Here is a 55,042-nt window from a genome sequence, read left to right on the forward strand (position 1 = left end):
GACACGGACTGAGCAATACAACGTATCAATGCTCGAGCTCGTGTCTAAATGTCAGACCTGACCCTCGGTGTGCAGAATGAAAAAAAAACGCGGCCCGGAGGCCGCGTCGAGGATGCCGGACGGCGGGTATCAGAAGACCACGACCGAGCGGATCGACTCGCCCGACTTCATCAGGTCGAAGCCTTCGTTGATGCGCTCGAGCGGCAGGTGGTGGGTGATCAGGTCGTCGATGTTGATCTTGTTTTCCATGTACCAGTCGACGATCTTCGGCACGTCGGTGCGGCCGCGCGCGCCGCCGAAGGCGGAGCCCTTCCACACACGGCCCGTCACCAGCTGGAACGGACGGGTCGAGATTTCCTGGCCGGCCGCCGCCACGCCGATGATGATCGACTGGCCCCAGCCCTTGTGGCAGCACTCCAGCGCCTGGCGCATGGTGGTGACGTTGCCGACGCATTCGAAGCTGTAGTCGGCGCCGCCGTCGGTCAGCTGGACGATGCTGTCGACCACGTTCTCGACCTTGGTCGGGTTGATGAAGTGGGTCATGCCGAACTTGCGCGCCATGGCTTCGCGTTCCGGGTTCAGGTCCACGCCGATGATCTTGTCGGCGCCCACCATCTTGGCCGCCTGGATCACGTTCAGGCCGATGCCGCCCAGGCCGAACACGACCACGTTGGCGCCCGCCTCCACTTTCGCCGTGAAGATCACCGCGCCGATGCCGGTGGTGACGCCGCAACCGATGTAGCAGATCTTGTCGAAGGGCGCGTCCGAACGCACCTTGGCCAGCGCGATCTCCGGCACCACGATGTAGTTCGAGAAGGTCGAGGTGCCCATGTAGTGGTAGAGCGGCTTGCCGTCCAGCGAGAAGCGCGAAGTCGCATCAGGCATCAGGCCGCGACCTTGGGTGGAGCGGATCGCCTGGCACAGGTTGGTCTTCTGCGACAGGCAGAACTTGCACTGGCGGCATTCCGGGGTGTACAGCGGAATGACGTGGTCGTCCTTGCGCAGGCTGGTGACGCCCGGGCCGACGTCCACCACCACGCCCGCGCCTTCATGGCCGAGGATGGCCGGGAACAGGCCTTCCGGATCGGCGCCGGACAGCGTGTAGTAGTCGGTGTGACAGATGCCGGTCGCCTTGACCTCGACCAGCACCTCGCCGGCCTTCGGGCCTTCGAGTTCGACTTCTTCGATCGTGAGCGGATGGCCCGCCTTCCATGCAACTGCAGCCTTGGTCTTCATGTTTTCCTTCCTGAACCGAGCGTCGGACGCCGCCGGATTGCAACGCCGTAAAGTTTGAAATGATAACAAGGAGTGGGCGTGCGCGTGGCGCGCCTTGGCGTTTGCTCACGCTGGATGGTTCAGACGGTACATTTGCTGCGGATATTTGGGAGAAACGATACCACGTTGTACAGACGGCTTGTATGGACGATCGGTAGCGAGCTGTGCCTGATCAAGTGTTGCCTGCGCACAGTTGAACTCGGTATGCATATATACAAGCTTTTGAAATACACTAATTTCACCACCCATGAGGTGGCACAACAGCGCACGAAGCCTACAGAGCCGAGGCGCAATAACTTTGTTTTCAAACGGAGAAGATACATGGTAGACAAAAACACTCGCGCATCCTCCCTTCGCGTTTGCCTGGCAGCCCTGGTAGCTGCCGGCGTGTTCGGCAACGCGCAGGCCTCAGCTCCCGACACCACCCGCGTCATCGTCGCCTTCAAGCCGGGCGCCGCTGCCAAGGTGAAGTCGGCGGTGGCAGCGTCCAAGGGCTCGGTCAAGCACGAAATCTTCGGCATGAACGCCATGGCCATCGAGGTCCCGGCGGTCGCGCTGAAAGGACTGGAGAACAACCCGAACGTCGAATACATCGAAGAAGACGTGATCCGCAAGCCCTTCGCGCTCACCTCGCCGTCGACCGGCACCCCGTACGCATCGGGCCAGCTGGTCCCGTACGGCATCAAGCAGGTGCAGGCCGACCTGCTGTCGGACGCCAGCGCCGCCAACCGCAAGGTCTGCATCATCGACTCGGGCTACGATCGCAACCATGAAGACCTGTCGGCCAACCCGGTCACCGGCGAATACGACGCCGGCACCGGCTGGTGGTACACCGACGAGAACAGCCACGGCACCCACGTGGCCGGCACCATCGCCGCCATCAACAACGCCGGCACCGGCGTGGTCGGCGTGGCCGCCAACAAGCAGCTCAAGCTGCACATCGTGAAGGTGTTCGGCAAGGACGGCTGGGCCTATTCCTCGACCCTGGCCTCGGCCGCCAACAAGTGCGGCGCCGCCGGCGCCAACGTGATCAGCATGTCGCTGGGCGGCGGGCGCAAGAGCACCACCGAACAGAAAGCTTTCGACACCCTGTATTCCAAAGGAGTCCTGAGCCTGGCTGCAGCCGGTAACGACGGCAATACGGTGGTTTCCTATCCTGCCGGCTACGCCAGCGTGATCATGGTCGGGGCGGTCGACGAGAACAAGCAGTGGGCCACCTTCTCGCAGTACAACAGCAGCGTCGAACTGGCCGGTCCCGGCGTCAGCGTCCTGTCGACCGTGCCGATGGGCACCGGCCAGGAAGCCGTCCTGACCGTCGGCAGCAGCATCTATGCCCCCGGCGCGATGGAAGGCTCGCCGGTCAAGACCGCCACCGCACCGCTGGCCGACTTCGGCATCGGCGACAAGGTCAACACCGCCGTCTCGGGCAAGGTCTGCCTGATCCAGCGCGGCACCGTGGACTTCGCGGTCAAGGTCAGCAACTGCCAGAACAGCGGCGGCGTCGGCGCCGTGGTGTACAACAACGTGGCAGGCGCCTTCGGCGGCACCCTGGGCACCACCGTGACCAGCATCCCGTCGGTCACCGCGACCGATACCGAAGGCGCGGCGATGAAGCAGCAGCTGGGCCAGAGCGCGACGGTCGGCATCAAGGCCAGCAACTACGCCTACTTCGACGGCACCTCGATGGCGACCCCGCACGTGTCGGCCGTCGCCGCCCTGGTGTGGAGCTACTTCCCGACCTGTACCGCCGCGCAGATGCGCGCTTCGCTCACCAAGAGCGCGCTCGACCTGGGCACCGCCGGCCGCGACACCAAGTACGGCTTCGGCCTGGTGCAGGCCAAGGCCGCACGCGACCGCATCGCTTCGCTGGGCTGCGGTAACTAAGCCCTGACGCTGCAATGACAATGGGACGCCTCCGGGCGCCCCATTTTTTATGCTGCGCCGTCCAGGAGCAGGCGCATTTCCTGTTCCATGTGGGCGGCGCCCTCGCGCATCAGGTAGGGCTCGCCGATCGGCTGGAAGCCGGCACGCTCGTACAACCTGAGTGCGCCTGCATTCTCGCTGTTCACGCCCAGGTGCACGATCCGGGTCCCACGCGCTCTCGCCCAGCCGAGCGCCTCGTCGAGTAAAGCCGCTGCCACGCCGCGGCCGCGCCATTGCGGCGCCACCCACATCTGGAACAAATTCACCCGGGCGGCATCCTGCGCATCGACCTTGGCCCACAGCAGGCCGGCGAGCTGGCCTTCCACTTGCGCCACCAGCGCGCAATCGATGCCGGAGACCGCCGACTGCGCCACGCGCGTCGCCCAGGTATCGTCCGGCAGCGCCTCTTCCCGCGCCAGCGTGCTGCCGAAGGCCTCGGGCGCATCCGCCAGCGCGCGCAGGCGGATCGCGCGGTAGGCCTGCCACTCGTCCGCCAGCAAACGCCGCACCAGGACCGCGCCGCCGCTCACTTGGCCGGCGCCTCGCCGGCCGTGAGCGCGCGTCCCTTGGCGGCGTAGTTGGCCGCCTTCGGCGCCGCCGTCCAGGTCGGGCGCTCGGTCGCGTTGGCGATGTCGTACACGCCTTCGGTCAGCATGCGCGTGACGCGCGCCATGTTGTCGTAGTCGAGCTTGTCCCAGGTGTCGTCCTTGCCGTGGTAATCCGAGAAGCCGTAGGCCACCGACAGGGTGTGCGCCGGCACGCCGGCGTCGGCCAGCGACTGGTTGTCGGCGCGCGAGAAGAAGGCGTCGCTGAAGGCCGCATGCTTCCACAGGCGCACTCCCGTGCGCTCGGCGGAGTTCTTGAGCATGTCGCCGAGGGTCGAGAAATCGTAGCCGGTCATGGCGATCGAATTGAGCTGCTTGCCTTCGCTGTCGTCGGTGCGTCCGGTCTGCTCGAGATTGATGTTCACCACCGTGTCCTTCAGCGGGAACAAAGGGTGGAGCGCATAGTACTTGGAGCCCAGCATGCCGAGTTCTTCGCCGAAGAAGGTCATGAACACGATGCTGCGGCGCGGACGCTCCTTGCGCGCGGCCAGGACGTTGGCGGCTTCGATCAGCGACACCACGCCGCTGGCGTCGTCGTTGGCGCCGTTGTAGACCTCGCCGTCGCGGATGCCGACGTGGTCGTGGTGCGACGTCATCAGGACGTAGGTGTTCTTCAGCACCGGATCGGAACCGCGCAGCACGCCGACCACGTTGCGCAGCTTGACCGGGCGGATGCTCGGAGCGGCCACGCGTGCCGTGACGCTTGCCCCGCCCTTCTCCAGCGCCGCCGCGGCGTCGGCCGCATGCAGCACAAGGACAGGCAACTGAGCCGGCACCGCGCCCTGCGGCGCAGCCTGCTCCGGATCGATCAGCCAGCCGCCGGTGCCGGCGCCATGACGGCGCTCGCGGTCGATCATGACGACCAGCAGCGGCTTGCTCTTGAGTTTTTCCTGCAGCTGACGCGCGGCGCGCGGCACCGGCGGGGCCGGCACCACCAGCACCTTGCCGTTGGCGGCGTCGCTGTTGTCCAGCGCATCCTTCCAGCTCATGAACACCGCCGGCGTGGCCGCCAAGGTGACCGGATCGAGGAAGTTGCCGGTCGCGCCGCCGCCTGGCACCGCGATGCTGCTGCCGCCGGCAAGCACCGTCAGGCTCACGTCGTCCGCCTTGCGCTCGGCATACTGCCAGGTCGCGGTCTGGAAGTAGCCGTCGTCGCCGGCCGGCTCCAGGCCGGCCTTGCGGAACTGGGCCGCGATGTAGTCGGTGGCGAGGTCCTGTCCACGCGAGGGCGTGCCGCGGCCTTCGAGCTGGTCGGAGGAGAGGTATTGCACGTGGGTGCGCAGCGCCTCCGGCGAGATGGTGGCGGTGTTGGTGGAAATCTGGGCGCAGCCGGCTGCGGCGAACGCGAATACGAGAGCGGATACGAGCTTGGTCGTGTGAAGGCGCATGCAATGTGCTTTCATGGAAGTGGCAAGAAAAGCAATATCGCATGCTCGGCCGCATATGGTCAATCCACGGGGGGCGCTTTTCGATGCATATGTCTGGCAGCGTGTCCGGAATATGTTCCCAAGCGAACCGACCGCGGGGCCAAATCCGTTTACGCTTTGTCCTGTCCTGTCCCCTCCGATTGCCGGCCTATGCGCGAACAGTTGCAATTCCTGTTGAACCGACTGCGCGAACGCTTGTGGGTCAAGCCGCTGATCGCCTGTGTCCTGTCAATTGCCGGCGTGCTGCTGGCACATGTCGCCGACGCCATTCCGATCGATTGGAAGGTGCCTGAAATCGCGCAGGGGTCCATCGTCGACCTGCTCAAGATTATTGCCGCCAGCATGCTCGGGGTCGCCACCTTCGCGGTTGCCTCGATGGTGTCGGCCTACGCCTCGACTGGGCAATCGGCCACTGCGCGCGCCTTTCCACTGGTGGTGGCGGACGACGTTTCCCAGAATGCGCTGTCGATGTTCGTCGGCGCCTTCATTTTCGCCATCGTGGCGCTCAGCGCGACGACCAACGATTATTTCGGCAAGGCCGGCCGTTTTACCCTGTTCGTGCTGACCTTGTCGGCCCTGATCGTGGTCATCGTGGTCTTCGTGCGCTGGGTCGACAGTATCGCGCGGCTCGGCCGGCTGGGCGCCGTCATCGACAAGGTCGAGCAGGCGACCGCAACGGCCCTGGCACAGCGCAAGCGCCGCCCTTGCCTGGGCGGCATCGCCGCTACTGGTCCGACCCGCGGCCTGGCCTTTCACGCCGACCAAAGCGGCTACCTGCAACGCATCCACATGAACGCCTTGCAGCGCTACGCCGCCAAATGCAAGCTGAACATCACGCTGGCCGTCCTTCCCGGCGCAATGATCGTTCCTTCGCGCCCGCTCGGCTATGTGCTGCCCGATGGGCCCGACAGCGGACCGATCGAGGCGGCGCGTCTGCGCGAAGCCTTCATCATCGGCCCCCTGCGCCAGTTCGACGACGACCCGCGTTTCGGCCTGGTCGTGCTGTCCGAGATCGCCTGCCGCGCCTTGTCTCCCGGCATTAATGATCCGGGCACGGCCATCGGTATCCTGGGTTCGCTGCACCGGTTGTTTGCCGAGTGGGCCCGGGCTGCCGAGCCGGCCGATCCCGAATACGACCGGGTCGCCGCACCTGTGCTTCCCGTCGACGACATGTTCGAGGATGCGTTCCCGGCCATCGCACGCGACGGCGCGGGTCTGGTCGAGGTAGCGGCGCGCCTGCAGCGCGTGCTGGGCGAACTTGGTCGCTGCGGCAGTGCGCACATGCGCGCCGCGGCCCTGCATCAAGCCGCCCTCGCCATGGCGCGGTCCGAGCGCGCACTGGACTTCCCGCCGGACCTCACGCAACTACGGCGGCGGCACGCCGACTACTGGCATTGAAACCGGGAGCTAGTCCTTGTCCCAGGGCTCGCGCTGCGCATCCTGACCGCGCCGGCTGACCCTGCCCTGGGTCGTGAAGCCGATCAGGCGCGCCACCACGGCCGCCAGGTACATCAGGCCGACCAGCATTTCGACGCTGCACAGGGCGCGCGCATGGACGGTGAGCGGAATCACGTCGCCGATACCGGTGCTCGACAACAGCGCGAAGCTCAGGTAATTCAGCTCGCTCCATGAGCGCGGCGCGTCGCCGTTGACGGCTGCGGCAAAGGTGCCCGGCTGCAGCTCCTGCACCATGAGGAACAGGTGGGTGAACGCCCAGGCCAGCAGCGTGAAGGTGGCGGCCGCGGCGAACAGCTCGTCGGTGGTGGCCCGGCGGTCTTCCATCATGTAGGCGATCAGGCTGCCGGCGGCGTAGAAGTAGAACAGCGCTTCCAGCGCCGAGGACCAGGGCAGCAGCGTGCCGCGCAGGTCGTAGAAGGTCTGCAGCGCCAGCAGGATCACGATCGGCACCGCCAGCGCCACGCTGATCCGGGTCTCGCCAGGCGTGCGCCGCACCATGCGGATGGTCAGCGACAGCACCAGAATGCCGAACACGTTGAAGGCCGTATGCCCGGCGGGTTCGTGCTCGATAAAGGGGTACAACAGCATGCCGAGCAGCTGTACCAGCAGCAGGATGGCCGAGGGGTGGCGGCTGGTATGGATGAGCAGGCGCAGCGGTCGCATGGTCGGTATGGCAAGAGTGGCAACGCTGCCATTGTAAGTTCAGGCGTGCCGGAACAGCGCGCAGAAGTCGCGCACGGCCGCCGCCGGGTCGGCCGCCGCGTACACGCTCGTGATCGCCGCCACCATCGAGGCGCCGCGCCGCACCAGCGGCGCCGCATTCAGCGGGGTCATGCCGCCGATGACCACCATCGGCAGGGCCACGCGGTCGCGCCAGACCTCGACCAGTTCGGGCGGCGTGACGAAGCTGTATTTCTTGACCGGGGAGGGATAGAAGCCGCCGAAGGCCACATAGCTGGCGCCGTCTTGCTGGGCGTTCTCGGCCAGTTTCAACTCGCCGTAGCACGAGGCGCCGACGATCTTGCCCGGTCCCAGCAGGGCCCGCGCCTGTGCCACCGACATGTCCGTGCCGCCGACGTGCACGCCGTCGGCGTCGAGGTCGCGGCACAGGTCGATGTGGTCGTTGATCACGAGCGGCCGCTTGTGGCTGCGGCACAGCGCCAGCAGGGCTGCGGCCTGCTCGGCCTGCAAGGCCGGGCTGGCGCTTTTATGGCGGTACTGCACCAGGGATGCGCCAGCAGTCAAGGCGAGGTCGGTGACCGCGAGCAGGCGCCCGGTGTCGTCCCAGTCCGGGGTGACGAGGTAGAGCCCCCGCATGAAGTGCTTGTTCAAGGATGATCCTTTCTCAGTGGGCTTGCAGGATGCGGCGCGGGATGCGCTGTCCGGGCGCGATCCGGAAGGCATGCGCCAGCGTCTGATGGCAGTAGTCCTGGGCATGCTCGAGCGCTTGCGCCATCGGGTCGCACAGCGCGAGGCGCGCCGCGATGGCGGCGGCCAGCGTGCAGCCGCTGCCGTGGTAGCTGTGCGGCAGGCGCGGCATGCGCCAGCTGCGCTGCTCCATCCCGCCCTGCAGCCAGCGGTTGACGACGACGTCCCCCTCGCCATGCCCGCCGGTGAGCAGCACGTGCTCGCAGGGCAGCGCCCCCAGCGCCGCCGCCTCCGGCAGGTTCGGCACCAGCACGGTGGCCAGCGGCAGCAGCTCGGCCAGCGCGGCGATGGCGTTGCCCTTGCCGAGCGCGTCGCCGTGGCCGCTGGCCAGCACCGGGTCGAGCACGACCGGCAGCGCCGGGGCGGACGCGCGCAGCCGGCGCAGCAGCCGGGCAATCGCCGCCGCGTTCTCGCGGCTGCCGGGAATGCCGATTTTCACCGCGTCGATGCCGAAGGAATCGACCAGCGCTTCGGCCTGGCGCAGGACCAGGCCGGCGTCGACCGGGTGCACCTCGTGAACCCGGTTGTTGTCCTGGACGGTCAGGGCCGTCGCCACCGGCAGCGCGTGGCCGCCGAGGGCGCCGATGGCGGCAATGTCCGCCGCCAGCCCTGCCCCGCCGCCGGGGTCGAGCCCGGCGAACACGAGCACGGTCGGCACCATCAGGTGGCCATGCCCTGCAGCGGCGACGAGGGCGAGGCCGCGAAGCGCTTCGGCATGCGCCCCGCCAGGCGCGCCTCGCGCCCGGCGATGACGGCGTGGCGCATCGCGCGCGCCATGCGCACCGGATCATGGGCGGCCGCGATCGCGGTGTTCATGAGCACGCCGTCGCAGCCGAGCTCCATCGCGATCGCCGCATCCGAAGCCGTGCCGACGCCGGCATCGACCAGCACCGGCACCGTGGCCTGCTCGATGATGAGCGAAAGGTTCCAGGGATTCAGGATGCCCATGCCGGAACCGATGAGCGAGGCCAGCGGCATCACGGCGACGCAACCGATCTCCTGCAGGATGCGGGCCTGCACGGGGTCGTCGCTGCAATAGACCATCACGTCGAAGCCGTCGCGCACCAGGACCTCCGCCGCCTTGAGCGTTTCGGGCATCTGCGGGAACAGGGTCTTCTCGTCGCCCAGCACCTCCAGCTTGACGAGCTTGCGCCCGCCCAGCAGTTCGCGCGCCATCTGCAGGGTGTAGATCGCATCTTTGGCCGTGTAGCAGCCGGCCGTGTTGGGCAGGATGGTGAATTCCTCCAGGGGCAGCACGTCGAGCAGGCTGGGAGCGTTCGGGTCCTGGCCGATGTTCACGCGGCGGATCGCCACGGTGACGATCTCGGCGCCGGCTGCCAGCGTGGCGTCGCGCGTCTGCGCCAGGTCGCGGTACTTGCCGCTGCCGACCAGCAGGCGCGAAGCGTACTGGCGCCCGGCGATGGTCAGGAAGTCGTTCTCTACGATTGCATTCATTGTCATCTCCTTGTTTTCAACCGCCACCGATGGCGCGCACGATGTCCACTTTGTCGCGGGCCTGCAGCCGGCGCTGCGGCCACTGCTGGCGCGGCACCACTTCGCGGTTGACCGCCACCGCCACCGCCTGCTCGGCCAGGCCCAGCTGGCCGGCCAGGTCCAGCAGCGACACGCCGGCCGGCACCTGGTACAGGGCGCCGTTCAGTTCGATCTCCGTCATCAGACCTCCCGGTACAGCTTGGCGCCGCCGCGCACGAACTCGATCGCCTTCTCTTCCATGCCTTTCGCCAGCGCGGCTCCTTCGGCCACCCCGCTGGCGGCGGCATACTCGCGCACCTCCTGCGTGATCTTCATCGAACAGAAATGCGGGCCGCACATCGAGCAGAAGTGCGCCACCTTGCTGGACTCCTTGGGCAGGGTCTCGTCGTGGAAGGCGCGCGCCTTGTCCGGGTCGAGGCCGAGGTTGAACTGGTCTGCCCAGCGGAATTCGAAGCGCGCTTTCGACAGGGCGTTGTCGCGCAGCTGGGCGCCAGGGTGGCCCTTGGCCAGGTCGGCCGCGTGGGCCGCGATCTTGTAGGTGATGATGCCGTCCTTGACATCGTTCTTGTCGGGCAGGCCCAGGTGCTCCTTGGGCGTGACGTAGCACAGCATGGCGGTGCCGTACCAGCCGATGGTAGCGGCGCCGATGCCCGAGGTGATGTGGTCGTAGCCGGGCGCGATGTCGGTAGTGAGCGGCCCCAGGGTGTAGAACGGCGCCTCGCTGCACTGCTCCAGCTGCAGGTCCATGTTCTCCTTGATCAGGTGCAGCGGCACGTGGCCGGGGCCCTCGATCATGGTCTGGACGTCGTGTTTCCAGGCGATCTGCGTGAGCTCGCCCAGGGTCTTCAGCTCGGCCAATTGGGCTTCGTCGTTGGCGTCGTAGATCGAGCCGGGGCGCAGGCCGTCGCCCAGGCTGAAGGACACGTCGTAGGCCTTCATGATCTCGCAGATCTCCTCGAAATGCGTGTACAGGAAGGATTCCCGATGATGCGCCAGGCACCACTTGGCCATGATGGAACCGCCGCGCGAGACGATGCCGGTCAGGCGCTTGGCCGTCATCGGCACATAGGCCAGGCGCACGCCGGCGTGGATGGTGAAGTAGTCGACGCCCTGCTCCGCCTGCTCGATCAGCGTATCGCGGTAGATCTCCCAGGTGAGTTCCTCGGCCTTGCCGCCGACCTTTTCCAGCGCCTGGTAGATCGGCACCGTTCCGATCGGCACTGGCGAATTCCTGATGATCCATTCGCGCGTCTCGTGGATGTGCTTGCCGGTCGACAGGTCCATCACGTTGTCGGCGCCCCAGCGGATCGCCCAGGTCATCTTTTCCACTTCCTCGCCGATCGAGGACGTCACCGCCGAGTTGCCGATGTTGGCGTTGATCTTCACCAGGAAGTTGCGGCCGATGATCATCGGCTCGATTTCCGGGTGGTTGATGTTGGCCGGGATGATGGCGCGGCCGCGCGCCACTTCGTCGCGCACGAACTCGGGCGTGATCTCGGCGGGGATGCTGGCGCCGAAGGACTGCCCCGGATGCTGGCGCGACAGCAGGCTGGCCACGCGCGCGCCCATGGGGCCGGAATCGACCAGCGAAGCCAGGTATTCCTTGCGGCGCAGGTTCTCGCGCAGGGCGACGAATTCCATCTCGGGGGTCACGATCCCCTGGCGCGCATAGTGCATCTGGGTGACGTTGCGCCCGCTGCGGGCGCGGCGCGGGGTGCGCTGCAGCTCGAAGCGCAGGGCAGTGAGCGCCGGGTCAAGCAGGCGCGCCTTGCCGTAGTCGGAAGTGGGGCCCGCCAACTCCTCGGTATCGCCCCTTTCGAGGATCCACGGCGTGCGCGGCGTACCCAGGCCGCGGCGGATGTCGATGCTGGCCGCCGGATCGGTGTAGGGTCCGGAAGTGTCGTAGACGAACAGCGGCGGATTCTCCTCGCCGCCGAAACTGTCGGGTGTCGGCGACTGCGAGATGGCGCGCATTGGTACGCGGATGTCGGGCCGGCTGCCGTCGATGTAGACCTTGCGCGAGTTGGGGAAGGGTTCGATGGCTGCCTGGTCGACCGTGGCGGTCGCGGCGTCGAATTTGAGCGGTGCGTTCATGTGGCTCCTTTGCGGAGCCAGCAAAGGAGTGTGCCAGGATCGGCCAGGCAGGCGCGTGCGCGCCCTGGGCCGTGTTCTGACTGCTTCCCTTCGCTGGCATTATCCAGATCAGGTTCGGAGGGTATTTCTCACCCGCGTGTCGCGTTTGCGACAGCAGGACCCCTAGCGTGTGCCGCGCCCGGCTTTCCGGAACGCAGCGGGGCGGATTATAGCCGCATCTACTCTATAATGGTTCTTTTCGCACAATTTTTTAGTTGACCACATCATGGAACTTGCCAAGTCTTTCGAGCCCGCAGACATTGAACAATACTGGCGCACCGAGTGGGAACAGCGCGGTTACTTCACCGCCACCATGGAAGACGGCAAGCCGTCGTTCAGCATCCAGCTGCCGCCGCCGAACGTCACGGGCACCCTGCACATGGGCCATGCCTTCAACCAGACCGTGATGGACGGCCTGACCCGCTACTACCGCATGCGCGGCTACAACACCGCCTGGATCCCGGGCACCGACCACGCCGGCATCGCCACCCAGATCGTGGTGGAGCGCCAGCTCGACGCGCAGAAGATCTCGCGCCACGACCTCGGACGCGAAGCCTTCGTCGAGAAGGTCTGGGAATGGAAGGAAAAGTCGGGCAACACCATCACCGGCCAGATGCGCCGCATGGGCACCTCGCCGGACTGGAAGCGCGAATACTTCACGATGGACGAAAGCCGCAGCAAAACCGTGGCGGAAGTCTTCGTGCGCCTGTACGAACAGGGCCTGATCTACCGCGGCAAGCGCCTGGTCAACTGGGACCCGGTGCTGGGTACCGCCGTGTCGGATCTGGAAGTCGATTCGCAGGAAGAAGACGGCTCGATGTGGTACATCAAGTACCCGCTGGCCGACGGCTCGGGCCACCTCACGGTCGCCACCACCCGTCCGGAAACCCTGCTGGGCGACGTCGCCGTGGCGGTGGACCCGACCGACGAGCGCTATACGAGCCTGGTCGGCAAGCTGCTGAACCTGCCCCTGACCGGCCGCCAGATTCCGGTGATCGCGGATAGCTACGTCGACAAGGAATTCGGCACCGGCTGCGTCAAGATCACCCCGGCCCACGACTTCAACGACTACGCGGTCGGCCAGCGCGCCAATCTCGCGCCGATCAACATCTTCACCCTGGACGCCAGGATCAACGAGAACGGCCCGAGCCAGTACCAGGGCCTGGACCGCTTCGCCGCGCGCAAGCAGATCGTCGCCGACCTGGAAGCGCAAGGCCTGCTGGCCGAAGTCAAGCCGCACAAGCTGATGGTGCCGCGCGGCGACCGCACCGGCGTCGTCATCGAGCCGATGCTGACCGACCAGTGGTTCGTCGCCATGAGCAAGCCGGCGCCGGAAGGCACCTTCAACCCGGGCAAGTCGATCACCGACGTGGCGCTGGAAAAGGTGGCCAACGGCGAGATCAAGTTCGTGCCCGAGAACTGGACCACCACCTATAACCAGTGGCTGGGCAACATCCAGGACTGGTGCATCTCGCGCCAGCTGTGGTGGGGCCACCGCATCCCGGCCTGGTACGGCGAGAACGGCGAGATCGTGGTCGCCCGCACCGAGGAAGAAGCGCAAGCCAAGGCCGCGGCCCAGGGCGTCGTTGGGGCGCTGCGCCGCGACGACGACGTGCTGGATACCTGGTTCTCCTCGGCCCTGGTGCCCTTCTCGACCATGGGCTGGCCGGAAGAAACCCGGGACATGAAGCACTTCCTGCCCTCGTCGGTGCTGGTGACCGGCTTCGACATCATCTTCTTCTGGGTTGCCCGCATGGTGATGATGACGACTCACTTCACCGGCAAGGTGCCGTTCGAGACCGTGTACGTGCACGGCCTGGTGCGCGACAGCCAGGGCCAGAAGATGTCCAAGTCGAAGGGCAACACGCTCGACCCGATCGACCTGATCGACGGCATCGACGTCGAGTCGCTGGTGGCCAAGCGCACCACCGGCCTGATGGACCCGCGCGCCGCCGAGAAGATCGCCAAGGCCACCCGCAAGGAATTCCCGGAAGGGATCCCGGCCTTCGGCACCGACGCCGTGCGCTTCACCATGGCGAGCTACGCTTCGCTGGGCCGCAACATCAACTTCGACCTCGGCCGCTGCGAGGGCTACCGCAACTTCTGCAACAAGCTGTGGAACGCCACCCGCTTCGTGATGATGAACACGGAAGGCAAGGACTGCGGACAGCCGAATCCGGAAGACCTGTCGCAGGCCGACCGCTGGATCGTCTCGCTGCTGAACCGCGTCGAACTCGATATCGCCAAGGGCTTTGCCGACTACCGCTTCGACAACATCGCCAGCAGCATCTACAACTTCGTCTGGTACGAATACTGCGACTGGTACCTGGAACTGGCCAAGGTCTCGGTCCAGCAGGGCACGGAAGCGCAGCAGCGCGCCACCCGCCACACCCTGCTGCGCGTGCTGGAAGTGGTGCTGCGCCTGGCGCACCCGATCATCCCGTTCGTGACCGAAGCCCTGTGGCAGGCGATCGCGCCGCTGGCCGGCAAGACCGGCGATTCGATCATGCTGCAGCCCTATCCGCTGGCCGATACCTCGTTCGTGAGCGAAGAGGCGGAAGCCTGGATGGAACAGCTCAAGGCGCTGATCGACGCCACCCGTAACCTGCGCGGCGAGATGTCGCTGTCGCCGTCGGTGCGCGTGCCGCTGATCGTCGAGCCGGGCAACGAGGAAGACCGCGCCCGCATGGCGGTGTTCGCCCCCTACATCCAGGCACTGGGCAAGCTGCAGGAGGTGCAGGTGGTCGACGCGCTGCCGGAATCGCCGGCCGCCGTGTCGATCGTCGGCACCACCAAGCTGATGCTGAAGGTCGAGATCGACGTCGCCGCCGAGCGCGAGCGCCTCTCCAAGGAGATCGCGCGCCTGCAGGGCGAGATCGCCAAGGCCAGCGGCAAGCTGGCCAACGAAAGCTTCGTGGCGCGCGCACCGGCCGCGGTGGTGGAGCAGGAGAAGGAACGCGTGGCGAACTTCTCGGCGACGCTGGCCAAGATGCAGGAGCAGCTGGCCAAGCTGCCGGCGGCCTGATTCGGCATCGCCAAACGAAAAACGCGGCTTCGGCCGCGTTTTTTGTTGGAAGCCATCCAATTCGAATACTTCCTCGGATTTCGATGACCCGGCCGTGAATACAGTTTGCTACACTGGTCCCGTCAGACAACAACAATGGAGACCCACAATGCGTAAACTGATGCAGGCAAGCCTGATTGCCCTGATCCTCGCCGCACCGGCTGCCATGGCCCAGAACACCTCGGCCGCAGGCACCTGGAAAACGATCGACGACGAAACCGGCAAGCCGAAGTCCCTCGTACGCATCACCGAAGAGAACGGCGTCCTGACCGGCAAGATCGAAAAACTGTTCCGCCCGGCCGACCAGGACCAGAACCCGAAATGCACCGCCTGCGAAGGCGCGCGCAAGGACCAGCCGATCATCGGCATGACCATCCTGTCCGGCCTGAAGAAGGACGGCAACGAGTACACCGGCGGCGAGATCCTCGATCCGTCCAAGGGCAAGACCTACAAGAGCAAGGCGGCCCTGAAGGACAACGGCAGCAAGCTGGAAGTGCGCGGCTACATCGGCGCGCCGATGTTCGGCCGTTCGCAGACCTGGGTCCGCGAGCAGTAATCCCCAGGCAGCGGCCCGTGCCCACAGGCGCCGGCCGCTCGCCCTGTATGATGGGCGCATGACCCAGTCCCAAGCCTATCTCTACCTCGCCTTCGCCATCGTCACGGAGGTCATCGGCACCACCGCGCTCAAGGCCTCCGACAGCTTTACCCGGCCGATCCCCAGCCTGGTCACGGTGGGCTGCTATGCCCTGTCCTTCTACCTGCTGACCTTCAGCCTGCGCGTGCTGCCTACGGGAATCGCCTATGCGATCTGGTCGGCGGTCGGCATCGTGCTGATCTCGCTGATCAGCTGGTTCGTCTACGGTCAGCGCCTCGACCTGCCCGCCATCGCCGGACTCGGACTGATCATCGCGGGGGTGGCCGTGATCAACCTGTTCTCGAAAAGCGTCAGTCACTGAACTTCATTCGCGCGCCGCAACAATTATAAATTCGATATCGTCTCGTATTGCTGAGTTGTTATTACAACGAATTTACGAGGAAAGTCGAATGATCTTCTTGCGTCTGGCCTGCCTGATGGCCGGGATCCTGGTGCTGGTGGCGCCTCCGGTGGTGTTGTTCCCGAACGGCGCTTCCGCGCCTGAAGTGTCGCGCTCCGCCGCCCTGCTGGCGGCCATGCTGCTGGCTGCGTCGGGCTTCTTCTTCATCGGCATGACCGGCCACCGCATCAAGCGCTCGCCCGCGCTGGGCCGGATGTCGGCCGCGGCGCTGCTGCTCACCTTCGTGGCAGGCAGCGCGATCCTGTGGGACAGCGCCGAACCGACCGCCATGTGGCTGAGCGGGGCGCTGCTCGGCTTCACCCTGATCGTGTCGCTCGCGCTGACCCTCCTGATGCTGCAGGGGCCGAGCGCGGGCCGCGTGCGCGCCCGCGAAGGCCGCCAGTCGCGCCTGTCCGTCGTGCACCACCTTTGAGAGCGGCTACAGCCAGCCGGCGTCGCGCGCCATGCGATAGGCGTCGACCCGGTTGGCGGCGCCCAGCTTGCTGATCGCTTCGGACAGGTAGTTGCGCACCGTCCCTTCGGATAGGTGCACCTGGCGCGCGATGTCGGAACTGGAGCGCCCTTCCCCGGCCAGGCGCAGCACCTGGCGTTCGCGCTCGGTGAGCGGATCGGCGCCGCCGCTCCAGCTTTCCAGCGCCAGCTCGGGCGCGATCGCGCGTCCGCCGCCGTGCACCGCGCGGATCGCCGCCGCCAGGGAATCCACCGACGCATCCTTCAGCAGGTAGCCGCGCACCCCCGCCTCCAGGGCGCGGCGCAGGTAGCCGCTGCGCCCGAATGTGGTCACCACGATCAGCTTCGGCGGCAAGCGGCGCTCCTTCAGCTCGGCCGCCAGTTCCAGCCCGGTCATCAGGGGCATCTCGATGTCGGTCAGGACGATGTCGGGCTGGAGCTGCTCGCACATGGCGAGGGCTTCCCTGCCGTTGGTGGCGGCGCCGACCACCTCGAAATCCGGCTCGAGCCTGAGCAGCGCAGCCATCGCGCCCAGGACCAGGGCCTGGTCTTCGGCCAGCAGGATGCGAATCATGAGGCTACTCCGACAGGGACGCGCAGCTCGAGTTCGAGACCGGCGCGGACGCGCAGCGCCAGCCTGCCGCCGAGCGACTGGGCGCGCTCGCGCATGCCGCACAAGCCGTTGCCGTGCCGGATGTCGGCCTCGCTGCGCGCCTTGCCGTCGTCCAGGATGCGCAGCACCGCCACGCCCTGTTCCAGGCCCAGGGACACGCTGCAGCGGCGCGCGCCGGCGTGGCGCACCACGTTGGTGACCGCCTCGCGCAGCGCCAGCGCCAGCACGTTCTCGGCGGCCGGCGCCAGTGCGAAGCGCTCCACGTTTTCCTCCAGCCGGACGTCGGCCGCCGCCAGGCTGGCCCGCGCGCTCGCCAGCGCATGGGCCAGGCCCTTTTCGCGATAGCCCGTCACCGCGGCGCGCACTTCGGCCAGGGCCTGGCGCGCGCTGGTTTCGATGTCGCCCACTTCGCGCGCGCAGGCATCCGCGTCGCGGTGCGCCAGCTTGCGCGCCAGCTCGGCCTTCAGCGCGATCAGCGACAGCGAATGCCCGAGCAGGTCGTGCAGGTCGCGCGAGATGCGCTCGCGCTCGGCGATGGTGGCCAGGTGCTCGACCTCTTCCTGCTTGCGCATCAGCTCCTGGCGCGAGCGGCGCAGGCGCGCATCCATGAAGGCGCCCGTGCCCACCGGCAGGCCGACGGTCAGGATCGGCATCAGGAACATGAAGCGCATATTCCCGCTCGTCTGCAGCGAGGCCAGCAGCGCCAGCACGATGACGGCCACGATCGCGGCCACGGCGTATTTCATTGTCGCGATCCCGGCCGCCATGGCGCAGGCGAAGATGAAGAAGGTGGCTGCGCCCGGGTTCCAGGGCACCCAGGCGGCACCCAGCAGGCAGGCAGCCAGCATGAAGACGAATACCTGCCGGCCGCGCGCCCGGAAGCTTGCAAGGTAGAGCGGCACGAACACGGCCAGCGTCAGCACCAGCAGGGCCAGCTCCCCTGCACCAGGAGGGACATAGGCGTACTTCCAGCCCATGTAGGCCAGGCTCAGCAGCCAGAAGTACGGCATCCTGCCCTGCTCCGGCGGGAGCCACGGCCCCGCCAGCACCTGTCTGATCTTGTTCATGTCGTGAAGCGGGTCGGGTTAGCGGTCCAGCAGGCGCACGTCGGCGATCTCGAAACGGTAGTCGCCAGGCTCGGGGCCGGCATTGAATCCTATCATGGTCAGCAGGGATGGATCGATGCCGGGAAAGCTGCTCAGCGGGACCGACACTTCTTTCCAGTCGGCGCCGGCGGTGAAGGGCACGCTGGCCGGAATGGTGGTACCACGCGACATCATGCTGAGGGCATAGCGCTTGCCGTCGCCACGCACCCGGAACGCAATCGTCTTCGCCGCACTGAGGTTGGCCGGCTGCATCGGCCCGGCGCCCGGCCCGAAGGCCAGCCCCGCCCACGGATAGGGGAAGTTCGCCTTCACCACGCGCGCCGTCACCGCCAGCGCCGCCGGGGCGCCGGCTTCGACGGGAAGCAGTTCCAGCGTCGCACTCGAGGCGCCGCCCATCATGCCGTCGTGGGTCGCGGACCAGCCCATGCCGAAGGGACTGGCAAGCTTCTCCTTGCTGAACAGGCTGATGCGCCCATCCGCCGGCAGCGCTACCGGCGCGAGACCGGGCGCCGCGTTTTCCTGGGCCACCCGCTCGCGCTGGCTTGCACGCAGCGGCTCGGCGCTTTCGCCATCTTTCCAGACCTCGACGATGCGGCGGGTGCTGGCGATGTCTGCCAGCGGGTTGCCCTCCACCAGCAGCAGGTCGGCCTTGTAGCCCTTCGCCACCTGCCCGCGCTTGCCGAGGCCGAATGCGCGCGCCGGTGCGCTGGTGGCGGCCGCCAGCGCCGCACCCGGGCGCATTCCGGCCGCGACCAGCGCCGCCAGCTCATGGTGCATGCTGATGCCGTACTGGGTGCCCGCGTTGCCGGCGTCGGTGCCGGCCAGCACCGGCACCCCGGCACGGTGCATGGCGGCGATGACGGCCCTGGGCGCCGCCAAGAGGTCGGGCCTGGGCGACTGGCCATAGCTGGATCGCATCGGCTGCCGCTGTTCCTTGTCCAGCAGTGCCGCGAGGGTGGGATCGGCCAGCAGTCCGTCCGTCTTCACGCCCGCCATGCTCTCGAGCACCACATAAGTCGGGATCACGAAGGCGCGCCTGGCCTTGGCCAGTTGCGCCAGCGCCTGCGCGTCGCGCGCCGCGATGTCGGTGCCGATAAAGAGGTGCACCAGCCCGTCCGCGCCGGCCTCGAGCGCGGCACGCGCGTTCTCGAGCGTGCTGACATGCACGACGGCCCGCTTGCCGCGCCGGTGCGCGGCCTCGATCAGGGCCTTGGCGGTGGCGATATCCAGGCTGTTCATGCGCTGGGCGCCGTGGCCGTCTTCCAGCACGATCTTGATGAAGTGCGAGCCTTCGGCAATGCGCGCATCCACGAAGGCCTGGGCTTCGGCCGGCGTGGCAAGGGTCGGGATCGGCATGCCGAACTGGGTGCCGTGGCCGCCCTTCGCGGTGGCCAGCGTGCCGGCCGAGAACATGTCCGCGCGCCCGCTGTTCTTCCCGGCCGCCATGGCCGCGCTCAGGTCCCGCATGATCCGCACGTCGTTGAACATGTCGACCTGGGTGGTGACACCGAACAGCAGCGGCAGCTCCAGGTAGCGGAAGGCGTGCACGTGCGCGTCGATCAGGCCCGGCAGCAAAGTGCGGCCCGCGCCGCTGACGATGCGCGTGCCGCTTGGGGCCGCGCCGCGGAAGTCGGCGTCGACGATGACGCCCTTGTCGAACAGGACCGAGCGGCGCTCGTGCACGCGCTCGCCGTCGAAGACGCGCACGTCCTGGACCAGGGTGGGGGCGGCAGAGGCGGCGCCGGCCAGCATCAGGAGCGCGGCGGCGGAGACTGCTTTCAGGGCGGTGGACTTCATGTGTTCCTCGCATGGGTTGGTGTGCAGCCAGTATGCGAAAAACACGATGGCGCCTGTAGATGCAGGCGCCATCAGTTCGGCATGACAATTGTCATGTGCCCGGTGTTGCAGCCGCCGGACTAGCCATTGTTGCGCAGCGTGATGTTCGCGTTCGTGCTGTCGGTATAGATCCCCATGCGGGTCTTGCCCTTGAAGCGGTTGTTGGAGACGACCGTGGGGCTGCCGTAGATGTAAGCCAGCGCGATATGGGCCTGGAATGGACTGGGCTTCTTCCCACCTTTGCGCCGGTTCAGGACCGAGAAGCTGCAGTTCGCATCCAGCTCGTTGGAATCGACCGTATGGCCGCCCGTGTCCGGCCACCTGCTCCGGTCTTTGCTGCCGTACATCTGAATGCCGTTTCCTTCGTTATCCGAGACCACGTTCCCGTAGATGGAACACTTGCTGGCCCCGTCGTCCAGGCCGATGCCGACGCCTTCCGATCCGTTGTCCAGCGGCCCGCCAAAGTTGTAGTTGAAGCGGCAGGTGTTGTAGCGGATCGTGTGGCCCGATACCGCGCCCTGGCCGGCCTTGGACGAGAGCTCGATACCGCGGCCGTAACAGGTGCGGGTCATGGCTCCGCCATTGGCATTGCAGACGTTGTGCTCGATGGTGCATGACCGGGAAACGCCGCTGATATGAATGCCGAAATTCATATTGTTGCTGCAGTTATTCTTGCCCACGTAGCTGAGATCTCCACCATTGATGTAGATGCCGGTCAGCATGCCGGTCACGGTGTTCCTGTCCAGCGTGGCAGCCTTGCCCCCCACCAGGTAAATGCCGATCGCCCCGCGGTTCGGGTTATGGGCGACGCCGGATGGCGGAGAGACGCGGTTCCCGCGGATCACGAGCCGCGTCAGGAAAGCGTCGCCGTCGTAGGCTTCGCAGCGGATGCCGTACGAGGTCGCCGAACCGCCGCCGCGGTGGCGGACGGTATTGTCGAGCAGCCGGATATCGTCGACCGTGCGGTCCCCGGCGACCAGGATCCCCTGGTTGCCGTATGCGGCGCCACAGCTGATGACGTCGAGCACACAGCCGGAGACGGTGACGTGGCTTTTGTCGACAATGTACACGCCGGCACAGTTCGACCTCACATTGCAGTCCTCGAAAACGCAGCCATTGCCCAGCCAGATGATCGCCGCGTCGCGCCCTTCCGGCAAGGCGGTATTCCGGATGTCGAGCTGACGGTAGATGACGAAATCGCGCTCCTTGCCGTGCACCGCGATCGAGGCGCCGCCGGCCGGCTTGGCGGGCGCCGCCGGCAGGACGATGACGGGCTTCGGCTGCGCATTGTCGTCGGCGCCGTTGGACCGGTAATACGCGCCGATCGTGATGGGCTGCAAGGCGTTGCCGCTTGCTCCCACCTGGAAGACACCGGAATACGTCGTGCCGCGCTTCTGCAGGTAGGTATGGCCGGGCAGCCAGGACACGCTGGTCCATGAACGGAAAGGCCTGGCAAGCGTTCCGTCGCCCGGACCGGCGGCGCCCGGATCGATGTAATGCACAGTCGCGTCGCGTCCCGGCCGGGCCAGCGCGATCCTCGGAAGCAGGCTTGCGAAGCAAGCGCCAATGCCCAGCCGCGATGCAATCCGAAGGAAATCTCTTCGCTTGCTCATCACGGCTCCTTGCATCGGTAGTCGACAAACAGGGCCTTGCCAGGCGCATTGTCAAATACTAGCAGATGGATATGACAATGGCACTTCCGGAACCGGCGGGCGAACCCGGTCCGGCAAGCGGTTCAAGCGGGCGGCAGGTTATCCCAGAGGTCGCCCGTGGGGCTGATGCGCGGCGCGGTGACGCCGAAGTGCTGGTAGGCCAGCGGCGTGGCGATCCGGCCGCGCGGGGTGCGCTGCAGGTAGCCCTGCTGGATCAGGTAGGGTTCGAGCACGTCCTCGATGGTGTCGGCCGCCTCGCCGATCGCCGCCGCCAGGTTGCCGATGCCCACCGGACCGCCGGCGAACTTGAACAGCACGGCTTCCAGGAGTTTACGGTCCATGACATCGAAACCGACGGTGTCGACATCGAGCATCTTCAGCGCGCGGTCGGCCATCTCCACGGTGATTTCGCCGGTGCCCTTCACTTCCGCGTAGTCGCGCACGCGGCGCAGCAGGCGGTTGGCGATACGCGGGGTGCCGCGCGCGCGCTTGGCGACCTCGCGCGCACCGGCCTCGTTGATCGGGGCGTCGAGCAGCGCGGCGCTGCGGGCAACGATCTTGGTGAGTTCGTCGACGTTGTAGAACTCGAGGCGCGCGACGATGCCGAAGCGGTCGCGCAGCGGGTTGGTCAGCATGCCGGCGCGGGTGGTGGCGCCGACCAGCGTGAAGGGCTGCAGGTCGAGCTTCACGGAACGCGCGGCCGGGCCCTCGCCGATCATGATGTCGATCTGGTAGTCCTCGAGCGCCGGGTACAGGATCTCTTCGACCACCGGCGACAGGCGGTGGATCTCGTCGATGAAGAGCACGTCGTTCGGCTCGAGATTGGTGAGCAGCGCGGCGAGGTCGCCCGGACGCTCCAGCACCGGGCCGGAAGTCTGGCGCAGGTTCACACCCATCTCGCGCGCGATGATGTGCGCCAGCGTGGTTTTACCGAGGCCCGGCGGGCCGAACAGCAGCGTATGGTCGAGCGCTTCGCGGCGCTTGCGCGCGGCGGAAATAAAAATTTCGAGCTGGTCGCGGATCTTGGCCTGGCCGACGTATTCGTCCAGCTGCTTCGGCCGCAAGGCGCGCTCGATTGCCTCCTCGTTGGGCGAGGCCGGCGCCGCGTCGATGACGCGCTGCTCGGTGAAATTGTCGGTCTGGATGCTCATGCTTTAGAAAGTGCTTTGAGTGCAAACTTGATGCCGTCGGAGACGCTGCTACCTGCCGGCATGTTCTTGATCGCCAGTAGCGCTTCCTTGTCAGAATACCCCAATGCGAGCAGCGCATTGAGCACGTCGGCCTGGGCGTCGTCGCGCACCGCGCCGCCGACCACGCCGATGTCGGCGCCGAGTTTACCCTTCAGTTCGAGCAGCAGGCGCTCGGCGGTCTTCTTGCCGATGCCCGGGATCTTCACCAGGCGGCCAGCTTCCTGCAGCGTGACGGCCTGCGACAGGTCGGCCACCGACATGCCCGACAGGATCGCCAGGGCCATGCGCGCGCCGATGCCGGTAATCTTGATCAGCTGGCGGAACAAGGCCCGCTCGGAAGCGCTGCCGAAGCCGAACAGCAGGTGCGCGTCCTCGCGCACGACCAGGTGGGTGAACAGCACCACCTTTTCGCCGGTATGCGGCAGGTTGTAGAAGGTGCTCATCGGCACGTCGACTTCATAGCCGACGCCGTTGCAGTCCACCAGCACGTGGGGCGGCGCTTTTTCGAGCAGGATTCCGGAGAGACGACCGATCATGTGTTGTTGTCCTATTGTTCTTAGACGAGGCGGCTGCGTTTCATGCGCAGCGTGCTGGTGGTGGGCGCCAGCGCGCCGACCAGCGACAGCGTGTCCATGCTGTGGGCGTGGCAGATCGCCACGCCGAGCGCGTCGGCGGCGTCGGTGCCCGGCAGGCCGGGAAGCTTCAAGAGGCGCGACACCATGTCCTGCACCTGGGCCTTGGCGGCCTTGCCGGTGCCGACCACGGCCTGCTTGACCTGCACGGCCGTGTATTCGGCAACGTCGAGGTCGGCGCCGACCAGGGCCGTGATGGCAGCGCCGCGCGCCTGCCCCAGCAGCAGTGTGGACTGCGGGTTGACGTTCACAAAGACTTTTTCGATGGCCGCGCAAGTCGGTCCGTAGGCGGAAACGATTTCGCCCACGCCGTTCAGGATCACCTTGAGCCGCGGCGGCAGTGCGCCCTCGGTGCCGGTCTTGATGGTGCCGGACGCGATGTAGCGCAGCTTGGTGCCGTGTTTTTCAATGACGCCGAACCCCGTCGTACGCAGGCCCGGGTCGATGCCGAGAATAATCATTGTGGAATGATATACGGCTGCGGGGTGTTCGTGGGAAAAAATACTGTGCAAAAACACAGTGGGGTGTTGAAGTTGTAGCAGAGAGATGTTGGACATCTGCGCTGCGAACTTGGATCCCGGCCTTCGCCGGGATGACGGTCTTTAAGCTATGGGTGAACTCAAACAACGTCGTCCCGGCGCAGGCCGGGACCCAAGTTTACGTAGATCAGTGGCGGAAGTGACGGGTACCGGTATAGAGCATGACAACCCCACGCTCATCCGCCGCATCGATGACTTCCTGGTCACGCATCGAGCCGCCCGGATGGATCACGCAGGTCGCGCCCGCATCCACCACCACGTCCAGGCCGTCGCGGAACGGGAAGAAGGCATCCGAGGCCACTGCCGAACCGCTCAGGGACAGGCCGGCATTCTGCGCCTTGATCGAGGCGATGCGCGCCGAGTCGATGCGGCTCATCTGGCCGGCGCCGACGCCCAGGGTCATGCCGCCCGCGCAGAACACGATGGCGTTCGACTTGACGAACTTGGCCACGCGCCAGGCGAACATCAGGTCCTGCAGCTGCTGCTGGGTCGGCTGCTTCTTGCTGACCACGCGCAGGTCGCCCAGGCCGACGTTCTTCGCGTCCGGCGCCTGCACCAGCACGCCGCCGCCGACGCGCTTCAGGTCATAGGCATTCTGGCCTTCGCCCAGCGGGATTTCCAGCAGGCGCACGTTCTGCTTGGCCGACATGATCTGGCGTGCCTCGGCGGTAAAACCTGGCGCGATCAGCACTTCGACGAACAGCTTGGCCAGCGCTTCCGCGGCACGGCCGTCGACCTCGACGTTGAAGGCGATGATGCCGCCGAAGGCGGAGGTCGGGTCGGTCTGCAGCGCGCGGGTGTAGGCGTCCAGCGCGTCGACGCCGATCGCCACGCCGCAGGGATTGGCGTGCTTGACGATCACGCAGCCGGCCGGCTGGCCGAGGCCGCCGAGCGTCTTGACGCATTCCCATGCCGCATCCGCGTCGGCGATGTTGTTGTACGAGAGTTCCTTGCCCTGCAGCTGGCGGTAGTTGGCCAGCGCGCCCTTTGTTGCGACCAGGTCGCGGTAGAAGGCGGCGCCCTGGTGCGGGTTCTCGCCGTAGCGCATGTCCTGGACCTTCTCGAAGCTCATGTTCAGGGTCTGCGGGTAGCTCGATCGGGTCGCGTGCGCACGGTCTTCGCCCAGGCTGGTCAGGTAGTTGGTGATCGCGCCGTCGTACTGGGCGGTGTGGGCGAACACTTTTTTCGCCAGGCGGAACTTGGTCTCGTAGCTGACCGGGCCGGCGGTGGTGCCGGTGCCTTTCATCTCCGCCAGCACCACGCCGTAGTCGGCCGGGTCGACGATCACGACCACGTCGCGGTGGTTCTTGGCGGCCGAGCGCAGCATGGTCGGGCCGCCGATGTCGATGTTCTCGATCGCGTCTTCCAGCGAGCACTCCTGCTTGGCGACGGTCTGCTGGAACGGGTACAGGTTGACCACGACCATGTCGATCTGCGGGATGCCGTGCTCATCGAGCTTGGCGACGTGCTCCGGCAGGTCGCGGCGCGCCAGGATGCCGCCGTGCACCTTCGGGTGCAGGGTCTTGACCCGGCCGTCGAGCATTTCCGGGAAACCGGTGTAGTCGGCGACTTCAGTGACTTGCACGCCATTTTCCTGCAGCAGCTTGGCGGTGCCGCCAGTGGACAGGATGTTGACGCCGAGGGCAGCCAGGGCCTTCGCGAAGTCGAGGACGCCGGTTTTGTCGGAAACGGAAATCAGTGCTTGTTTGATCATGGTGAGGCCTGTGGTTGAGAATTCTGACGCCCGGGCGCACGGACGGTGTACCGGCCGCGCCCAGACGCACGGCCATCCTAGCCGGCCGCGCCCTGCAAAGAGCTTTAGAGGAGCCCGTGCTCCTGGAGTTTCTTGCGCAAAGTATTCCGGTTGATGCCCAGCATCTGCGCCGCGTGCGACTGGTTGCCGTCGGCGCGCGTCATGACCACTTCGAGGACCGGCTTTTCGACCGTCAGGACCATCATGTCGTAGATGTTCGTCGGCTTCTGCTCGCCGAGATCGTTGAAATAGTCCTCGAGGCTTTTCTGGACGACTTCCTGGATACTTTCTTTGCTCATGTTCTCTGCTGCTTCATCCTGGTTAATGATTGCTCGCCGCGTTTTTGGCGCAGCGTGTCCCCGTTTTATTCTGATTCTTATATGTGTATTACGACTACTTATGCTGCCAACGCCACATCGGCCGGATGAGCGGGTCGGTATTGTAACCGCTCGCCATGCCCGAGCTGCGATTTGAAAAACGCGTCGACCGCAGCCAGCTGCTCGGCGGTCGATTCCAGCAGGTTCATGCGCTGGCGGAATTCTTCCCCGCCCGGCAAGTCCTGCACATACCACCCGATGTGTTTACGGGCAGTGCGCACGCCGACATACTCGCCATAGAAGGCATAGTGCGCCGGCAGGTGTTCGTTCATCAGGCCGCGTACTTCCTCGACCAAGGGGGCCGGCAGGTGTTCACCGGTGCGCAGGTAGTGGTCGATTTCGCGGCAGATCCAGGGCCGGCCCTGGGCGGCGCGGCCGATCATCACCGCGTCGGCGCCGGTGTAGTCGAGCACGTACTTCGCCTTTTCCGGCGTGGTGATGTCGCCGTTGGCGACCACCGGGATGCCCACCGCCGCCTTGACGGCGCGGATGGTGTCGTATTCGGCCTCGCCCTTGTAGCCGTCGGCGCGGGTGCGGCCGTGCAGGGTCAGCATCGCGATGCCGGCCTGTTCGGCCATGCGGGCGATGCGCAGGGCGTTCTTGTTCTGGCGGTCCCAGCCGGTGCGGAATTTCAGAGTGACGGGAACGTCGACCGCCTCCACCACAGCGTGGAGGATGCGCTCGACCAGGTCTTCGTGCTGCAGCAGGGCCGAACCGCACCAGCTGTTGCACACTTTCTTGACCGGGCAGCCCATGTTGATGTCGATGATCTGGGCGCCGCGCTCGACGTTGAACCTGGCGCAATCGGCCAGGTCCTTCGGATCGGCGCCGGCGATCTGCACCGCCTTCGGCTCCATTTCCCCAGCATGGTCGGTGCGGCGCGCGGTTTTTTCGCTGGCCCACAGGCGCGGGTTCGAGGCCGCCATTTCGGACACCGCGTAACCGGCGCCCAGCTGCTTGCACAGCTGGCGGAACGGGCGGTCCGTCACCCCGGCCATGGGGGCAACGAAGACATTGTTACGCAGAATGTAAGGACCGATTTGCACAGCGGAAAGTCTCGAAAGTTTCTCGGGGAACCTAGTATTTTACCTCATTCGCTGCTCAAAATAGCGGCAGAATTTTTGGCGATTGTTGCGTGTGTGATATTGGCAGGGGTGCAGAGTGGGGGTAGGCGCTTCGGTTCTGGTGTAAGGATGAGCTGTCGGTACGCGACGGAATTGGGTTCCGGCCTTCGCCGGAACGACGGTTTTGAAGCTAACGATAAGGTAAGGCGGTTCTCGCCGCTATCCTAAAGACCGTCATCCCGGCGTAGGCCGGGATCCAATTTTTGAAAACGAAGCTACTTACCCAACATCATCCAGCACTGCCGGCTGAAGGTGCCCCACCTCTCCCCAGCTCACTAATTTCAACACCCCCTCCTCCATCACAAACCGGTTCACGCTCGCATTGAGCACCTTGAAATCCCGCGGCGTCTCCAGCGACAAGCCAAGCGCCGCCCGGTAAGCACACTCGAGCACCCCGCCATGCGCCACCAGCGCGATGGTCTTGCCCGGATGCGCCGCCGCATGCCGGGTGATCGCCGCGGTGGTCCGCTCATAGAATTCGCGGAAACTCTCCCCCCGGTTGCTTCCCGGCGGCAGCACGCCATCCACGTCGCGCGCCTGCCAGGCCGCGAACTCGAGCGGAAAACGCGCCGCGATCTCGCTGTACAGCAAGCCTTCGAATCCGCCGTAGCAGCGCTCGCGCAGCGCCGGGTCGATGGCTACCTGCATCCCGCGCACGCGGGCAAGGGCCTCGGCGGTCTGGCGCGCGCGCTGCAGGTCGCTGGAGACGATGTGGTCGATCGGCTCGGCCGCGAGCGCGGCGCCCAGCAGGGCAGCCTGGCGCTCGCCTTCGGCATTGAGGGCGATGTCGAGGTGGCCCTGGAGGCGTTTCTCGGCATTCCAGGCGGTTTCGCCATGGCGGATCAGGAGGATGGTCGTTGCTGTGTTCTTATTCGAAAGCATGAGGTTCGTTTGCCCCGAACCTCGAGGGCTCAGGTCGGAAGTAAGGCTGTTATGTCGGGATTCAGCGAATACACGCCGAAGGTGCGCGCCTCGTCCAGGATATGCCCGCGGATGGCCAGGCGCAGTTCGGCGCCGCTGAAGCGGCCGACCAGCGGCAGGCGCGGGATGTCGAGGGCATACAGTGTAAACACATAAGTATGCACGCGCTCGTCATTCCAGGGCGGGCACGGGCCATCATAACCGTAATACTCGCCCGCCATGGTCGGGTCGTTCGCAAACCAGCCGGTGTAGTCGTTGATGCCCTGGCGCAGCTGGTGCTCGGTGCCGTTCTTGATCGTGAAGGGCAGCAGCGGGCCCGGCTTGCCGTGCGGGGTCACCATGTCGGAGAACATGCCTTCGGCCAGCGATTTCAGGCAGACCGGAATATCCACCAGCGACCAGTGGAAGAAGTCCACCCGCGGCAGCGAAGCGGGCACGGTCTTGCCTTCCTGGTTGACGTCGTCGCCGACGGAGGGCACGTCGGGGTCGTGGCAGATCAGCACCAGGGACTTGGTACCGGCGGGCACGTCGTCCCAGGCGAGATGCGGGCTGCGGTTGCTGGACAGCTTGACGTGGCTGTCGGGATCGGCCACCGCAAACGCGCATTGCGGCGGGATCGGCCCGCCCTCGGTGAATGAATCGCTCCAGATTCGCATATGCCCTCCCAGCCCTCTCCCTATTGACCCTTGTTGACGGCAGGGGTTTCAGCGCTGGGCACCACCTATCGCGACAGGATCAACCTGCAGCCAGAAAGTGACGGGACCATCGTTGATGAGTGAAACTTTCATGTCCGCGCCGAATCTGCCGGTCTCGACAATGCCATGGCGTTCGCGGGCTTGGCGCACGAGATGATCGAACAGGCGCCGCCCGTCCTCCGGCGCGGCCGCCGGCGAGAACGAGGGTCGCGTGCCCGACCTGGTATCGGCGGCCAGCGTGAACTGCGGCACCAGCAGCAGGCCGCCAGCCGTGTCGGTGATGCTGCGGTTCATCTTGCCGGCCTCGTCGGAGAACACGCGGTAGCTGAGGAGCTTGGCCAGCAGGGCCTCGGCTTCGCGCTCGGTGTCGCCCTTCTCGGCGCACACCAGCACCATCAGGCCGGCTTGAATCGCGCCGACGGTGTCGCCGTCGACGCGCACGCTGGCTTCGCTGACGCGCTGCAGAAGACCAATCATCGCTGCGGCGAACCGGCCAAGGTCACGCGCGCAAACTTGCGCTTGCCCACCTGCATCACGAAAGTGCCGGCCTCGACCTGCAGGCCCTTGTCGCTGACCACGGCGCCATCGATGCGCACCCCGCCCTGGTCGACCATGCGCATGGCTTCCGAGGTCGAGGCGCACAGGCCGGCCGCTTTCAGCAGCTGGGCCACGCCCAGCGGCGCGCCGGACAAGGCGACTTCCGGCACGTCATCCGGGATCCCGCCCTTCGAGCGGTTGACGAAGTCGGCCAGCGCGTCGTCGGCGGCCTGCGCCGAGTGGAAGCGTGCGACGATTTCCTTGCCGAGCGCCACTTTCGCATCGCGCGGGTTGGCGCCGCCAAGCACCTCGGCCTTGATGTTCTGGATCTCGGCGATCGAGCGGAAGGACAGCAGGTCGTAGTACTTCCACATCATGTCGTCCGAAATGCTCATCAGCTTGCCGAACATGGTGTTCGGGGCTTCGGTGATGCCGATGTAATTGTTCTTGGACTTGGACATTTTCTCGACGCCATCCAGGCCTTCGAGCAGGGGCATGGTCAGGATGCACTGCTGTTCCTGTCCATAATCTTTCTGTAACTCACGGCCAACCAGGAGGTTGAACTTCTGGTCGGTACCCCCAAGTTCGAGGTCCGCGTGCAAAGCGACCGAATCATAGCCCTGCATCAAAGGGTAGAGGAACTCATGCACCGCGATCGGGGTCCCACTCTTGTAGCGCTTGGTGAAATCGTCGCGCTCCATCATGCGGGCCACGGTATAGCGCGAGGCGAGCTGGATCATGCCGCGCGCGCCCAGCGGGTCGCACCATTCGGAGTTGTAGCGGATTTCCGTGCGCGCGGCATCCAGCACCAGGGAGGCCTGACGGAAATAAGTCATGGCATTTTCCTCGACCTGCTCACGGGTCAGCGGTGGACGCGTGGCATTGCGGCCCGACGGGTCGCCGATCATCGAGGTGAAATCGCCGATCAGGAAGATCACCTGGTGCCCCAGGTCTTGCAGCTGACGCATCTTGTTCAGCACCACGGTATGGCCAAGGTGCAGGTCGGGCGCGGTCGGGTCCAGGCCCAGCTTGATGCGCAGCGGCTTGCCCGACTGTTCGGAACGCGCCAGTTTCTGGGCGAATTCGCTTTCGATCAGCAGTTCATCGACACCGCGCTTGGCAATGGCCAGCGCCTCGAGCACCTTGTCCGTCAACGGCAGGGGGGCGGAAGAATGTACCGGAGCGCCGCTACCGGACGAGACATTCGAATTCATATGCGTATGGGATTTTCGTGTAGGAAATTTGCTAAGACGGTTGTAGGACCACTTCTTTTGGTATAATTCACGATCGTTTTTCAGTTTCCTGCAGAAAACTTTGCAGATCGATAAGAAACTGGATCCCTAGAAGTTCAGCCGCAAATTTTAACTGATTGCATGAACCCTATACATAAAATCACTAGCAAGAGCCTGCTCCAGCTGCTGCCGCGAACGCGCAAAACGCGCATCGTGAGCGCCGGCGCCGCACTCCTGAGCGTGTTTGCATTCGGCGCAGTGGCAGTGGCCCCGATCGCTCCCGACGCGGCAGACATGCCGGTCACGTCGATCGAACAGAACCTGGAACTGCCGAACCTGGCAGACCAGATCGCCGCCCTGCAGCAGAACGAGCAGCAATTCATCCACGAGGAACGCATCCGTCCGGGCGACTCGATCGGCTCCCTCTTCACCCGCCTTGGCGTCAACGATGCCGACGCCCAGAAATTCCTCCGTACCGACAAGACCGCCCGCCGCCTGCTGTCGCTCAAGACCGGCAAGCGCATCCAGGCCGAAACCGATGAACATGGCCTGCTGCTGTCGATGCGCGCCACGATCACCGACGGCAAGGCTGGCGATGCCCGCCAGATCACGGTCGAGCGCAAGGGCGAAAAATTTGTCGCGATGGAAGCCCCGGCCAAGCTGGAGCGCCGCGTCGAGATGCGTTCGCGTGAAATCACCACCTCGCTATATTCGGCGACCGACTCCAACGTCGACGGCGGTAGCATGCCGGACTCGGTGGTCGGCCAGATGATCGAGATGTTCTCGACCAACATCGACTTCCGCTCCGACCTCAAGCGCGGCGACCGTTTTAGCGTCGTCTACGAAACCTTCTGGCTCGACGGCGAACTGGTGAAGACCGGTCGCATCCTGGCAGGCGAATTCGTCAACCGCGGCGTCGCTTACCAGTCGGTCTGGTACGAAGACCCGGTCACCAAGCAGGGCGGCTACTACAGCCTGGACGGCAAGGCACTGAAGAAAGCCTTCCTGAAATCCCCGCTGCAGTTCTCGCGTATCTCCTCTGGCTTCTCGATGCGCGTGCACCCGATCTCGGGCAAGTGGAAGGCGCACAAGGGCGTCGACTACGCCGCCTCGACCGGCACGCCGATCCGCGCGGTCGCCGACGGCGTCATCGATTTCGCCGGCAACAGCGGCGGCTACGGCAACCAGGTCGTCCTGAAGCACTGGTCGAAGTACAGCACCGCCTATGCCCACATGAGCCGCATTGCTCCGGGCATGCGCAAGGGCGCCAAGGTCAGCCAGGGCCAGGTGATCGGCTATGTCGGCTCGACCGGCTGGTCGACCGGCCCGCACCTGCACTACGAGTTCCGCGTCGCAGGCCAGGCCCAGAATCCGGAGAAGTTCAAGTCGCTGGCCCAGCAGCCGCTGAGCCAGGCCGAACTGGCCCGCTTCCGCATGGCCGCCGCCGAGATGAACCACCGCTTCTCGCTGCTCGCACCGAGCGGCAACGCGATGGCCGCGCGCTAAGCCATCCCGCTCCTCCCGACGCCCCGCCGCATCGAGCATGCCGCGGGGCGTTTTCTTTTCCTGCTTCGCTATGCACCCATCATGAATTCCACCAAATAGCATTCATTTTGCTATCGGCGAGAAGTTTTATTGCCATCCCTTTAGCTTTCAATGCTAGAGTGAAAAGAGATCAACAATAAAGGAGGCAATATGCTCAAGTTTCTCGCATTCATCCTGCTCGTCCTGGTCGGGGCGCCATCGGGCGCCCAGCAGGCTTTTCCCTTCCTTGACAAGCCGGGCAGTTTCGCAGTCGGTTTCCGCGTGGTCGAGCAGGTGGACCCGAGCCGCAGCTATCCCGCCAACGCGCCGGAAGGGGCACGCAAGCCGCGCCCGATCCAGACCGCCATCTGGTATCCGGCGGTCAAAGGCGGGAAGCCGATGCGCTACGACGACTACCTCCAGCTTCTGGGCTGGGACGACGATTTCACCCGCTCCCCTGCGGAACGGGACAAGGTGCTGGCGAAGTGACTGGAATTCGTTACCGAAGGCAAACGTGAGGCGCAGCTCGCTGCGGAGCGCAAGGATGTGCGCTGGGCGGTGCGCGATGCGAAGGCGCTGCCGGGCAAGTATCCGGTGGTGATTTATTCGCCGAGCATCAGCAGCAATGTATTCGAGAATGCCGAGATGATGGAATTCCTGGCCAGCCATGGCTATCTCGTGATCGCGAGCCCGGCCCTGGGTGTCGACGAGCGCTGGCAGAAGAACGACCTGGCGCACGCCGAAGCGCAGGCGGCCGACATCCGCTTCCTGGTGGATTACGCACAATCGCTGCCGCAGGCCGACGCCAGCCGCCTGGCCGTGGCCGGCTTTTCCTGGGGCGGCATGGCCAATGTGCTGGCCGCGGCCCAGGACGAGCGCATCAAGGCGCTGGTCTGCCTGGACGGCACGGTGCGCTACCGCCACGCCATGCTGGAGAAAGTGCCTTACCTGAAGCCGGAACAGCTGCGCACGCCCCTGCTCTACCTGGCCCAGCGGCCGCCGCGCTTCGAGCGCGGACTGAAGTTCAAGCCGGACCACTCGGGCAGCATCCTGCAGAAGATGACGGGCGCCGACGTCTACCTGCTGACGATGTACGCGATGGAGCATGTATATTTCGGCACCAGCTACCTGCGCCTCGATCCGCTCGACTTCGGCGACTACACCCGCGACGAAATAGCCCAGTCCTACGCCCAGAGCGCGCGCTATGTCCTCAACTTCCTGAACGGCGCCCTGAAGGGCGAGCGAAGTGGCTTCGCCTACCTGATGAAGAAGCCCGAACAGATCGGCATGCCGCGCCATAGCGTCGACAGCCAGTTTTTCGCGGCGCGTCCGTGATCGCATATATATATATATATAGAGAGAGAGGAGACCCGATGAAATCCGTTCTCGCCACCGTCTCGCTATGCCTGGCCCTGTGCGCAGGCGCGCCCCAGCATGCTTTTGCGGAAAACCCGGCGGAAAGCCGGCAGAAGATCGAAGCCGTGATCAAGGCCTTCGCCAAGGCCCTCGTCGACAAGGACAAGGAGGGCTTCATGCGCCTGTTCCTGCGCGAAGACATCACCTGGGTCGGCGTCTACACCGATGGCAGCCTGGCGCGCTACCGCGCCAGCCTGAAGGATCCAAAGGAGCCCTCGCCCAAGACAGAAAGCGGCACGCCGCGCAAGTTCATCGAAAAAATCGTCCGCGCGCCGGAAGCGCGCACCGAAACCTTCGAGAACGTGCGCATCGATACCGACGGCGAGATGGCGCAAGTGCTGTTCGACTACAGCTTCATAGTCGGCAACTACCGCAACAACTGGGGCAAGGAAAGCTGGCAGATGGTCCGCACCGAGAACGGGTGGAAAATTGCCGGAGTGATCTGGTCGGCGGAAGAGAATCCTGAGCCTCCGCCGAAGAAGTAAGCCTCACCCGCTGTTTCATCAATCCTTGCGCCGGGCAGCGCATCGATAGCGCTGCCCGCCCCTCAAGCAGCTGCCAGGCCCAGGCGCAGCGAGGGCTCGACGCCGCGCTCGCCAGGAGACGCCGGGCGCGCATGACGGGAAACAGCGTCCACCTTGAACGTATTGACCAGTTCGGCAAGCGAGCTGGCTTGGTCCTGCATCGATGCCGCTGCGGCGGCCGCTTCTTCGACCAGGGCGGCATTCTGCTGCGTCACGTCATCCATCTGCGTGATCGCGGCATTGACCTGCTCGATACCGAGCGCCTGCTCGGCGCTGGCCGAGGTGATTTCAGCCATAACGTCGGTGACACGCATGATGCCCTGGACGATCTCCTGCATGGTGGCGCCGGCCTGGTCGACCAGGCGCCCGCCGGCATCCACTTTACCCACCGAATCCGCGATCAGGCTACGGATTTCCTTGGCCGCCCCTGCCGAACGTTGCGCAAGATTGCGCACCTCCGATGCGACGACGGCAAAGCCCCTGCCCTGCTCCCCGGCACGCGCGGCCTCGACCGCGGCATTCAGTGCCAGGATATTGGTCTGGAACGCAATCCCGTCGATCACTGCAATGATGTCGCCAATTTTCTTCGACGAAGCGTTGATCGATTCCATGGTCGTCACCACTTCCGATACCACCTTGCCGCCACGAACCGCGATCTCGGAGGCTGCCTGCGCCAGGGTATTCGCCTGACGGGCGTTGTCGGCATTCTGGCGAACCGAACTGGTCAGCTCCTCCATCGACGATGCCGTCTCTTCCAGCGAACTGGCCTGCTGCTCGGTACGGGACGAGAGGTCGAGGTTGCCGGAAGCGATCTGCTGCGAAGCGCTGACGATGGTCTCGGTGCCGGCGCGCACTTCGTGCACGGTCATCAGCAGGCTGTCGTTCATGCGCTTGAGTGCGGAAAGCAGATGACCGACCTCATCGCGGCTCGATACCTGGATGTCGGCGGTCAGGTCCCTGGAAGCGACCTGCTCGGCAAGCGCGACAGCGTGGGCCAGGGGCCGGGTAATGCTACGGGTCAGGAACAGTGCGAACAGCCCGCCGCAGACCAGTGCGGCGACGCCGGTACCGATCAGCAGCTTTTGTGCGCTTGCCTGTAGTGCGTCGATGCGCGCGTTGGCATCACGGAACAATTGTTCCTGGTTAGCCACCACCTCTTCCACGGTATGCACATACTGCTTCATTTCAGGCGCTACCTTGTCGCTCACGAAAGCCTTGAGTGCCGCATCAGCTGCGCCAAACTCCGCTTTACGGCGGAAGGCCTCGTCGCGGATGGCGGAATACTGCTTGCGCTGATCGGCCACGGCCTTCAGCAAGGCTTTGCCGCGCTCGCTTAGCACCAGGACCTCCAGTTCTTTCTGGACCTTGCTCACGTTCGCACTGACGGCCTTCATTTCCTGCTCATAGAAGGCGTCGTCAGCCGGATCGGTGCTTTTCAGCTTTGCCATGGTGCGCACACTATTGGTTGCAATGCCCTGCAGCCACTGGTCTGCGAGGGCGACTTTCGTCGTGGTGGCCGTCATGACCTCCTTGGCCTCGCCAATACGGCCGAGCTGCCATAAGGCGGTCGCCAGCATGAGGGCGGCGAGGAGAAGGATGGCGGCGAAAGCGACGCCGAGCCGGGTACCGATTTTTAAGTTATTAAATTTCATGTCGATCTGGCAAAAACGGAGCGGGGGGGGTTGGTTCCGGATGCGTTGGCCGATTGTCAAGCTTTCGCTTCCAGCCCTAGAGAATTTACTCTAAACAACAAGTTTTGCCGTAAGTACATAAACAAAATATCGAAAAGGTGGGCGTTTAGATAAGAAAAAGACGTTAATAAACAACGATTTAATAACTGTTCATTATCTAAGTAGACGAACTAATAAGCCGTTTGCGCTTCCGTCAAGCGGCTCCAGCGTTTAGTATGCTGGCGGCGCACGAGCTGAAGCAGCGCCCAGCACACCGCTGTCCGGTTACCCTACAAGGAGAATGCACATGAGCGAGACTTCGTCCCTGGCCATCGGCCTGATGTCCGGCACCAGCCTCGACGGCGTGGACGGCGTGCTGGCCGACTTCGCCGGCGGCAGCATCCGCAGCATCGCGGCAGCCTTCACGCCCTTCCCCGCCGCATTGCGCAGCGAGCTGATGGCCCTGCAGGCCGCCAGCGAGAACGAACTCGAGCGCGAGGCGCTGGCCGCCAACGGCCTGGCCCTGTGCTACGCCGACTGCGTGCGCCAGCTGCTGCCCCAGGCAGGCGGGCCGGTCGCGGCCGTCGCCGTGCATGGCCAGACCATCCGCCACCGTCCGGAACTGGGCTTCACGCGCCAGACCAACAACCCTGCCCTGCTGGCCGAGCTCAGCGGCATCGACGTGATCGCCGACTTCCGCACCCGCGACATCGCGGCCGGCGGCCAGGGCGCGCCGCTGGTGCCGGCCTTCCACGAGGCCGCCTTCGGGGAACCGGGCACGGCACGCGTGGTCGTCAACATCGGCGGGATCGGCAACATCAGCGTGCTGCATGGCGACGGCCGCGTCACCGGTTTCGATACCGGTCCGGGCAATGTCTTGATGGACCTGTGGATCGGCCGCCACCTCGGCAAGGCCTACGACGAGGACGGCGCCTGGGCCGCCGGCGGCAGCGTGCAGCAGCCGCTGCTGGATGCGCTGCTGGACGAGCCCTTCTTCCGCCAGCCGGCCCCCAAGAGCACCGGCCGCGACCTGTTCCATGACCGGTGGCTCGACGCCAAACTGAAAGACTTCAGCGGACTTGCGGCACAGGACGTGATGGCAACGCTCACCCGCCTGACGGCGGTAACGATCGCCGACGCCATCCGCGGCGAGCACGCGGCTGTGGATGCGGTGTACGTCTGCGGCGGCGGCGCTTACAACGCCACCTTGCTGCGCGAGATCGGCGCGGCGCTGGGCAGCGCAAGCGTGGAATCGACGGCCGCGCTCGGCATCGCGCCGAACCGGGTCGAGGCGCTGGCCTTCGCCTGGCTGGGCTGGCGTTTCCTGCAGCGCGAGCCGGGCAATTTGCCGGCCGTTACCGGGGCACGCGGCCCGCGCATCCTCGGCGCGCTCTACCCCGCGTAAGCACCCCTGGAGCACCCCTGGGGTCAGGTCTGACATTCGGACACGAGCTCGAGCGTTACGCTGCCGTATTGCTCAGTCCGTGTCTAAATGTCAGACCTGACCCCGATAAAGGGCACGATAAAGGGCAGGCGTAAACGACAAAGGGCTGGCAAACGCCAGCCCTCAAAAGGAACGGCCCGGATGAACCGGGCCGTCGACTGCCCGGGTCACCGGGCTGCCTGGGGGAAGATCACGCGGAGAACGAGGAGCCGCAGCCGCAGGTCGAGGTGGCGTTCGGGTTCTTGATCACGAACTGGGCGCCTTCGAGGTCGTCCTTGTAGTCGATCTCGGCGCCGACCAGGTACTGGTAGCTCATCGAGTCGATCAGCAACTGGACACCGTTCTTTTCCATCGTGGTGTCGTCTTCGTTGACGATTTCGTCAAAGGTGAAGCCATACTGGAAGCCGGAGCAACCGCCACCCTGCACGAACACGCGCAGCTTGAGGTCGGGATTGCCCTCTTCCTCGATCAGCTGAGCAACTTTCTCTGCGGCGCTGTCGGTGAAGTTGATCGGAACGGGGATCGTGTCGTGCTCTTGCACTTCGGCGACTGCGGTCATGAAACACTCCTGGTGAATATACGAATTGCGCCCATTATAGACCGTTGCCGCAACTGATGCTGGTGACAGGCCGACTATCCGGCCGTCAGGGAAGGCTCGGCGTCGGTAAACTGAAACACCGGTTCGCCTGCGGGTTCGTGGGTCAGTTTCCCGGTCACGAGGGCGCCGCCGTGCATTTCGAGCAAACGGTAATGTACATCACCATGTATGCGGCCTTTCGGCTGTAATTCAAGGAGTTCTGACGAATATACCGATCCGGCGATGTAGCCGTTGACCACCAGGCTGGCGCAGCGCACCTCGCCCTCGATCCGGGCATGCTCGGAGACGATCAGCATGCTGTCGGCGCCTTCCGCCGCGACCACGTTGCCATGCACTTCGCCGTCGATACGCAGCCCCCCGGTGAAGCACAGGTCGCCCTCGATGCGGGCCGAGATGCCGACCAGGCTGTCAATCTCGCTCTTTACTTGTCGACCAAACATGTTCCACCCCTTCCAGTAGGACGCCGGCGGCGATTCGCCGCGCGCTGAAATCAACCTGTGCATCGGTCAATTTACCGTTCTCAACAAGAGTGGCCTTGATCTAGATCGCTTGGGGCGGCGTGTTGCCGTTTTGTAGGAAAAAAGAGAGACGCCGCGCGGGAAAATTCCGCGCGGCAGGGAGAAAAGATTAGGGCAGCAGCGCGATTTGCTTGAGGCCGGTCGCTTCATCCAGGCCGAACATCAGGTTCATGCACTGCACGGCCTGGCCCGAGGCGCCCTTGACCAGGTTGTCCTGCACCACCAGGATGACGACGGTGTTGCCGCCTTCCGGACGGTGCAGCGCCAGGCGCAGCATGTTCGAGCCGCGGGTCGAGCGGGTTTCCGGGTGCGAGCCGAAGGGCATCACGTCCACGAAGGTGCTATCCTTGTAGGTGTCCTCGAACAGGGCCTGCAGGCTTGCATCGTCGATGTCCTTGGTCAGGCGCGCGTACAGGGTCGCGTGCATGCCGCGGATCATCGGCACCAGGTGCGGGGTGAAGATCAGGCCGACCTTCTGGTCGGTGTAGCGCGCCAGCTGGGCCGAGGTTTCCGGGGTGTGGCGGTGGCCGTGCACGCCGTAGGCCTTGAAGTTGTCGCTCGCTTCCGAGAACAGCGTGCCGATCTCGGCCTTGCGGCCGGCGCCCGAGACGCCCGACTTGCAGTCGGCGATCAGGCTGCCCGCGTCGACCAGGCCGGCCTTGAGCAGCGGGACGAAGCCGAGCTGCATGGTGGTCGGGTAGCAGCCCGGGTTGGCGATCAGGCGTGCGCCGCGGATGTCATCGCGGTTCAGTTCCGGCAGGCCGTACACGGCTTCCTCGATCAGTTCCGGCGCGGTGTGCGGAATCTTGTACCACTTTTCGAACGTGGCCTGATCCTTCAGGCGGAAGTCGGCCGCCAGGTCGATCACCTTGACGCCGGCCGCCAGCAGCGCCGGGGCCTGGGCCATGGCGACGCCGTGCGGGGTGGCGAAGAACACCACGTCGCACCCGGTCAGGTCGGCCTTGTCCGGGCTCGAGAAGGCCAGGTCGACGACGCCGCGCAGCGAGGGGAACATGTCGGCCACCGGCAGGCCGTCTTCCTTGCGCGAGGTGATCGCGGTCAGCTGCACGTCGGGGTGCACGGCCAACAGCCGCAGCAATTCCACGCCCGTGTATCCGGTTCCGCCAACGATGCCAACTTTGATCATGTTCTATTCCTTCGTGATGTAAGAATGACCTTTTCAGGACGAGGCTGCATTTTAACAGCCATGAAAAATGCCTGCGCCGGAGGCGCCATCCGGTATGCAAAGAATATTTGCCATTTAAGCAATAAATGCAAATATTCTTTGCATGGCATCAAGGCCAGGCCAGCAGCGCCTGCGCGGCCACGGCCTGCAGCTTGTCGCGGCTGAACCCGGCCTTGGCCTGCACGGCGATGCCATGGGTTACCGCCAGCAGGAAGCCGGCCAAGGCCGCAGGGTCGGCCGTCTCCGGCAAATCTCCTTCCGCGCGGGCGCGCTCGAAGCGCGCGCGCAGGGCGGCTTCGCCCTCGGCGCGGAAGTCGATCAGGGCTTGGCGGATCGGCTCGGCATCGTCCGATCCGGCCAGCACGCCGTTCACGCCGAGGCAGCCGCGCTGGTCCTCGAACATGGTATTGAGCTCGACCGCCCGCGTGAGGATATGAGCGGCGACTTCGCGCGCGGTCGGCAGGGCCAGCGCTTCCGGGATATAGGCGAGGAAGCGCTCGCTATAGCGTTCCAGGGCGCGGCGAAACATGGCTTCCTTGTTGCCGAAGGCGGCATACAGGGCCGGCCGTTCGACGCCTGCGGCTTCGGTCAGGTCGGCGTAGGACGCGCCTTCATAGCCCTTGCGCCAGAACACGCAGAGTACGGCGTCGAGCGCCTGGTCCACGTCGAATTCGCGACGTCGCCCCATGAAATCCCTCTTTTCATAATGGTTGTTACGAAAAAGCCTTGACAGGCTCATAGGTCAAAATTATATACTGATCGTTATCGTAACAGTCGTTACGAAATAACGGACACAGAAAGGGATGTCATGTCACCAGTATTGAAGGGAAAAGTCGCACTCGTTACCGGCGGCTCGCGCGGCCTGGGCGCCGCCATTGCCGAAGCGCTCGCGGACCAGGGTGCGGATGTCGCGATCAGCTATGTCGCCTCCGCTGGCAAGGCCGAGGCGGTGGTCGCGAAGCTGCAGGCCAAAGGAGTGCGCGCACTGGCCATTCGCAGCGACCAGGCCGACATGGCCGCCGCCGCGCCGCTGGTCGAGGAGGTGATCGCCCGCCTTGGCCGTCTCGACATCCTCGTCAACAATGCCGCGATCGCGGTGTCGGGCAAGCCGGTCGATGCGCCGGACCTCGACACCGTCAACCTGGACCGCCAGTGGCAGGTCAATGTGATGGGCCCCGTCGCCCTCACCCGCGCCGCCGCCCCGAAACTGGCCGAAGGGGGGCGCATCATCTACATCGGCTCGCGCCTCGGCACCGTGGTCCCCTGGCCGGGCACCGCCGACTATGCCGGCAGCAAGGCGGCCCTGATCGGCTACGCGAAAGGCGTCGCGCGCGACCTGGGAGGGCGCAAGATTACCGCCAACGTGATCCAGCCCGGCGTGATGCCGACCGATATGTCGGCCGAGGTGCTGGGCGAGAGCGTGCCCGACGCCGTCCTCGACCAGCACCCGATCCGCCGCATCGCCACCCTCGAGGAAGTCGCGGGCCTGGCCAGCTTCCTGGCTGGCCCGCAAGGCGGCTATATCACGGGCGAAGTCATCAGCGTATCCGGCGGCATCGGCGTCTAGGGCGCTTACGAGCCAGGGGTAATGGACTTCGTGACCTTGCCCTGCTCGTCCAGCATCCGGATCTCCGCCTTGCCGTCGGCGGAGACCAGCTTATTTTGCTTGTTTGTTTTTGAGGCGGCGCAGGCGCCATTCGATGAACAGGCCGACAAAGCCGCAGGCGAACACGATGGCGCCGATGTATTGCAGGATGCGGTTACCGTTTGCCTCGACATGCCTGGTCGTGACCAGCTCGAAGCGGCGCCGTCCGTTCTCCACCGGCTCGTAATACACCGTGCCGCGGCTGTCCGGCCACTCCACGGTCAGCGGCCGGTTCCGAGTCGCCATGAATTCCGCCGACTGTTTCGCCATCTCCTCGATCGTGATCTGCTTGGCGAGCATTTGGTTCCCCAGGACTTCTCGGTAGGTGGAAAAGACATTTTCGGCTTCGCCGGGGCGGATCACCCCGGGGGAGCTGTAGGTGTACAGCTTGTTCGGGAAGAAGATGCCGTCGTTCGCCGCCAGCATCATGGCAAACCCGAGCACCCAGGCCGCCGCCGAGCCGAACAACCAGCGCCTGGTATCGTGAACCTGTGCGGCCGCCACCCCACTGGTGAACTGGGTAACCGCGGGGATATGACGCAAGCTCGTCGCCAGCACGTCGCTGTCCACGTCCTGCAGAAAAGTCGCCGCGTCCATCTCCAGCGCGGCAAGGATGGTGGAAAACATCTCGGCCGACGGCACCGACTTGTCGTTTTCCAGCTTGGCAGGTAGGATTGTTCGATTCCTGCAATCTGCGCGAACTGGGGTTGGGTCAGGCCTTTGTCAGTCCTGATCTGCTTGAGTCTTTCGCCAAAAGTCATGTGAACCTTTCCTGAACGTCAATGGAATAGCTGTATTCTTTGCTATTCATGCATGACTTGGAAGATGAATATCGGCGAATATCGGTGAATGGGGCAGGAATATGAGACTTCCTATGCAAGGCGCATGGATAGGATCGATACGGCTAGGCCAAGGACAAAAACGGATGCATCCCGAACTGAAGCAAACCCGCAATGAAGCCAAGTTCTCATGGCAACCAAGGAAGTCCAGCTCGACAGCCGAACTGGTCGCACGCGCACTCCATGTCCTCTTCGGCCTTGCCTTGCTCTGCGCTTCCGTCTGGGCCGCCACCTACATCGACAGCCCGTACCAGGTGATCTACATCGTCACGATGCTGCTGAGCCTGCTCATGATCGGAAGCGGCCTGTACGCCAGAAGGGAAACGGTGTTCAAGGCTTTCCTGGGATATTGGTGCTGAGGTGTAGTCCAAAACAAAAAGCCGCCCACCTTGCGGAGGACGGCTTTCGCGACAGCGGCTTGGCGCCGCTGCCAGCAAGCAGCAAAACGAATTAACGCTTCGAGAACTGCTTTGCGCGGCGTGCTTTACGCAGGCCGACTTTCTTACGCTCGACTTCACGGGCGTCACGGGTGACGAAACCGGCACGTGCCAGGTCGCCCTTGAGGCCTGCGTCGTAGTCGATCAGTGCGCGGGTGATGCCGTGACGGACGGCGCCAGCCTGGCCCGATTCGCCACCGCCGTGCACGTTGACCTTGATGTCGAAACGCTCGACGTTGCCGGTCAGTTCCAGCGGCTGACGAATGACCATCAGGCCGGTTTCGCGCGAGAAGTATTCCGAAGCCGGCTTGCCGTTCACGATGATCTGGCCGGTGCCGGCCTTGATGAACACGCGAGCGACTGCACTCTTGCGACGGCCGGTGCCGTAGTTGTAGTTACCGATCATGTCAGTTCCTTAGAGGGTCAGTGCTTGAGGTTGCTGTGCTGCGTGCGGGTGGGTGCCTTCCGCGTACACTTTCAGCTTCTTGATCATGGCGTAGCCCAGCGGGCCCTTCGGCAGCATGCCTTTGACAGCCTTTTCCAGGGCACGGCCCGGGAAGCGCTGCTGCATTTTCAGGAAGTTGGTTTCGTAGATACCGCCCGGGTAGCCCGAGTGACGGTAGTAGGTCTTCTCGGTGGCCTTGGTGCCGGTCACGCGGAGCTTGCCTGCATTGACGACGATGATGTAGTCGCCGGTATCGACGTGCGGAGTGAACTCCGGCTTGTGCTTGCCGCGCAGTCGGAGTGCCACTTCGCTGGCAACACGTCCGAGGACCAAGTCCGTCGCGTCAATCACCAACCAGTCGCGCTGGACTTCATGGCCCTTAGCGGAAAAAGTTTTCATGATGACTTCCTAAATAGGTTAAATGCTCACTGTGGTGGTTCCGCCCTTGCTGCAGCGGACTCTTCCTTATTATCTTCCCCGAGCAAAGGGAAAGCCCACGATGATAGCCGAACAGCGGCCAGCCCGTCAATGCAAGCTGCGCCTCCTGTCGCATTTTCCACCCGCATGCCTGATCTATTTCCCTCTTTCAAAACAAAGCACTCCCTCTTCGCATAATTTCATGCGATGGTGCAACAATACATTGACCATCAAAACGATGCCAATCTACTATGCAGGCGTCCTTTGAGGAGATTGTGTGAAGACAAGATCGTTACTCCCTGCCCTGCTGCCTGCCGCCGCCCTCTGGCTGGCGGCAAGCGCCGTGGCCAGCGCATCGACGCCACCCGCCAAGACCGCGCCCGCCGCGGTCGCCCGCAACTGCCACCTGCCCGGCGTGACCGACACCCTGCGCTGCGTCACGCTCGACGTTCCACTCGACCACGCCAGGCCGGCCGGCGACAAGCTGAAGCTGCACGTCACGGTCGCGCCGGCGCACCGCAAGGGCGTGCGCAACGATCCCCTGTTCGTGCTGGCTGGCGGTCCCGGCCAGGCCGGCAGCGACGTCGTGCAAATCCTGAAGACCGCGCTCAGCCGTGTGCAGGCAACCCGCGACATCGTGTTCATCGACCAGCGCGGCACCGGGCTGTCGGGCAAGCTCGATTGCAAGAGCAAGCCGGAACACGAACGCATGACCGAAGACCAGCTGGAAGCGGAAGTGCGCGCCTGCATCGCTGCCACCCGCGCCCCGTTCAAGGCCTACACCACCGAGGCCGCCGCCCGCGACACCGAACTGGTGCGCCGCGCGCTCGGCTATGGCGCCGTCAACGTGTTCGGCGGTTCCTACGGCACCCGCCTCGGCCAGGCCTATGCGCGCCTGTACCCGTCCAGCGTGCGCAGCCTGGTGCTCGACGGCGTGGCCGCGCCCGACCAGGTGATCCCGGCCGGCGCCCGCGACGGCCAGGCCGCGCTCGACAAGGTGTTCGAACACTGCGCCAGGGACGCCGGCTGCAACAAGGCCTTCCCGAACCTGCGCGCCCAGTTCGACGGGCTGCTTGCCAGGCTCGAAGCCGCGCCCATCAAGCTGTCCCTCTCCGACCCGCGCACCGCCAAGCCGATCGAGATGAGCATGACCGCCACGCGTTTCCTCGGCACCGTGCACAACATCCTGTATTCGCCGGCCGACGCGCGCCGCCTGCCCTTCCTGATCCAGAGCGCGGCGCAGGGGCGCTGGCAGCCTTTCGTGGCGCGCCAGAACCTGGCCAGCGATTTCGGCGGCGACAGCCAGATGGCGATGCTGCTGCACCTGGCAGTGGTATGCGCCGAGGACGTGCCGCGCATGACGCCCGAGTTGCTGGCGTCGGATGCGGGCAAGCTGACCAAGATGCTGGCCGACATGATGCCGGCCCTGTGCAAGTCGATCGATGTCCCGGCCGTGCCCTACAAGGAACCGACCCGCATCGAAGCCCCGGCCCTGCTGCTGTCCGGCGCGCTCGACCCGGTCACGCCGCCGCACCGCGCGGTCACCGCCGCCAAGTACATGAGCCGCGCCCAGCACGTGGTGGTCGACAGCCTCGGCCACGGCGTCTCGCAGCTCGGCTGCGCGCCGCGCCTGCTGCGCACTTTCCTCGACAAGCCGCAGGACAAGCTGGATGCCAGCTGCCTGAAACAGATCCCGCTGCCGACTTTCCAGCTCGGCAGCGCCGGCCCGCAACCCTGAAGGCGCCAGAACATGATTGAAGTCCACGATGTACGCAAGAGCTTCGGCGCCGTCAAGGCGCTGGGCGGCGTCAGTTTCACCGCGAACGACGGCCAGATCACCGCGCTGCTCGGCCCCAACGGCGCCGGCAAGACCACCCTGCTGCGCACCCTGGTCGGGCTGCTCAAGCGCGACCACGGCAGCATCGCGATCGACGGCGTCGATCCGGAAAAGGACCCGATGGCGGTACGCCGCAGCATCGGTTTCCTGACCGACCAGTTCGGCCTGTACGAGCGCCTCAGCACACGCGAATACCTCACCTATTTCGGTGAGCTCAACGGCATGAGCCGTCCTGCCATCGCCAAACGCATCGAGGAAGTGTCCGCGCTGCTTGGCATGGACGACATCCTGACCCGCCGCAACAAGGGCTTCTCGCAGGGCCAGCGCATCAAGGTGGCGCTGGCGCGCACGCTGCTGCACCGGCCGCGCCACCTGCTGCTCGACGAGCCGAGTCGCGGCCTTGACGTCATGAGCACGCGCGCCCTGCGCACCGCGCTGGGCGCGCTGCGCGCCGAAGGCTGCTGCGTGATCATGGCCACCCACGTGATGCAGGAAGTGACAGCCCTGTGCGAGGACGTGATCGTCATCGCCGGCGGCCACACCGTGGCCCAGGGCTCGCCCGATGAATTGTGCCGGCGTACCGGCATCGCCAACCTGGAAGACGCGTTCGTGCACCTGGTCGGCACCGAGGAAGGAATCGCATGAAATCCAGGCTGTTGGTCGTTTACCTGAAAGAGCTGATCGAGACGCTGCGCGACAAGCGCACCCTCGGCATGCTCGCCATGTTCACCCTGCTCTACCCGGTCCTGTTCGGCTTCATGCTGAACCAGATGATCGAGAAAAGCACCAAGGCCGAACGCGAAGGCATCGAGCTGGCGGTGATCGGCGGGGCCAAGGCGCCGACCCTGATGTCCCAGCTGGGCCAGAAGAACATCACGGTCAAGGAGACCGCGCCGATGGACGAAGAGGCCATCGGTGAGCTGCTGCGCGGCAAGAAAGTGGCGGCGGTGCTGCGCCTGCCGGACGACTTAACCGAGCAGTACTACGCCATGCGCCCCGCCCGGCTTGAGATCTGGTACGACTCCGCCAGCGAGAACGGCGGCCAGCGCCGCGACGTCGAGGACGTGCTGGAGGCCTATGGCGCCAACGTGGCCGGCGCGCGCCTGCTGGCGCACGGCGTGTCGCCGGCGGCGGTAACCCCGATCCTGGTGCAGCGCTACGACACCGGCACCAATGCCTCGCGCTCGGCGATGGTGGTCGGCAGCATCATGGGCTTCCTGTTCTTCCCGGCCTTCATGCTGTGCCTGTCGGCCGCGGTCGACAGCACCGCCGGCGAGCGTGAACGCCGCTCGCTCGAAGTGCTGATGGCGCAGCCGGCCCGGACCTGGGAACTCATCGGCGGCAAGTGGCTCGCCGCCAGCACCCTGGGCATCGTCGGCGTGACGCTCGAACTGATCCTGGCGCACGCGGTCTTCAAATGGCTGCCGCTGGAGGAGATCGGCATGTCCTGGAGCCTGGGCTGGCCCCAGCTGCTGCTGGTATGCCTGGTCACGGTGTCGCTGTCGCTGCTGGCCGGTGCGCTGTACGTCGCGCTGGCGATGAACGCCAAGACCTTCAAGGAAGCGCAGACCATCCTCAGCATCGTGGCCATCGTGCCGCTGGTCCCCGCCATGATCGTGTCCTTCCTGGACCTGAAGACCGCGGACTGGATGTACCTGGTGCCGATGCTGTCCAACCAGACCCTGATCAAGGAAGCCTCCAAGGCGGGCGACATCGGCGCCATGCCCTACCTGCTGACCTTCCTGTGCTCGGCGATTCCGGCCCTCTTGATCGTCGCCTTCGCCAGCTGGCGCATGAAGAGCGAGCGCTACGTGCTGGCGGTGTAAGCCACCGCAAACCGGAGGGGCGTCTGCGAAGGCGCCCCTTTCGCTTTACAATGCTCCGGCACAGCATCCTCAGCGGAGAAAAATACATGGAAGTGAAAGTCAGCTGGAACGGCCCGTCGGGCATGAGTTTTCGTGCCGAGACCGGCAGCGGCCACATGGTAATGATGGACGGCGCGCCCGAAGGCGGCGGCCACAACCTGGCGCCGCGCCCGATGGAGATGGTGCTGGTCGGCACCGGCGGCTGCACCGCCTATGACGTGGTGCTGATCCTCAAGCGCGGCCGCGAGGACGTGCGCGGCTGCGACGTGACGCTGCAGGCCGAGCGCGCCGAGACCGATCCGAAGGTCTTCACCAAGATCAACTTCCACTTCACGGTCACCGGGCGCAACCTGAAACCGGCGGCGGTGGAGCGCGCGGTCAGCCTGTCGCACGACAAGTACTGCTCGGCGTCGATCATGCTGGCCAAGACGGCCGAGATCACGCACACGGTGGAGATTGTGGAGGTTTGATCCGATTGCTGGCTAATCGCCAGCCTCACAATATCCACCTCCCTAAAAACCGTCATTCCGGCGAAGGCCGGAATCCAATTTTGCATGTGCAGTCGTGATGCCTGCAGAACTTGGGTTCCGGCCTTCGCCGGAACGACGTTTACATGATGCGTGAGAAGAACTGGAAGCGCGGCGACTCGGTCAATCAGATGTGATACGCCGTCGTCGTCATCACCTTCGACATCGCCGTCATCAGCATCCTGACCGGCATCGGCGTCTCCGCCGCGCCCAGCGCCTGCGCCGAGGCGCCGTGGGCGATCTCGTCGACCCGCATCTGTTCCACGATCGCACGCGACTTGGCGTCCTGCGGCGGCAGGTCCTCGAGGTGGCGGTTCAGGTGCGCCTCGACCTGGCGCTCGGTCTCGACCACGAAGCCCAGGCTGTGCGGGTCGCCCAGCTTGGCCGCGATGCTGCCCAGCACGTAGGAACCCGCATACCACAGCGGATTGAGCAGGCTCGGCTGCGAACCCAGCTCGGACAGGCGCTCGGCGGTCCAGGCCAGGTGGTCTTCTTCCTCGCGCGCCGACTTTTCGAACTGCTTGCGGATCGCCGGGCTCTTGCCGAAGCGCGCCTGCGAGTCGTACAGCGCCTGCGCGCACACTTCCCCGACGTGGTTCACGCGCATCAGGCCCGCGCTGTGGCGGCGCTCGTCGTCGCTCAGTTCGCAGTCGGTGGCATGCGTGCCCGGGTTCGGGCGCGAGGACGCGGCGACGCCGCCGACCACGCGCAAGGCCTTGTCGAAGCCGGCGATCAGGTCGTCGAGGGAGGAGTTGGAACGGTATGCGCTCATGATGTTGTCAAATGCGATATTCGAAAACACCATTATAGGCCCAGCCGCGGGGCTCAGGCGCCCGGCGCCCCCGCCTCGGCTTTCCTGCGCGCGATCCAGTCGGCCAGCGGACCCGCCGCCTCCAGCCCGGAGATGTTCTTCGCCACCCCCAGGTTCAGCTCGAGCAGGAAGGGAATCGATGCGATCGGGATTTCTGGGCAGTGGCGCCGAAAGGCGTCCATGAAACGTTCGGATTCGACGGTCGGCATCACCTTCGCGCCGCTCATGTACTGCAGCACGCTGGTGATGGTATGGCCCTTGCCGAGGGTGTGGTAGATGAAGCGGTTGAACTCGCGGTCGACCTTCTTGAAGTCGATCGTCTCTTCCGTCATCAGCGCCGCCAGGTAGAACAGGCCCAGCGACACCCGGAACCAGTCCAGCGACTCGGTCCGGTCGCGTCCTTCGCGCATCAGCGCCAGCAGCTTGTCCTGGATGGCCTTGTTCATCCTGCCATTATCCATGTTTCCCGGCTTTACGCGAGCAATGTTTATTTAAAGAAATTACTGCTGCGCTTTGTCATCCGTTCTGTCATCGGATTATGCAGTCTGGACCATCAAAGCGCCCGTGCGTCGCGAAGTCGCCACAAACCTCAAGACAATTTAATACAATGCAAGTGTTGAAAAAGGTTTATATGCACGCTTGAGGATATGGCATGGAATTGAAAATCCGCAATTTGTCGAAGACTTACGCCAATGGCGTGGTCGCGCTCGACCGTGTCACCCTCAACATCCCGGCCGGGATGTTCGGGCTGCTCGGCCCGAACGGCGCCGGCAAGTCGACGCTGATGCGGATCCTCGCCACCCTGCAGGAATGCGATTCCGGCTCGGTCTTCCTAGACGACATCGACGTCCTCGACGAAAAGGACGAGGTGCGCCGCATGCTCGGCTACCTGCCGCAGGATTTCGGCGTCTACCCGAAAGTGACCGCTTACGAGCTGCTCGACCATTTCGCCCAGCTCAAGGGCCTGTCGCACAAGCACCGCCGGCGCGAGGTGGTCGACGGCCTGCTCCAGCAGACCAACCTCTGGGAAGTGCGCAACCAGCGCCTCGGCACCTTCTCGGGCGGCATGCGCCAGCGCTTCGGCATCGCCCAGGCCCTGCTCGGCGATCCACGCCTGATCATCGTCGACGAACCCACCGCCGGCCTCGATCCGCAGGAGCGCGTGCGCTTCCACAACCTGCTGTCCGAGATCGGCGAGGACAAGACCGTCATCCTGTCGACCCACATCGTGTCCGACGTGGCCGACCTGTGCGCCAACATGGCGATCATCCACAAGGGCCACGTGCTGCTGTGCGGCGACCCGCAGGACCTGACCTACGAAATCGAAGACTACATCTGGGCGCGCATCGTCACCAAGCAGGAACTGCCGGTGTTCCAGAAGCGCCACCAGGTCATCTCGACCCGCCTGCTCACCGGCCGCACCCTGATCCACGTGTATGCCGAGACCGACCCGGGCGACGGCTTCGAACCGGCCCGCGCCAGCCTGGAAGACGTCTACTTCGCCACCATCGCCGGCAAATTCACCGCCGCCGCCACGGGAACCTGCTAGGCCATGCATCCGCTGTTCGCCATCGCCGGTTTCGAGGCGCGCCAGCGCCTGCGGCTGCTGTCGACCTGGATCTACTTCGGCATCTTCCTGGCGTTGGCGATGCTGTGGATGGCGGCGGCGGGCGGCGCCTTCCGCGACGCCATCGTCACCTTCGGCGGCCGGGTCCTGATCAACGCGCCACGCCAGATCGCGCTGACCGCATCCTTCCTCGGCTGCTTCGGCGTGATCGTGGTGGCGGCCGTGATGGGCCGCTCGGTGCAGCAGGACTTCGAATACGAGATGCAGCACTTCTTCTTCAGCGCGCCGATCCGCAAGGCGGACTACGTGCTGGGACGCTTCCTCGGCGCCTTCGCCACGCTCGCGGTGATCCTGTCGAGCATCGTGCTGGGCGCCTGGCTCGGGACCTTCATCCCCGGCATCCAGCCCGACCGCCTGGGGCCGGGCGGACTGCCGAACTACCTGCTGCCCTACCTGCTCACGCTGCTACCCAACACCTTCATCTTCGGCGCCCTGTTCTTCGTGCTGGCCGCGCTGTCGCGCCGCATGCTGCCGGTCTACGTGGCCAGCATCGTCATGATGATCGGCTACATCGTCGCCCCGTCGCTGGCGCGCGACCTCGACTACAAGACCCTGGCCGCGCTGATGGATCCCTTCGGCACCACCGCCCTGATCCGCCTCACCGAATACTGGCCGATCGCCGAGCGCAACACGCGCCCCGTCATGTTGGAAGGCGTGTACCTGGTGAACCGCCTGATCTGGGTCGGCTTCGGGCTGGTGGTCCTGCTGTTCGGCTACTGGCGCTTCCACACCACCGGCAACGTCGACGCGCGCCACAAGAAGGCCCAGGGCCAGGGGCTGGCCGATACGCTGGCCGACCTCGCCCCGCAGCAGCTGTCGCATGCAGCCATCGACACCCGCGAGCCGCCCGATTTCGAGCGCCGCAGCCTGGCCGTCCTGCTGGGGAAGTCGGTGCTGTACAACCTGCGCGAGTCGAGCCGGAACATCTATTTCCTGGCCCTGACCGTTGCCGGCGCCCTGATCCTGGTCGCCAGCGCGCTCGACCTCGGTTCGATCTACGGCACCAATACCTATCCGGTCACCTACATGGTGCTGGACCTGATCCGCGACGTGTTCTCGCTGTACATGCTGGTGGTCACCACCCTGTTCGCCGGCGAGATGGTGTGGCGCGAACGCGAGGCGCGCATGGCGCAGATGCTGGACGCGATGCCGGCGCCGACCTGGCTGCCGCTGGTGGGCAAGACGCTCGCCCTGGTCGGCCTGCAGGCCCTGCTGCTGGTGATGGCGATGCTGGTCGGGATGCTGATCCAGCTGTTCAAGGGTTATTTCGGACTCGAGCCGGGCCTCTACCTGCGCTTCCTGTTCACGGTGCTGCTGCCGCAGTACGCGCTGCTGGCGGTGGCGGCGATCGCGATGCAGGTGATCGTCAACAACCGCTACCTGGCCTACTTCATCCTGATCGCCCTGTACCTGGTGCTCGGGACCGCGCAGGGCTTCGGCTTCGACCACCCGATGCTGGTGTACGGCAGCACGCCGTCCTTCACCTATTCGGCCATGAACGGCTTCGGCCGTTACCTGCTGCGCGAGCACCTGTTCCAGCTCTACTGGGGCGGCATGGCGCTGATGCTGATGGTGGCGGCGCGCGTGCTGTGGGCGCGCGGCGTCGACAGCGGCTGGCGCGAGCGCCTGCGCCTGGCGCGCCGCAACCTGTCCAGGCCGGTGCTGGCCGGCTTTGGCGCGGGTCTCGTGATCTTTGCGGGCACAGGTAGCCTGCTGGCCTACGAACTCCACGCCGGCGGCTACCTGACCGGCGCGCAGCAGGAAAACCTGCGCGCCGACTACGAGCTGCGCTACCGCCGTTTCGCCAGGCTGCCGCAGCCGCGCATCACCAATGTCGACCTGCAGGTCGACATCCGCCCCGAGGCGCGCAGCCTGGCCGTGAAGGGTTTCTACCAGCTGGAGAACCGCACCGGTGCGCCGCTGCGCGAGGTCGTCCTGTACCAGCAGCGCGGCGCCGAACTCGCCGCTCGTTTCTCGCAGGCGGCGCGGCAGGTCATGGCCGATCCGGAGCACGGCTTCTACCTGTACCGCCTGGCCGAGCCCCTGGCGCCCGGCGCGCGCATGGCGCTCGAGTTCAGCGTGCGCTACCAGCCGGGCGGCCTGCTCGGCATCGGCCGCGACACCCCGGTCATCCAGAACGGGACCTTCTTCACCAACGAGGTCATGCCGCGCATCGGCTACCAGCCCTCGGTGGAGCTGGTCGACGACCGCGACCGCAAGCGCCGCGGCCTGGCGCCGAAGGATCCGCTGCCGGCGCGCGAGGACCCGGCGGCACGCGCCAACAACGTGCTGGGCATGGACGCCGACTGGATCGGCTTCAGCGCCGTCGTCGCCACCTCCCCCGACCAGATCGCGATCGCCCCGGGCACGCTGGAGAAGGAATGGATCGACAAGGGGCGGCGCTACTTCCACTACCGGATGGACAAGCCGATCCTCAATTTCTACGCCATCCAGTCGGCGCGCTACGAAGTGCGGCACGACCGCTGGCAGGACGTGACCATCGACGTGTTCTACCATCCGGGCCACGACGCCAACGTCGAACGCATGATCCGCGGCGCCCAGGCCAGCCTGGAATACGCGTCGCGCCGCTTCGGCCCCTACCAGTTCAGCGAGCTGCGCATCGTCGAGTTCCCGCGCTATGCGTCCTACGCGCAAGCCTTCCCGGGCACCATCCCGTTCTCGGAAAGCGTCGGCTTCATCGCCCGCATCGACGACGATTCGCCCAAGGACATCGACTACCCCTTCTACGTCAGCGCCCACGAGACCGCCCACCAGTGGTGGGGCCACCAGCTGGCCGGCGCCCACGCGCGCGGTTCCAGCGTGCTGTCGGAGAGCCTGTCCGAGTACACCGCGCTGATGGTCATGAAGCGCGCCGTCGGCGGCCAGAAGATGCGCCGCTTCCTGCGCTACAACCTGGATGGCTACCTGATGGGCCGCGCCACCGAGCGCCGCAAGGAACTGCCGCTGGCGCAGAACGAGAACCAGGACTACGTCCACTACCGCAAGGGCAGCCTGGCGCTCTACCTGCTTGCCGACCTGCTGGGCGAGGACGTCGTCAACCACGTCCTGAACAGCCTGCTGCAGGAACACGGCTTCAAGGGCGCGCCCTACCCGACCGTGCTGGCGCTGGTCGACCGGCTGCGCGCCGTGACGCCGCCCGACAAGGCGTATTTGATCGACGACCTGTTCGAGCACATCGTGCTGTACGAGAACCGCGCCGACAGCGCCAGCGCGCGCCAGCGCCCGGACGGCAAGTTCGAGGTGACGATCCGGGCGCATGCGGGCAAGGTGCGCGCCGGGGAACTGGGCGACGAGAAGCCGGCGCCGCTCAAGGACTACATCGAATTCGGCGTCGACGACCGCAACGGCAACCCGCTGGCGCGCGAACGGCGCCTGGTCGACAGTGCCAGCCAGACCGTGACGCTGGTGGTCGGCGGGCGTCCGGCACGGGCCGGCATCGACCCGGACAATAAATTAGTTGATAGAAAACCAACGGACAATATGGTTCCAGTCGACAACCTATAAAACCCAAGTTATTATTTCAAAAATATTACCGGAAGGAGCATCATGTCAAACCTGGTTGCCGAGATCGCGGAAAAGATCCAGATGCTGAGTGCTGAGGAGAAGCACGCCCTGGTGCGCCTGCTGCTCCAGGATATCGATGGTCCTGACGAGGATGCCGACGAAGCCTGGCACAATGAAGTCGTACGCCGCGTCAAGGCGATCCGCAACGGCGAGACGGCCATTCGCGCGCTGCAGGAATGGCAGGAGTAAATCCGGGGCCTCACGATGCGACACGAGAAACCGCGGCCTGGCCGCGGTTTTGCATTTCAGCCCGCGCCCCTGTACGTACGAGCCCGATGAAGCAGCTGCTCGCGCCCTTCCTGCTGGCCCTGCTGGCTGCCGCCCCGGTGGCGCAGGCAGCCGAAGAGCGGCCCGCCCTCACCCACAAGCTCGCCAAGCTGCAGCAGGCCTCGAGCCTGCCGGGCTTCGCGGTGGCGGTGGTGTCGGGCAATGCCGTGCTGTACCAGCGCGGCTTCGGCCATGCGGACCTGCAGGCCAGGCGCCCTTACACCGAGGAGACGCTGCAGAACGTCGGCTCGGTCAGCAAGACCGTGATCGGCGTGGCGATCGTGAAGGCGATCGAACTCGGCTACTTCGGACTGGACACCGAGATCAACGGCATCCTGCCCTTCAAGGTAGAGCATCCGCATGGCGGCGCAGCGATCACGGTGCGCCACCTGGTCACCCACACCTCCAGCATCGTCGACGACGACGAGATCTACGGGCACTCCTATTACGTGCTGCCCGATGCCGATACCGGCGGCCCGCTCTACCAGCAATTCAGGCGCGACTTCACCCAGCCGGGGCGCCAGGACCTGAGCCTGGGCGGCTTCTTGAAGAACTACCTGGCGGTGGGCGGGCGCAGCTACCGGAAAACCAACTTCGCCAAGGCAGCGCCGGGCGCCGCCTACCATTACTCGAACATCGGCGCGGCGCTGGCGGCCTACCTGATCGAAGTGAAAAGCGGCCAGAGCTTCGAGGCCTTCACCCGCAAGCATATCTTCGAGCCGCTGCAGATGCGCTCCACCACCTGGCGCGCCGACCCAGCCCAGGCGAAGCGCCAGGCGCTGGCCTACAACCGCCGCCACCAGGCCTATCCGCGCTACGCCCTGGTCACCTACCCGGACGGCGGCCTGACTACCTCGGCAGCCGACCTGGCGCGCTTCCTGATGGCCATGGTGAAGGGCTACAAGGGCGGCGAAGGCGTGCTGACCAAGGCCGGCTTCACCCTGCTGTTCGACCCGGAGTTCGCGCCCGACGCCCTCCCTAGCGCCAGCCCGGCGGCGGAACCGAACAGCGGCGTGTTCTGGCGCATCCGCAAGAACGGGCTGGTCGGGCATTCGGGCAGCGACCCGGGCGTCACGGCCTTCATGTTCATCGACCCCGCCAGCGGCACCGGCCGCATCCTGATGACCAACATCGAAGCCGGCGGCAAGGGCGAGCAGGACGATCCGAAGATCGTCCAGCAGTTCAGGGAAGTGTGGAAGACCCTGGGCGAGGTGCGCCCCTGAGCGCTGGCGTAGGGTGGGCGGCTCCACCTGACAATTGAAATCAGTCGCTTCGGCAAACGCCGCCCACGCGTTCAACCAGCGCTGGAACAGCCGTTCAATCTGATCAAACGGAAGTTGA

General features: G+C 65.1%; 54 protein-coding genes and 1 riboswitch. Of the genes, 21 read left to right on the forward strand and 33 right to left on the reverse strand.

The features are described 5' to 3' along the window. Nucleotides 1-129: 129 nt before the first annotated feature. The gene (locus B2R83_RS12380; protein ID WP_027865775.1) at nt 130-1,236 is read right to left on the reverse strand and encodes an S-(hydroxymethyl)glutathione dehydrogenase/class III alcohol dehydrogenase; all 1,107 of its coding nucleotides are present in this window, start codon (nt 1,234-1,236) and stop codon (nt 130-132) included. A gap of 360 nt (nt 1,237-1,596) precedes the next feature. Between B2R83_RS12380 and B2R83_RS12385 the strand changes: the two genes are divergently transcribed. Next, the gene (locus B2R83_RS12385) at nt 1,597-3,159 is read left to right on the forward strand and encodes a S8 family serine peptidase (protein WP_292041632.1); all 1,563 of its coding nucleotides are present in this window, start codon (nt 1,597-1,599) and stop codon (nt 3,157-3,159) included. A 47-nt stretch (nt 3,160-3,206) separates the two neighbouring features. Here B2R83_RS12385 and B2R83_RS12390 read toward each other — a convergent pair whose 3' ends face one another. Beyond that, nucleotides 3,207-3,728, reverse strand: a complete 522-nt coding sequence (locus B2R83_RS12390) for a GNAT family N-acetyltransferase (protein ID WP_292041634.1) — start codon at nt 3,726-3,728, stop codon at nt 3,207-3,209. Further along, on the reverse strand, nt 3,725-5,191 hold the full coding sequence (locus B2R83_RS12395) for a M28 family metallopeptidase (RefSeq protein WP_292041636.1): 1,467 nt from the start codon (nt 5,189-5,191) through the stop codon (nt 3,725-3,727). The genes B2R83_RS12390 and B2R83_RS12395 overlap by 4 nt, the downstream gene beginning before the upstream one ends. 213 nt (nt 5,192-5,404) lie before the next feature. Here B2R83_RS12395 and B2R83_RS12400 point away from each other — a divergent pair, with 213 nt between their 5' ends. Next, nucleotides 5,405-6,628 (forward strand): DUF2254 domain-containing protein, encoded by a 1,224-nt coding sequence (locus B2R83_RS12400; protein ID WP_292041638.1) that lies wholly within the window; start codon nt 5,405-5,407, stop codon nt 6,626-6,628. 9 nt (nt 6,629-6,637) lie between these two features. On the opposite strand, the gene B2R83_RS12405 is transcribed toward B2R83_RS12400, so the two are convergent. The 6 genes from B2R83_RS12405 to thiC are packed head-to-tail and all read right to left on the reverse strand — an operon-like array spanning nt 6,638 to nt 11,704. After that, on the reverse strand, nt 6,638-7,351 hold the full coding sequence (locus tag B2R83_RS12405) for an ion channel (protein WP_292041640.1): 714 nt from the start codon (nt 7,349-7,351) through the stop codon (nt 6,638-6,640). A 39-nt stretch (nt 7,352-7,390) separates the two neighbouring features. Beyond that, entirely contained in the window at nt 7,391-8,005 is a 615-nt protein-coding gene (thiE, locus tag B2R83_RS12410) for a thiamine phosphate synthase (RefSeq protein ID WP_292041736.1), read from the reverse strand. 28 nt (nt 8,006-8,033) lie between these two features. After that, nucleotides 8,034-8,777: a bifunctional hydroxymethylpyrimidine kinase/phosphomethylpyrimidine kinase gene (gene thiD, locus B2R83_RS12415; protein WP_292041642.1), complete on the reverse strand. Its 744-nt coding sequence runs from the start codon at nt 8,775-8,777 to the stop codon at nt 8,034-8,036. Then, on the reverse strand, nt 8,777-9,571 hold the full coding sequence (locus B2R83_RS12420; protein ID WP_292041645.1) for a thiazole synthase: 795 nt from the start codon (nt 9,569-9,571) through the stop codon (nt 8,777-8,779). The genes thiD and B2R83_RS12420 overlap by 1 nt, the downstream gene beginning before the upstream one ends. Nucleotides 9,572-9,587: 16 nt before the next feature. Continuing rightward, the gene (gene thiS, locus B2R83_RS12425; RefSeq protein WP_209589612.1) at nt 9,588-9,791 is read right to left on the reverse strand and encodes a sulfur carrier protein ThiS; all 204 of its coding nucleotides are present in this window, start codon (nt 9,789-9,791) and stop codon (nt 9,588-9,590) included. Continuing rightward, complete coding sequence (gene thiC, locus B2R83_RS12430; RefSeq protein WP_027865784.1) at nt 9,791-11,704, reverse strand: phosphomethylpyrimidine synthase ThiC; 1,914 nt, start codon at nt 11,702-11,704, stop codon at nt 9,791-9,793. Before thiC ends, thiS begins: the two co-directional genes overlap by 1 nt. 68 nt (nt 11,705-11,772) lie before the next feature. Beyond that, nucleotides 11,773-11,878: riboswitch (TPP riboswitch) on the reverse strand. Between the two features lie 91 nt (nt 11,879-11,969). Here thiC and B2R83_RS12435 point away from each other — a divergent pair. The 4 genes from B2R83_RS12435 (at nt 11,970) to B2R83_RS12450 (ending at nt 16,274) form a co-directional block, all read left to right on the forward strand. Continuing rightward, nucleotides 11,970-14,768 (forward strand): valine--tRNA ligase, encoded by a 2,799-nt coding sequence (locus B2R83_RS12435; protein WP_292041649.1) that lies wholly within the window; start codon nt 11,970-11,972, stop codon nt 14,766-14,768. Nucleotides 14,769-14,916: 148 nt separating this feature from the next. Then, entirely contained in the window at nt 14,917-15,363 is a 447-nt protein-coding gene (locus B2R83_RS12440) for a DUF2147 domain-containing protein (protein WP_027865786.1), read from the forward strand. Nucleotides 15,364-15,421: 58 nt separating this feature from the next. Continuing rightward, nucleotides 15,422-15,763: an SMR family transporter gene (locus tag B2R83_RS12445; RefSeq protein ID WP_209589615.1), complete on the forward strand. Its 342-nt coding sequence runs from the start codon at nt 15,422-15,424 to the stop codon at nt 15,761-15,763. 88 nt (nt 15,764-15,851) lie between these two features. Next, the gene (locus B2R83_RS12450) at nt 15,852-16,274 is read left to right on the forward strand and encodes a hypothetical protein (protein ID WP_036210498.1); all 423 of its coding nucleotides are present in this window, start codon (nt 15,852-15,854) and stop codon (nt 16,272-16,274) included. Between the two features lie 6 nt (nt 16,275-16,280). Here the strand turns inward: B2R83_RS12450 and B2R83_RS12455 are convergent, their stop codons facing one another. The 14 genes from B2R83_RS12455 to tyrS all read right to left on the reverse strand — a co-directional run bounded on the left by B2R83_RS12455 (nt 16,281) and on the right by tyrS (nt 30,501). Continuing rightward, complete coding sequence (locus B2R83_RS12455) at nt 16,281-16,886, reverse strand: response regulator transcription factor (protein ID WP_292041656.1); 606 nt, start codon at nt 16,884-16,886, stop codon at nt 16,281-16,283. After that, complete coding sequence (locus B2R83_RS12460; protein WP_292041659.1) at nt 16,883-17,992, reverse strand: sensor histidine kinase; 1,110 nt, start codon at nt 17,990-17,992, stop codon at nt 16,883-16,885. The genes B2R83_RS12455 and B2R83_RS12460 overlap by 4 nt, the downstream gene beginning before the upstream one ends. Before the next feature lie 18 nt (nt 17,993-18,010). Next, on the reverse strand, nt 18,011-19,828 hold the full coding sequence (locus tag B2R83_RS12465; RefSeq protein WP_292041661.1) for a CIA30 family protein: 1,818 nt from the start codon (nt 19,826-19,828) through the stop codon (nt 18,011-18,013). A 119-nt stretch (nt 19,829-19,947) separates the two neighbouring features. Next, a complete protein-coding gene (locus B2R83_RS12470) occupies nt 19,948-21,480 on the reverse strand; it encodes a right-handed parallel beta-helix repeat-containing protein (RefSeq protein ID WP_292041739.1) in 1,533 nt (510 codons plus the stop codon). Nucleotides 21,481-21,602: 122 nt separating this feature from the next. After that, on the reverse strand, nt 21,603-22,670 hold the full coding sequence (gene ruvB / locus B2R83_RS12475) for a Holliday junction branch migration DNA helicase RuvB (RefSeq protein ID WP_036210486.1): 1,068 nt from the start codon (nt 22,668-22,670) through the stop codon (nt 21,603-21,605). Further along, nucleotides 22,667-23,245: a Holliday junction branch migration protein RuvA gene (gene ruvA, locus B2R83_RS12480; RefSeq protein ID WP_036210484.1), complete on the reverse strand. Its 579-nt coding sequence runs from the start codon at nt 23,243-23,245 to the stop codon at nt 22,667-22,669. Before ruvA ends, ruvB begins: the two co-directional genes overlap by 4 nt. Before the next feature lie 20 nt (nt 23,246-23,265). Then, on the reverse strand, nt 23,266-23,802 hold the full coding sequence (gene ruvC, locus B2R83_RS12485) for a crossover junction endodeoxyribonuclease RuvC (protein ID WP_027865795.1): 537 nt from the start codon (nt 23,800-23,802) through the stop codon (nt 23,266-23,268). Between the two features lie 205 nt (nt 23,803-24,007). Continuing rightward, complete coding sequence (gene purH, locus B2R83_RS12490; protein ID WP_292041667.1) at nt 24,008-25,594, reverse strand: bifunctional phosphoribosylaminoimidazolecarboxamide formyltransferase/IMP cyclohydrolase; 1,587 nt, start codon at nt 25,592-25,594, stop codon at nt 24,008-24,010. Nucleotides 25,595-25,698: 104 nt separating this feature from the next. Beyond that, nucleotides 25,699-25,932 carry a helix-turn-helix domain-containing protein gene (locus tag B2R83_RS12495; protein ID WP_027865797.1) on the reverse strand — a complete coding sequence of 78 codons (234 nt, stop codon included), beginning with the start codon at nt 25,930-25,932 and terminating at the stop codon, nt 25,699-25,701. Between the two features lie 98 nt (nt 25,933-26,030). Next, a complete protein-coding gene (gene dusB, locus B2R83_RS12500) occupies nt 26,031-27,056 on the reverse strand; it encodes a tRNA dihydrouridine synthase DusB (RefSeq protein WP_292041675.1) in 1,026 nt (341 codons plus the stop codon). 297 nt (nt 27,057-27,353) lie between these two features. Continuing rightward, nucleotides 27,354-28,016: a histidine phosphatase family protein gene (locus tag B2R83_RS12505; protein ID WP_292041680.1), complete on the reverse strand. Its 663-nt coding sequence runs from the start codon at nt 28,014-28,016 to the stop codon at nt 27,354-27,356. Between the two features lie 29 nt (nt 28,017-28,045). Continuing rightward, nucleotides 28,046-28,711, reverse strand: coding sequence for a YbhB/YbcL family Raf kinase inhibitor-like protein (locus B2R83_RS12510; protein ID WP_292041682.1), 666 nt, complete (start codon nt 28,709-28,711; stop codon nt 28,046-28,048). A gap of 48 nt (nt 28,712-28,759) precedes the next feature. Continuing rightward, nucleotides 28,760-29,227 (reverse strand): D-aminoacyl-tRNA deacylase, encoded by a 468-nt coding sequence (gene dtd / locus B2R83_RS12515; protein ID WP_292041684.1) that lies wholly within the window; start codon nt 29,225-29,227, stop codon nt 28,760-28,762. Next, nucleotides 29,224-30,501, reverse strand: coding sequence for a tyrosine--tRNA ligase (tyrS, locus tag B2R83_RS12520; RefSeq protein WP_292041686.1), 1,278 nt, complete (start codon nt 30,499-30,501; stop codon nt 29,224-29,226). The genes dtd and tyrS overlap by 4 nt, the downstream gene beginning before the upstream one ends. A gap of 159 nt (nt 30,502-30,660) precedes the next feature. Here tyrS and B2R83_RS12525 point away from each other — a divergent pair, with 159 nt between their 5' ends. The 4 genes from B2R83_RS12525 to B2R83_RS12540 all read left to right on the forward strand — a co-directional run bounded on the left by B2R83_RS12525 (nt 30,661) and on the right by B2R83_RS12540 (nt 33,944). Further along, a complete protein-coding gene (locus B2R83_RS12525) occupies nt 30,661-32,025 on the forward strand; it encodes a M23 family metallopeptidase (RefSeq protein WP_292041688.1) in 1,365 nt (454 codons plus the stop codon). 189 nt (nt 32,026-32,214) lie between these two features. Next, entirely contained in the window at nt 32,215-32,532 is a 318-nt protein-coding gene (locus tag B2R83_RS12530; RefSeq protein ID WP_292041689.1) for a hypothetical protein, read from the forward strand. A gap of 69 nt (nt 32,533-32,601) precedes the next feature. Next, the gene (locus tag B2R83_RS12535) at nt 32,602-33,378 is read left to right on the forward strand and encodes a dienelactone hydrolase family protein (RefSeq protein WP_292041691.1); all 777 of its coding nucleotides are present in this window, start codon (nt 32,602-32,604) and stop codon (nt 33,376-33,378) included. Between the two features lie 38 nt (nt 33,379-33,416). Beyond that, nucleotides 33,417-33,944 carry a YybH family protein gene (locus B2R83_RS12540; protein ID WP_292041693.1) on the forward strand — a complete coding sequence of 176 codons (528 nt, stop codon included), beginning with the start codon at nt 33,417-33,419 and terminating at the stop codon, nt 33,942-33,944. 62 nt (nt 33,945-34,006) lie between these two features. Here B2R83_RS12540 and B2R83_RS12545 read toward each other — a convergent pair whose 3' ends face one another. Beyond that, nucleotides 34,007-35,635, reverse strand: a complete 1,629-nt coding sequence (locus B2R83_RS12545) for a methyl-accepting chemotaxis protein (protein WP_292041694.1) — start codon at nt 35,633-35,635, stop codon at nt 34,007-34,009. A 325-nt stretch (nt 35,636-35,960) separates the two neighbouring features. Here B2R83_RS12545 and B2R83_RS12550 point away from each other — a divergent pair, with 325 nt between their 5' ends. Then, a complete protein-coding gene (locus B2R83_RS12550) occupies nt 35,961-37,058 on the forward strand; it encodes an anhydro-N-acetylmuramic acid kinase (RefSeq protein WP_292041697.1) in 1,098 nt (365 codons plus the stop codon). Nucleotides 37,059-37,287: 229 nt separating this feature from the next. Here B2R83_RS12550 and erpA read toward each other — a convergent pair whose 3' ends face one another. The 4 genes from erpA to B2R83_RS12570 form a co-directional block, all read right to left on the reverse strand. Then, nucleotides 37,288-37,656 carry an iron-sulfur cluster insertion protein ErpA gene (gene erpA, locus B2R83_RS12555; RefSeq protein WP_027865807.1) on the reverse strand — a complete coding sequence of 123 codons (369 nt, stop codon included), beginning with the start codon at nt 37,654-37,656 and terminating at the stop codon, nt 37,288-37,290. A gap of 74 nt (nt 37,657-37,730) precedes the next feature. Then, nucleotides 37,731-38,135, reverse strand: a complete 405-nt coding sequence (locus B2R83_RS12560) for a bactofilin family protein (protein ID WP_027865808.1) — start codon at nt 38,133-38,135, stop codon at nt 37,731-37,733. A gap of 187 nt (nt 38,136-38,322) precedes the next feature. Next, a complete protein-coding gene (gene argC / locus B2R83_RS12565) occupies nt 38,323-39,360 on the reverse strand; it encodes an N-acetyl-gamma-glutamyl-phosphate reductase (protein WP_027865809.1) in 1,038 nt (345 codons plus the stop codon). 148 nt (nt 39,361-39,508) lie between these two features. Then, the gene (locus tag B2R83_RS12570) at nt 39,509-40,087 is read right to left on the reverse strand and encodes a TetR/AcrR family transcriptional regulator (RefSeq protein WP_209589633.1); all 579 of its coding nucleotides are present in this window, start codon (nt 40,085-40,087) and stop codon (nt 39,509-39,511) included. Between the two features lie 120 nt (nt 40,088-40,207). Between B2R83_RS12570 and B2R83_RS12575 the strand changes: the two genes are divergently transcribed. Then, nucleotides 40,208-40,966 (forward strand): SDR family NAD(P)-dependent oxidoreductase, encoded by a 759-nt coding sequence (locus B2R83_RS12575; protein WP_292041703.1) that lies wholly within the window; start codon nt 40,208-40,210, stop codon nt 40,964-40,966. A gap of 90 nt (nt 40,967-41,056) precedes the next feature. On the opposite strand, the gene B2R83_RS12580 is transcribed toward B2R83_RS12575, so the two are convergent. Further along, entirely contained in the window at nt 41,057-41,671 is a 615-nt protein-coding gene (locus tag B2R83_RS12580) for an XRE family transcriptional regulator (RefSeq protein WP_292041705.1), read from the reverse strand. Between the two features lie 298 nt (nt 41,672-41,969). On the opposite strand from B2R83_RS12580, the gene B2R83_RS12585 reads away from it, so the two are divergent. After that, the gene (locus tag B2R83_RS12585) at nt 41,970-42,242 is read left to right on the forward strand and encodes a hypothetical protein (protein ID WP_292041707.1); all 273 of its coding nucleotides are present in this window, start codon (nt 41,970-41,972) and stop codon (nt 42,240-42,242) included. Between the two features lie 91 nt (nt 42,243-42,333). Here the strand turns inward: B2R83_RS12585 and rpsI are convergent, their stop codons facing one another. Both rpsI and rplM read right to left on the reverse strand, forming a co-directional pair. Continuing rightward, nucleotides 42,334-42,726 carry a 30S ribosomal protein S9 gene (gene rpsI / locus B2R83_RS12590; RefSeq protein WP_005667904.1) on the reverse strand — a complete coding sequence of 131 codons (393 nt, stop codon included), beginning with the start codon at nt 42,724-42,726 and terminating at the stop codon, nt 42,334-42,336. Between the two features lie 9 nt (nt 42,727-42,735). Further along, entirely contained in the window at nt 42,736-43,164 is a 429-nt protein-coding gene (gene rplM, locus B2R83_RS12595) for a 50S ribosomal protein L13 (RefSeq protein WP_292041709.1), read from the reverse strand. Nucleotides 43,165-43,459: 295 nt separating this feature from the next. On the opposite strand from rplM, the gene B2R83_RS12600 reads away from it, so the two are divergent. The 4 genes from B2R83_RS12600 (at nt 43,460) to B2R83_RS12615 (ending at nt 47,354) form a co-directional block, all read left to right on the forward strand. After that, entirely contained in the window at nt 43,460-44,920 is a 1,461-nt protein-coding gene (locus B2R83_RS12600; RefSeq protein ID WP_292041711.1) for an alpha/beta fold hydrolase, read from the forward strand. A 12-nt stretch (nt 44,921-44,932) separates the two neighbouring features. After that, a complete protein-coding gene (locus B2R83_RS12605) occupies nt 44,933-45,664 on the forward strand; it encodes an ATP-binding cassette domain-containing protein (RefSeq protein WP_027865817.1) in 732 nt (243 codons plus the stop codon). Continuing rightward, complete coding sequence (locus tag B2R83_RS12610; RefSeq protein ID WP_292041714.1) at nt 45,661-46,845, forward strand: ABC transporter permease; 1,185 nt, start codon at nt 45,661-45,663, stop codon at nt 46,843-46,845. The genes B2R83_RS12605 and B2R83_RS12610 overlap by 4 nt, the downstream gene beginning before the upstream one ends. Nucleotides 46,846-46,931: 86 nt before the next feature. After that, nucleotides 46,932-47,354, forward strand: coding sequence for an OsmC family protein (locus B2R83_RS12615; RefSeq protein WP_036210435.1), 423 nt, complete (start codon nt 46,932-46,934; stop codon nt 47,352-47,354). A gap of 184 nt (nt 47,355-47,538) precedes the next feature. Here the strand turns inward: B2R83_RS12615 and coq7 are convergent, their stop codons facing one another. Together coq7 and B2R83_RS12625 are read right to left on the reverse strand one after the other, a co-directional pair. Next, nucleotides 47,539-48,183 (reverse strand): 2-polyprenyl-3-methyl-6-methoxy-1,4-benzoquinone monooxygenase, encoded by a 645-nt coding sequence (coq7, locus tag B2R83_RS12620; protein WP_292041716.1) that lies wholly within the window; start codon nt 48,181-48,183, stop codon nt 47,539-47,541. A gap of 53 nt (nt 48,184-48,236) precedes the next feature. Beyond that, nucleotides 48,237-48,668, reverse strand: a complete 432-nt coding sequence (locus B2R83_RS12625) for a hypothetical protein (RefSeq protein ID WP_292041717.1) — start codon at nt 48,666-48,668, stop codon at nt 48,237-48,239. Nucleotides 48,669-48,874: 206 nt separating this feature from the next. Here B2R83_RS12625 and B2R83_RS12630 point away from each other — a divergent pair, with 206 nt between their 5' ends. The 4 genes from B2R83_RS12630 to B2R83_RS12645 all read left to right on the forward strand — a co-directional run bounded on the left by B2R83_RS12630 (nt 48,875) and on the right by B2R83_RS12645 (nt 54,924). Then, nucleotides 48,875-49,771, forward strand: a complete 897-nt coding sequence (locus tag B2R83_RS12630) for an ABC transporter ATP-binding protein (RefSeq protein ID WP_036210431.1) — start codon at nt 48,875-48,877, stop codon at nt 49,769-49,771. A gap of 3 nt (nt 49,772-49,774) precedes the next feature. Beyond that, nucleotides 49,775-53,374: a M1 family aminopeptidase gene (locus tag B2R83_RS12635; RefSeq protein WP_292041719.1), complete on the forward strand. Its 3,600-nt coding sequence runs from the start codon at nt 49,775-49,777 to the stop codon at nt 53,372-53,374. Between the two features lie 42 nt (nt 53,375-53,416). Next, complete coding sequence (locus B2R83_RS12640) at nt 53,417-53,623, forward strand: addiction module protein (RefSeq protein ID WP_027865824.1); 207 nt, start codon at nt 53,417-53,419, stop codon at nt 53,621-53,623. A gap of 86 nt (nt 53,624-53,709) precedes the next feature. Beyond that, nucleotides 53,710-54,924 (forward strand): serine hydrolase domain-containing protein, encoded by a 1,215-nt coding sequence (locus B2R83_RS12645; RefSeq protein ID WP_292041722.1) that lies wholly within the window; start codon nt 53,710-53,712, stop codon nt 54,922-54,924. Nucleotides 54,925-55,042: the final 118 nt, after the last annotated feature.

Source organism: Massilia sp. UBA6681 (assembly GCF_002454935.1).
GTDB classification, from domain to species: Bacteria; Pseudomonadota; Gammaproteobacteria; order Burkholderiales; family Burkholderiaceae_D; genus Telluria; species Telluria varians.

What these genes read in the sequence shown, in the direction of transcription:
- B2R83_RS12380 (WP_027865775.1), bottom strand. Translation starts at nt 1,236, where the DNA reads ATGAAGACCAAGGCTGCAGTTGCATGGAAGGCGGGCCATCCGCTCACG.
- B2R83_RS12385 (WP_292041632.1), top strand. Translation starts at nt 1,597, where the DNA reads ATGGTAGACAAAAACACTCGCGCATCCTCCCTTCGCGTTTGCCTGGCA.
- B2R83_RS12395 (WP_292041636.1), bottom strand. Translation starts at nt 5,191, where the DNA reads ATGCGCCTTCACACGACCAAGCTCGTATCCGCTCTCGTATTCGCGTTC.
- B2R83_RS12405 (WP_292041640.1), bottom strand. Translation starts at nt 7,351, where the DNA reads ATGCGACCGCTGCGCCTGCTCATCCATACCAGCCGCCACCCCTCGGCC.
- thiE (WP_292041736.1), bottom strand. Translation starts at nt 8,005, where the DNA reads ATGCGGGGGCTCTACCTCGTCACCCCGGACTGGGACGACACCGGGCGC.
- thiD (WP_292041642.1), bottom strand. Translation starts at nt 8,777, where the DNA reads ATGGTGCCGACCGTGCTCGTGTTCGCCGGGCTCGACCCCGGCGGCGGG.
- B2R83_RS12420 (WP_292041645.1), bottom strand. Translation starts at nt 9,571, where the DNA reads ATGAATGCAATCGTAGAGAACGACTTCCTGACCATCGCCGGGCGCCAG.
- thiS (WP_209589612.1), bottom strand. Translation starts at nt 9,791, where the DNA reads ATGACGGAGATCGAACTGAACGGCGCCCTGTACCAGGTGCCGGCCGGC.
- thiC (WP_027865784.1), bottom strand. Translation starts at nt 11,704, where the DNA reads ATGAACGCACCGCTCAAATTCGACGCCGCGACCGCCACGGTCGACCAG.
- B2R83_RS12435 (WP_292041649.1), top strand. Translation starts at nt 11,970, where the DNA reads ATGGAACTTGCCAAGTCTTTCGAGCCCGCAGACATTGAACAATACTGG.
- B2R83_RS12440 (WP_027865786.1), top strand. Translation starts at nt 14,917, where the DNA reads ATGCGTAAACTGATGCAGGCAAGCCTGATTGCCCTGATCCTCGCCGCA.
- B2R83_RS12445 (WP_209589615.1), top strand. Translation starts at nt 15,422, where the DNA reads ATGACCCAGTCCCAAGCCTATCTCTACCTCGCCTTCGCCATCGTCACG.
- B2R83_RS12450 (WP_036210498.1), top strand. Translation starts at nt 15,852, where the DNA reads ATGATCTTCTTGCGTCTGGCCTGCCTGATGGCCGGGATCCTGGTGCTG.
- B2R83_RS12455 (WP_292041656.1), bottom strand. Translation starts at nt 16,886, where the DNA reads ATGATTCGCATCCTGCTGGCCGAAGACCAGGCCCTGGTCCTGGGCGCG.
- B2R83_RS12460 (WP_292041659.1), bottom strand. Translation starts at nt 17,992, where the DNA reads ATGAACAAGATCAGACAGGTGCTGGCGGGGCCGTGGCTCCCGCCGGAG.
- B2R83_RS12465 (WP_292041661.1), bottom strand. Translation starts at nt 19,828, where the DNA reads ATGAAGTCCACCGCCCTGAAAGCAGTCTCCGCCGCCGCGCTCCTGATG.
- B2R83_RS12470 (WP_292041739.1), bottom strand. Translation starts at nt 21,480, where the DNA reads ATGAGCAAGCGAAGAGATTTCCTTCGGATTGCATCGCGGCTGGGCATT.
- ruvB (WP_036210486.1), bottom strand. Translation starts at nt 22,670, where the DNA reads ATGAGCATCCAGACCGACAATTTCACCGAGCAGCGCGTCATCGACGCG.
- ruvA (WP_036210484.1), bottom strand. Translation starts at nt 23,245, where the DNA reads ATGATCGGTCGTCTCTCCGGAATCCTGCTCGAAAAAGCGCCGCCCCAC.
- ruvC (WP_027865795.1), bottom strand. Translation starts at nt 23,802, where the DNA reads ATGATTATTCTCGGCATCGACCCGGGCCTGCGTACGACGGGGTTCGGC.
- purH (WP_292041667.1), bottom strand. Translation starts at nt 25,594, where the DNA reads ATGATCAAACAAGCACTGATTTCCGTTTCCGACAAAACCGGCGTCCTC.
- B2R83_RS12495 (WP_027865797.1), bottom strand. Translation starts at nt 25,932, where the DNA reads ATGAGCAAAGAAAGTATCCAGGAAGTCGTCCAGAAAAGCCTCGAGGAC.
- B2R83_RS12505 (WP_292041680.1), bottom strand. Translation starts at nt 28,016, where the DNA reads ATGCTTTCGAATAAGAACACAGCAACGACCATCCTCCTGATCCGCCAT.
- B2R83_RS12510 (WP_292041682.1), bottom strand. Translation starts at nt 28,711, where the DNA reads ATGCGAATCTGGAGCGATTCATTCACCGAGGGCGGGCCGATCCCGCCG.
- dtd (WP_292041684.1), bottom strand. Translation starts at nt 29,227, where the DNA reads ATGATTGGTCTTCTGCAGCGCGTCAGCGAAGCCAGCGTGCGCGTCGAC.
- tyrS (WP_292041686.1), bottom strand. Translation starts at nt 30,501, where the DNA reads ATGAATTCGAATGTCTCGTCCGGTAGCGGCGCTCCGGTACATTCTTCC.
- B2R83_RS12525 (WP_292041688.1), top strand. Translation starts at nt 30,661, where the DNA reads ATGAACCCTATACATAAAATCACTAGCAAGAGCCTGCTCCAGCTGCTG.
- B2R83_RS12530 (WP_292041689.1), top strand. Translation starts at nt 32,215, where the DNA reads ATGCTCAAGTTTCTCGCATTCATCCTGCTCGTCCTGGTCGGGGCGCCA.
- B2R83_RS12540 (WP_292041693.1), top strand. Translation starts at nt 33,417, where the DNA reads ATGAAATCCGTTCTCGCCACCGTCTCGCTATGCCTGGCCCTGTGCGCA.
- B2R83_RS12545 (WP_292041694.1), bottom strand. Translation starts at nt 35,635, where the DNA reads ATGAAATTTAATAACTTAAAAATCGGTACCCGGCTCGGCGTCGCTTTC.
- B2R83_RS12550 (WP_292041697.1), top strand. Translation starts at nt 35,961, where the DNA reads ATGAGCGAGACTTCGTCCCTGGCCATCGGCCTGATGTCCGGCACCAGC.
- erpA (WP_027865807.1), bottom strand. Translation starts at nt 37,656, where the DNA reads ATGACCGCAGTCGCCGAAGTGCAAGAGCACGACACGATCCCCGTTCCG.
- B2R83_RS12560 (WP_027865808.1), bottom strand. Translation starts at nt 38,135, where the DNA reads ATGTTTGGTCGACAAGTAAAGAGCGAGATTGACAGCCTGGTCGGCATC.
- argC (WP_027865809.1), bottom strand. Translation starts at nt 39,360, where the DNA reads ATGATCAAAGTTGGCATCGTTGGCGGAACCGGATACACGGGCGTGGAA.
- B2R83_RS12570 (WP_209589633.1), bottom strand. Translation starts at nt 40,087, where the DNA reads ATGGGGCGACGTCGCGAATTCGACGTGGACCAGGCGCTCGACGCCGTA.
- B2R83_RS12575 (WP_292041703.1), top strand. Translation starts at nt 40,208, where the DNA reads ATGTCACCAGTATTGAAGGGAAAAGTCGCACTCGTTACCGGCGGCTCG.
- B2R83_RS12580 (WP_292041705.1), bottom strand. Translation starts at nt 41,671, where the DNA reads ATGTTTTCCACCATCCTTGCCGCGCTGGAGATGGACGCGGCGACTTTT.
- B2R83_RS12585 (WP_292041707.1), top strand. Translation starts at nt 41,970, where the DNA reads ATGCATCCCGAACTGAAGCAAACCCGCAATGAAGCCAAGTTCTCATGG.
- rpsI (WP_005667904.1), bottom strand. Translation starts at nt 42,726, where the DNA reads ATGATCGGTAACTACAACTACGGCACCGGCCGTCGCAAGAGTGCAGTC.
- rplM (WP_292041709.1), bottom strand. Translation starts at nt 43,164, where the DNA reads ATGAAAACTTTTTCCGCTAAGGGCCATGAAGTCCAGCGCGACTGGTTG.
- B2R83_RS12605 (WP_027865817.1), top strand. Translation starts at nt 44,933, where the DNA reads ATGATTGAAGTCCACGATGTACGCAAGAGCTTCGGCGCCGTCAAGGCG.
- B2R83_RS12610 (WP_292041714.1), top strand. Translation starts at nt 45,661, where the DNA reads ATGAAATCCAGGCTGTTGGTCGTTTACCTGAAAGAGCTGATCGAGACG.
- B2R83_RS12615 (WP_036210435.1), top strand. Translation starts at nt 46,932, where the DNA reads ATGGAAGTGAAAGTCAGCTGGAACGGCCCGTCGGGCATGAGTTTTCGT.
- coq7 (WP_292041716.1), bottom strand. Translation starts at nt 48,183, where the DNA reads ATGAGCGCATACCGTTCCAACTCCTCCCTCGACGACCTGATCGCCGGC.
- B2R83_RS12625 (WP_292041717.1), bottom strand. Translation starts at nt 48,668, where the DNA reads ATGAACAAGGCCATCCAGGACAAGCTGCTGGCGCTGATGCGCGAAGGA.
- B2R83_RS12630 (WP_036210431.1), top strand. Translation starts at nt 48,875, where the DNA reads ATGGAATTGAAAATCCGCAATTTGTCGAAGACTTACGCCAATGGCGTG.
- B2R83_RS12635 (WP_292041719.1), top strand. Translation starts at nt 49,775, where the DNA reads ATGCATCCGCTGTTCGCCATCGCCGGTTTCGAGGCGCGCCAGCGCCTG.
- B2R83_RS12640 (WP_027865824.1), top strand. Translation starts at nt 53,417, where the DNA reads ATGTCAAACCTGGTTGCCGAGATCGCGGAAAAGATCCAGATGCTGAGT.
- B2R83_RS12645 (WP_292041722.1), top strand. Translation starts at nt 53,710, where the DNA reads ATGAAGCAGCTGCTCGCGCCCTTCCTGCTGGCCCTGCTGGCTGCCGCC.